At 58.6% G+C, this 57,671-nt stretch carries 46 protein-coding genes and 1 rRNA gene (1 of these 47 running past the window's edge); 34 read left to right on the top strand and 13 right to left on the bottom strand.

Annotation, left to right across the window (positions count from 1 at the left end; translation table 11 throughout):
* From argJ to argH, 6 genes are all read left to right on the top strand, one after another.
* Positions 1–668, top strand: the 3' portion of a protein-coding gene (gene argJ, locus O9H32_RS29615; protein ID WP_269869713.1) for a bifunctional glutamate N-acetyltransferase/amino-acid acetyltransferase ArgJ. The gene continues 562 nt to the left of window position 1, outside the view; the window shows 668 of its 1,230 coding nt (coding positions 563–1,230); its start codon lies off the left edge, out of view; it ends in the stop codon at positions 666–668.
* Positions 669–777: 109 nt separating this feature from the next.
* Positions 778–1,569 carry an acetylglutamate kinase gene (gene argB, locus O9H32_RS29610; protein WP_269869712.1) on the top strand — a complete coding sequence of 264 codons (792 nt, stop codon included), beginning with the start codon at positions 778–780 and terminating at the stop codon, positions 1,567–1,569.
* Positions 1,570–1,606: 37 nt separating this feature from the next.
* Positions 1,607–2,800 (top strand): aspartate aminotransferase family protein, encoded by a 1,194-nt coding sequence (locus O9H32_RS29605; RefSeq protein WP_269869711.1) that lies wholly within the window; start codon positions 1,607–1,609, stop codon positions 2,798–2,800.
* A gap of 92 nt (positions 2,801–2,892) precedes the next feature.
* Complete coding sequence (gene argF / locus O9H32_RS29600; RefSeq protein ID WP_269869710.1) at positions 2,893–3,849, top strand: ornithine carbamoyltransferase; 957 nt, start codon at positions 2,893–2,895, stop codon at positions 3,847–3,849.
* Positions 3,850–3,966: 117 nt separating this feature from the next.
* Positions 3,967–5,208: an argininosuccinate synthase gene (locus O9H32_RS29595; RefSeq protein WP_269869709.1), complete on the top strand. Its 1,242-nt coding sequence runs from the start codon at positions 3,967–3,969 to the stop codon at positions 5,206–5,208.
* A 160-nt stretch (positions 5,209–5,368) separates the two neighbouring features.
* Complete coding sequence (gene argH, locus O9H32_RS29590; protein ID WP_269869708.1) at positions 5,369–6,784, top strand: argininosuccinate lyase; 1,416 nt, start codon at positions 5,369–5,371, stop codon at positions 6,782–6,784.
* A gap of 246 nt (positions 6,785–7,030) precedes the next feature.
* Here the strand turns inward: argH and O9H32_RS29585 are convergent, their stop codons facing one another.
* Positions 7,031–8,578, bottom strand: a complete 1,548-nt coding sequence (locus O9H32_RS29585) for a VanW family protein (RefSeq protein ID WP_269869707.1) — start codon at positions 8,576–8,578, stop codon at positions 7,031–7,033.
* 472 nt (positions 8,579–9,050) lie between these two features.
* On the opposite strand from O9H32_RS29585, the gene ftsE reads away from it, so the two are divergent.
* From ftsE to O9H32_RS29560, 5 genes are all read left to right on the top strand, one after another.
* On the top strand, positions 9,051–9,737 hold the full coding sequence (gene ftsE / locus O9H32_RS29580) for a cell division ATP-binding protein FtsE (RefSeq protein WP_269869706.1): 687 nt from the start codon (positions 9,051–9,053) through the stop codon (positions 9,735–9,737).
* The gene (gene ftsX / locus O9H32_RS29575) at positions 9,727–10,650 is read left to right on the top strand and encodes a permease-like cell division protein FtsX (protein ID WP_269869705.1); all 924 of its coding nucleotides are present in this window, start codon (positions 9,727–9,729) and stop codon (positions 10,648–10,650) included. The genes ftsE and ftsX overlap by 11 nt, the downstream gene beginning before the upstream one ends.
* A gap of 58 nt (positions 10,651–10,708) precedes the next feature.
* A complete protein-coding gene (locus O9H32_RS29570; RefSeq protein WP_269869704.1) occupies positions 10,709–11,974 on the top strand; it encodes a murein hydrolase activator EnvC family protein in 1,266 nt (421 codons plus the stop codon).
* Positions 11,975–12,071: 97 nt separating this feature from the next.
* Positions 12,072–13,523, top strand: coding sequence for a S41 family peptidase (locus O9H32_RS29565; protein WP_269869729.1), 1,452 nt, complete (start codon positions 12,072–12,074; stop codon positions 13,521–13,523).
* Positions 13,524–13,736: 213 nt separating this feature from the next.
* Positions 13,737–15,020, top strand: coding sequence for a PDZ domain-containing protein (locus O9H32_RS29560; protein WP_269869703.1), 1,284 nt, complete (start codon positions 13,737–13,739; stop codon positions 15,018–15,020).
* A 108-nt stretch (positions 15,021–15,128) separates the two neighbouring features.
* Here the strand turns inward: O9H32_RS29560 and O9H32_RS29555 are convergent, their stop codons facing one another.
* Positions 15,129–15,881 (bottom strand): flagellar motor protein MotB, encoded by a 753-nt coding sequence (locus tag O9H32_RS29555; protein WP_269869702.1) that lies wholly within the window; start codon positions 15,879–15,881, stop codon positions 15,129–15,131.
* Entirely contained in the window at positions 15,865–16,659 is a 795-nt protein-coding gene (locus tag O9H32_RS29550) for a flagellar motor protein (protein ID WP_269869701.1), read from the bottom strand. Before O9H32_RS29550 ends, O9H32_RS29555 begins: the two co-directional genes overlap by 17 nt.
* Before the next feature lie 371 nt (positions 16,660–17,030).
* Between O9H32_RS29550 and uvrB the strand changes: the two genes are divergently transcribed.
* Together uvrB and uvrA are read left to right on the top strand one after the other, a co-directional pair.
* The gene (gene uvrB, locus O9H32_RS29545; protein WP_269869728.1) at positions 17,031–19,028 is read left to right on the top strand and encodes an excinuclease ABC subunit UvrB; all 1,998 of its coding nucleotides are present in this window, start codon (positions 17,031–17,033) and stop codon (positions 19,026–19,028) included.
* Between the two features lie 22 nt (positions 19,029–19,050).
* The gene (uvrA, locus tag O9H32_RS29540) at positions 19,051–21,933 is read left to right on the top strand and encodes an excinuclease ABC subunit UvrA (protein ID WP_269869700.1); all 2,883 of its coding nucleotides are present in this window, start codon (positions 19,051–19,053) and stop codon (positions 21,931–21,933) included.
* Between the two features lie 225 nt (positions 21,934–22,158).
* On the opposite strand, the gene O9H32_RS29535 is transcribed toward uvrA, so the two are convergent.
* Entirely contained in the window at positions 22,159–22,737 is a 579-nt protein-coding gene (locus tag O9H32_RS29535) for a TetR/AcrR family transcriptional regulator (RefSeq protein WP_269869699.1), read from the bottom strand.
* A 472-nt stretch (positions 22,738–23,209) separates the two neighbouring features.
* Here O9H32_RS29535 and O9H32_RS29530 point away from each other — a divergent pair, with 472 nt between their 5' ends.
* The 3 genes from O9H32_RS29530 to O9H32_RS29520 all read left to right on the top strand — a co-directional run bounded on the left by O9H32_RS29530 (position 23,210) and on the right by O9H32_RS29520 (position 26,080).
* Positions 23,210–24,100 carry an SDR family oxidoreductase gene (locus O9H32_RS29530; protein ID WP_269869698.1) on the top strand — a complete coding sequence of 297 codons (891 nt, stop codon included), beginning with the start codon at positions 23,210–23,212 and terminating at the stop codon, positions 24,098–24,100.
* Positions 24,101–24,488: 388 nt separating this feature from the next.
* Positions 24,489–24,707, top strand: coding sequence for a DUF2759 family protein (locus O9H32_RS29525; protein WP_269869697.1), 219 nt, complete (start codon positions 24,489–24,491; stop codon positions 24,705–24,707).
* 191 nt (positions 24,708–24,898) lie between these two features.
* A complete protein-coding gene (locus O9H32_RS29520; protein WP_269869696.1) occupies positions 24,899–26,080 on the top strand; it encodes a hypothetical protein in 1,182 nt (393 codons plus the stop codon).
* Positions 26,081–26,228: 148 nt separating this feature from the next.
* Here O9H32_RS29520 and O9H32_RS29515 read toward each other — a convergent pair whose 3' ends face one another.
* A complete protein-coding gene (locus O9H32_RS29515; protein WP_269869695.1) occupies positions 26,229–27,197 on the bottom strand; it encodes a sugar phosphate isomerase/epimerase family protein in 969 nt (322 codons plus the stop codon).
* Between the two features lie 269 nt (positions 27,198–27,466).
* Between O9H32_RS29515 and O9H32_RS29510 the strand changes: the two genes are divergently transcribed.
* Positions 27,467–27,757, top strand: a complete 291-nt coding sequence (locus O9H32_RS29510) for a hypothetical protein (protein ID WP_269869694.1) — start codon at positions 27,467–27,469, stop codon at positions 27,755–27,757.
* A gap of 257 nt (positions 27,758–28,014) precedes the next feature.
* On the opposite strand, the gene O9H32_RS29505 is transcribed toward O9H32_RS29510, so the two are convergent.
* From O9H32_RS29505 to O9H32_RS29485, 5 genes are all read right to left on the bottom strand, one after another.
* Complete coding sequence (locus tag O9H32_RS29505; protein WP_269869693.1) at positions 28,015–29,166, bottom strand: MBOAT family O-acyltransferase; 1,152 nt, start codon at positions 29,164–29,166, stop codon at positions 28,015–28,017.
* Positions 29,167–29,336: 170 nt separating this feature from the next.
* Positions 29,337–30,257 (bottom strand): hypothetical protein, encoded by a 921-nt coding sequence (locus O9H32_RS29500; protein ID WP_269869692.1) that lies wholly within the window; start codon positions 30,255–30,257, stop codon positions 29,337–29,339.
* Between the two features lie 129 nt (positions 30,258–30,386).
* Positions 30,387–31,583 (bottom strand): class-II aminoacyl-tRNA synthetase family protein, encoded by a 1,197-nt coding sequence (locus tag O9H32_RS29495; protein ID WP_269869691.1) that lies wholly within the window; start codon positions 31,581–31,583, stop codon positions 30,387–30,389.
* A gap of 7 nt (positions 31,584–31,590) precedes the next feature.
* On the bottom strand, positions 31,591–31,842 hold the full coding sequence (locus O9H32_RS29490) for an acyl carrier protein (RefSeq protein ID WP_269869690.1): 252 nt from the start codon (positions 31,840–31,842) through the stop codon (positions 31,591–31,593).
* A 119-nt stretch (positions 31,843–31,961) separates the two neighbouring features.
* Complete coding sequence (locus O9H32_RS29485) at positions 31,962–35,252, bottom strand: FG-GAP repeat domain-containing protein (protein ID WP_406627415.1); 3,291 nt, start codon at positions 35,250–35,252, stop codon at positions 31,962–31,964.
* A 446-nt stretch (positions 35,253–35,698) separates the two neighbouring features.
* On the opposite strand from O9H32_RS29485, the gene O9H32_RS29480 reads away from it, so the two are divergent.
* The 9 genes from O9H32_RS29480 to O9H32_RS29440 all read left to right on the top strand — a co-directional run bounded on the left by O9H32_RS29480 (position 35,699) and on the right by O9H32_RS29440 (position 46,931).
* Positions 35,699–37,084 carry a discoidin domain-containing protein gene (locus O9H32_RS29480; protein WP_269869688.1) on the top strand — a complete coding sequence of 462 codons (1,386 nt, stop codon included), beginning with the start codon at positions 35,699–35,701 and terminating at the stop codon, positions 37,082–37,084.
* A 334-nt stretch (positions 37,085–37,418) separates the two neighbouring features.
* The gene (locus O9H32_RS29475; protein WP_269869687.1) at positions 37,419–39,920 is read left to right on the top strand and encodes a U32 family peptidase; all 2,502 of its coding nucleotides are present in this window, start codon (positions 37,419–37,421) and stop codon (positions 39,918–39,920) included.
* A 296-nt stretch (positions 39,921–40,216) separates the two neighbouring features.
* Positions 40,217–40,579 (top strand): hypothetical protein, encoded by a 363-nt coding sequence (locus O9H32_RS29470; RefSeq protein WP_269869686.1) that lies wholly within the window; start codon positions 40,217–40,219, stop codon positions 40,577–40,579.
* A gap of 482 nt (positions 40,580–41,061) precedes the next feature.
* Positions 41,062–42,141 carry an ABC transporter ATP-binding protein gene (locus O9H32_RS29465; protein WP_269869685.1) on the top strand — a complete coding sequence of 360 codons (1,080 nt, stop codon included), beginning with the start codon at positions 41,062–41,064 and terminating at the stop codon, positions 42,139–42,141.
* The gene (locus O9H32_RS29460; protein WP_269869684.1) at positions 42,134–42,847 is read left to right on the top strand and encodes an ABC transporter permease subunit; all 714 of its coding nucleotides are present in this window, start codon (positions 42,134–42,136) and stop codon (positions 42,845–42,847) included. Before O9H32_RS29465 ends, O9H32_RS29460 begins: the two co-directional genes overlap by 8 nt.
* A 15-nt stretch (positions 42,848–42,862) precedes the next feature.
* Entirely contained in the window at positions 42,863–44,257 is a 1,395-nt protein-coding gene (locus O9H32_RS29455) for a GldG family protein (RefSeq protein ID WP_269869683.1), read from the top strand.
* Entirely contained in the window at positions 44,254–45,261 is a 1,008-nt protein-coding gene (locus tag O9H32_RS29450) for a DUF4340 domain-containing protein (protein WP_269869682.1), read from the top strand. Before O9H32_RS29455 ends, O9H32_RS29450 begins: the two co-directional genes overlap by 4 nt.
* Before the next feature lie 333 nt (positions 45,262–45,594).
* Positions 45,595–46,314 (top strand): PIG-L deacetylase family protein, encoded by a 720-nt coding sequence (locus tag O9H32_RS29445; protein WP_269869681.1) that lies wholly within the window; start codon positions 45,595–45,597, stop codon positions 46,312–46,314.
* Positions 46,311–46,931 carry an HAD-IA family hydrolase gene (locus O9H32_RS29440; RefSeq protein WP_269869680.1) on the top strand — a complete coding sequence of 207 codons (621 nt, stop codon included), beginning with the start codon at positions 46,311–46,313 and terminating at the stop codon, positions 46,929–46,931. Before O9H32_RS29445 ends, O9H32_RS29440 begins: the two co-directional genes overlap by 4 nt.
* A gap of 42 nt (positions 46,932–46,973) precedes the next feature.
* Here O9H32_RS29440 and O9H32_RS29435 read toward each other — a convergent pair whose 3' ends face one another.
* On the bottom strand, positions 46,974–47,309 hold the full coding sequence (locus O9H32_RS29435) for a carboxymuconolactone decarboxylase family protein (protein WP_269869679.1): 336 nt from the start codon (positions 47,307–47,309) through the stop codon (positions 46,974–46,976).
* A gap of 141 nt (positions 47,310–47,450) precedes the next feature.
* Positions 47,451–47,882, bottom strand: a complete 432-nt coding sequence (locus tag O9H32_RS29430) for a MarR family winged helix-turn-helix transcriptional regulator (protein WP_269869678.1) — start codon at positions 47,880–47,882, stop codon at positions 47,451–47,453.
* Between the two features lie 195 nt (positions 47,883–48,077).
* Between O9H32_RS29430 and O9H32_RS29425 the strand changes: the two genes are divergently transcribed.
* Together O9H32_RS29425 and O9H32_RS29420 are read left to right on the top strand one after the other, a co-directional pair.
* Positions 48,078–48,320: a hypothetical protein gene (locus O9H32_RS29425; protein WP_269869677.1), complete on the top strand. Its 243-nt coding sequence runs from the start codon at positions 48,078–48,080 to the stop codon at positions 48,318–48,320.
* 25 nt (positions 48,321–48,345) lie between these two features.
* Positions 48,346–49,392: a spore coat protein gene (locus O9H32_RS29420; RefSeq protein ID WP_269869676.1), complete on the top strand. Its 1,047-nt coding sequence runs from the start codon at positions 48,346–48,348 to the stop codon at positions 49,390–49,392.
* A 90-nt stretch (positions 49,393–49,482) separates the two neighbouring features.
* Here the strand turns inward: O9H32_RS29420 and O9H32_RS29415 are convergent, their stop codons facing one another.
* A complete protein-coding gene (locus O9H32_RS29415; protein WP_269869675.1) occupies positions 49,483–49,800 on the bottom strand; it encodes an HNH endonuclease in 318 nt (105 codons plus the stop codon).
* 236 nt (positions 49,801–50,036) lie between these two features.
* Between O9H32_RS29415 and O9H32_RS29410 the strand changes: the two genes are divergently transcribed.
* From O9H32_RS29410 to O9H32_RS29385, 6 genes are all read left to right on the top strand, one after another.
* A complete protein-coding gene (locus O9H32_RS29410; RefSeq protein WP_269869674.1) occupies positions 50,037–50,621 on the top strand; it encodes a hypothetical protein in 585 nt (194 codons plus the stop codon).
* 404 nt (positions 50,622–51,025) lie between these two features.
* The gene (locus O9H32_RS29405; RefSeq protein ID WP_269869673.1) at positions 51,026–51,745 is read left to right on the top strand and encodes a heptaprenylglyceryl phosphate synthase; all 720 of its coding nucleotides are present in this window, start codon (positions 51,026–51,028) and stop codon (positions 51,743–51,745) included.
* On the top strand, positions 51,742–54,060 hold the full coding sequence (gene pcrA, locus O9H32_RS29400) for a DNA helicase PcrA (protein WP_269869672.1): 2,319 nt from the start codon (positions 51,742–51,744) through the stop codon (positions 54,058–54,060). Before O9H32_RS29405 ends, pcrA begins: the two co-directional genes overlap by 4 nt.
* Positions 54,061–54,117: 57 nt before the next feature.
* Positions 54,118–56,136 carry an NAD-dependent DNA ligase LigA gene (ligA, locus tag O9H32_RS29395; RefSeq protein ID WP_269869671.1) on the top strand — a complete coding sequence of 673 codons (2,019 nt, stop codon included), beginning with the start codon at positions 54,118–54,120 and terminating at the stop codon, positions 56,134–56,136.
* 119 nt (positions 56,137–56,255) lie between these two features.
* A complete protein-coding gene (locus tag O9H32_RS29390) occupies positions 56,256–57,251 on the top strand; it encodes a DUF1835 domain-containing protein (RefSeq protein ID WP_269869670.1) in 996 nt (331 codons plus the stop codon).
* 296 nt (positions 57,252–57,547) lie between these two features.
* Positions 57,548–57,671: ribosomal RNA gene (locus O9H32_RS29385) — 16S ribosomal RNA — on the top strand; the annotation flags it as partial.

Here is a 57,671-nt window from a genome sequence, read left to right as displayed (position 1 = left end):
GCATGATTCATCCGAACATGGCTACCATGCTCGGGTTCATGACGACCGATGCGAATATAGCCGCTGCGGACCTGCAGAAGCTGCTCAACGAGGTGACCGATTCCACGTTCAATATGATTACCGTGGACGGCGATACGAGCACGAACGATATGGTCGTTGTCCTGGCCAGCGGGCTCGCGGGCGGCGACGCGCTGACGCCGGAGCATCCGGACTGGGATGCGTTCGCGGCCGGGTTCGCCTTCGTGGGCGAGCATCTCGCCAAAGCGATAGCGCGTGACGGCGAAGGAGCGACGAAGCTCGTCGAGGTGACGATTGCCGGCGCGGCATCGAAAGAAGCGGCACGGGCCATCGCCAAGACCGTCATCGGCTCTTCTCTCGTGAAGACCGCGGTGTACGGCGCGGATGCCAACTGGGGGCGGATTATCGCCGCCGTAGGGCGCGCGGGCCACAAGGTCGAGACCGAGACCGTCGATGTACGCCTCGGCGACATTACGGTGCTGGAGCAGTCCAGGCCGGTGAAGTTCGATGAGGAGCGGGCGGCCGAGTATCTCAAGGGAGACTTCGTTCTGATCCATGTCGATCTGCATATGGGAGAGGTATCGGCTACCGCATGGGGCTGCGACCTGACTTACGATTATGTACGGATCAATGCGGCCTACCGGACATAGCTGCGAAGGTCCATCAGGCCAATAAGGCATTGCCGGCCAGTCCGGTTCCTTCCAGGGTCAATCAGGCTGCGGACGGCAAGGGATATAGAGCAAAAGGGGACACGTGCGGATGAAAGACTGTTTTGTGATGAAATGCGGCGGCAGTACGCTGGCTGCCCTGCCTGATGCTTTCTTTGAAGATCTCCGTATTCTGCAGGAGCAGGGTCTTATTCCGGTGATCGTTCACGGCGGCGGTCCGGCCATCTCGGAGACGCTCGGCAAGCTTGGGATCGAGACCGAGTTCGTGAACGGTCTCCGGCGGACGGACGAGAGGGTGCTCGACGTCGTGGAGATGGTGCTTGCTGGACAGATCAACAAAGAGATCGTCCGCAAGATCCAGCGCTCCGGGGCGAAGGCGCTCGGCCTCTCCGGTGTGGATGGCAGCCTCATTCAGGCACAGCCGGTCCCGAATGCGGACGAAGTGGGCCTCGTCGGTGACGTGACGAATGTGAACGGCGAGCTGGTACGAGGCATCGTGGCCATGGGCTACATGCCGGTCATCGCTCCGGTCGGGATCGGTGCCGACGGCGGCCAGCGGTACAATATCAATGCGGATACGGCGGCCGGAGCGGTCGCTTCGCATATCGGCGTCGAGCGGATGATCGTGGTGACGGACGTGCCCGGCATCCTGAAGACGGTGGACGGGGAGAAGCGAGTGCTTCCGGCGGTCACGGTTCAAGAGATCGACGACATGATCGCGAGTGGCGAGATTTATGGCGGCATGATTCCGAAGGTGCGGGCTGCCGTGCAGTGCATCCAGGGTCAGGTGCGCGAGGTGGTCATCGTGAACGGCTCCGAACCGGCCGTGCTCAGCCGGGTGCTCAAGGAAGGCGGCATCGGAACGCGCATCGTAAGGAACTGATGGGTATTAACCATAACCATATAAAGGAGTGAACGACATGGGAGAGGCTCAAAGCGCATTGTTTCCGAACTACGCACGGTATCCTTTTACGTTTGTGAAGGGGGACGGCAGCAGGCTGTGGGATGAGAACGGCAAGGAATATCTGGATCTGATGTGCGGGATCGCGGTTACGAACCTGGGGCATGCCCCAAAACGTGTGGGCGAACGCCTGAAAGAGCAGATCGATACGCTGTGGCACACAAGCAATCTGTATCGCATTCCGAACCAGGAGAAGCTTGCCGGCCTGCTGGTAGAACACTCCTGCGCAGATGCGGTATTCTTCTCCAACAGCGGGGCCGAAGCGAATGAGGCGGCGATCAAGCTTGCCCGCCGCTACTTCCAGAAGGTGCTGGGGCAGCCGGAGCGCTTCGAGATCATTACTTTCCACATGTCGTTCCATGGCCGCACGCTGGCTACGCTGACCGCAACGGGGCAGGATAAGGTCAAAGAAGGCTTCTCTCCGCTGCCTCAAGGCTTCGTCTACGCACCGTTCAATGATGCGGAAGCCGTGGAGAAACTCATCTCCACCCGGACTTGTGCGATCATGCTGGAGCTGGTACAGGGCGAAGGCGGCGTGAATGCGGCCGAGCCTGCTTTCATCGCCCGGCTCCAGGAGCTCTGCAAGGAGCACGGCCTGCTGCTCATCATCGATGAGATTCAGACGGGGATGGGCCGTACGGGCAAGCTTTTCGCTTATGAACACTACGGCATCGAACCGGATATCTTCACACTGGCCAAAGGGCTCGGCAGCGGGATGCCGATCGGCGCCATGCTCGGCAAGGAAAAGCTCCGCGAAGCGTTCTCCGCCGGGAGCCACGGGTCGACCTTCGGCGGTAATTACCTGTCCACGGCGGCAGGCCTGGCGACCCTGGAGGTTATGCTGGAGGAGAAGCTGCCGGCACGCGCGGCGGAGCTTGGCGCATACGCGCTCGGCGAGCTGAAGAAACAGCTCGAAGGCAATCCGCTGGTGACGGAAGTGCGCGGGCTCGGCCTCCTGCTGGGCATCGGTCTGACCGTGCCGGCCGGAGAGATTATAGGTCCTCTGCTCGAACAAGGGGTTCTCGTCATCTCCGCCGGACCGAATGTGATCCGGCTGGCACCGAGCCTGCTCATCAGCAAAGAAGATCTGGACCGGGGCCTTGCGGCCGTAACGGCCGAAATCGCAAAAAAAGCAGCCGCAGCAGCGGTATAGCATATAAGGCGGTGAGTCCAGAGGGCGCCGGCGGCATGAGACCGCGGCGCCAGCAACGGGCAGCCGTCCAGACAGAGAAGGGAGATGCATCCATGGCGGGAACGATGGAGCAGGATATCGAGATTAGCCTTAAGGGGCGCGATTTCATCGGGTTGGTGGATTATGCGCCGGAGGAGATTCAATATTTGATCGATCTGGCAATCAATCTCAAGAAAAAGAAGCAGGCCGGCGAGGTATTCCAGCCGCTGAAGGGCAAGACGCTCGGCATGATCTTCGAGAAGTCGTCCACACGCACACGCGTCTCGTTCGAGGTGGGCATGTTCCAGCTCGGCGGGCATGCGCTGTTCCTTAGCAAGAACGACCTGCAGCTCGGCCGCGGGGAGACGATCCACGACACGGCACAGACGATGTCCCGGTACCTTGACGGCATTATGATCCGCACCTATGCCCACCGGACGGTCATCGAACTGGCCCGCGGCGCAACGGTGCCGGTCATTAACGGACTGACGGACTTGTCTCATCCGTGTCAGGCTTTGGCGGACTACCAGACGATCCAGGAGAAGAAGGGCCGCCTGCAGGGACTGAAGATGGCTTACATCGGTGACGGCAACAACATGGTGCATTCGCTGATGATGGGCGCCGCAAAGCTCGGTATGAACTTTGCGGTAGCGACACCGCAAGGCTACGAGCCGGACAGCGAAGTGCTGGAGCTCTCCAAAGAAGCCGCCTCGAAGGCCGGCAGCACCATCTGGGTCGGTACGGATCCGGCGGAAGCGATCGCGGATGCGGATGTCGTCTATACGGATGTGTGGGCGAGCATGGGCTTCGAAGCGGAACAGAAAGAGCGGGAGCTTGCGTTCAAGAACTTCCAGGTGAACGAAGCGCTTGTCAAATATGCGAAGAAGGATTACCTGTTCATGCACTGTCTGCCCGCCCACCGCGGAGAAGAAGTGTCGGAAGGGGTCATCGACGGCGGCAACTCGGTCATCTTCGACCAGGCCGAGAACCGTCTTCACGCCCAGAAGGCCGTGATGGCCGCGATCATGTAGAATCATCCGGGACGGCCGCGAGGCTTGGGGAACCGGGACCTTGCCGCATGTGCCGGCAGGGACCCGGAGAGCTGGCGCGGCCCTATACAGCGAACACAAAAGGAGAGCGGGAGAAGCATGGCAAAGCAGAAGATCGTACTCGCCTATTCGGGCGGTTTGGATACATCCATTATTTTGAAGTGGCTCAAAGAAACGTATGATGCGGAGATTATCGCGTTCACGGCGGATATCGGCCAAAAGGAAGAGCTCGACGGACTCGAGGAGAAGGCGCTGAGCACGGGCGCATCCAAAGTCTACATCGACGACCTGCGCGAAGAGTTCGCGAAGGACTTCATCTACCCGATGTTCCAGGCGGGCGCCTTGTACGAAGGGCAGTACCTGCTCGGCACGAGCATTGCCCGCCCCCTGATCGCCAAGCGCATGGTGGAGATCGCCCTCGCCGAAGGCGCCACGGCTATCGCCCACGGCGCTACCGGTAAAGGCAACGACCAAGTGCGCTTCGAGCTCACGGCTGCGGCGCTGACGCCAGACATCGAAGTCATCGCTCCTTGGCGTCTCGAATCGTTCCGCGAGCAGTTCCCGGGACGCGCCGAGATGATCGCTTATGCCGAGAAGCACGGTATTCCGGTCACGGCATCGGCGTCCAAGCCTTACTCCATGGATCGCAACCTGCTCCACATCTCGTATGAGAGCGGCGTCTTGGAAGATCCTTGGTTCGACGCCAGCGCTCCGGAGAATAAAGAGATGTTCCTGCTGAGCGCTGACCCTGAGGATGCGCCGGACCAGGCGGAATATATCGAGCTGGAGTTCGAGCAAGGTGACTGCGTAGCCGTGAACGGCGAGCGCATGATCCCGCTGCATATCATGGAGAAGCTCAATGAGCTCGGCGGCAAGCACGGTGTCGGCCGTGTGGACATGGTCGAGAACCGCTTCGTCGGCATGAAGAGCCGCGGTGTATACGAGACGCCGGGCGGCGCCATTCTGTTCACCGCCCACCGCAAGATCGAATCGCTGACGATGGACCGCGAAGTGATGCATCTGCGCGACTCCCTCATCTCGAAGTACGCGTCGCTGGTCTACAACGGCTTCTGGTTCGCTCCGGAACGTCTGGCAGTCCAGGCTCTGGTTACCGAGAGCCAGAAGAACGTCAGCGGTACGGTGCGCCTCAAGCTGTACAAAGGCAATGTGATCGCGGCCGGCGTGAAGAGCCCGGTATCGCTCTACAACCCGCACATCGCCACGATGGAAGCCGATCCGACCCAAGCTTACGACCAAGGCGATGCCACCGGCTTTATCCGCCTGAATGCGCTGCGTCTTCGCGTAGCGGCGGGCGTGAAGAAGAACGCGGAGCAAGAATAAGTCCGCATGATGCTGTTTCGCTTAGGGTTTCTCCCTCCAAGGCCTCCGGGCTGCTTCGCGGCGGGGAGGGCCCTATGCCTGCGTTTGCGTGAAGTCGCTTGGGTGCGAAGTAAGAGCAATACCATTGAGATGATGGAGCTGGAGAGGGGAGCAACCGAACGTGTCTAAGCTATGGGGTGGACGGTTTACGAAGAAGACGGATCAGCTGGTGGAGGAATACACCGCTTCGATCCTGTTCGATAAGGAACTCGCGGAGGAAGATATTCAGGGCAGTCTTGCCCACGTGACGATGCTCGGCAAATGCGGCATTCTCCCGTTGGATGACGTGGAGAAGATCAAGGACGGGCTGCATAAAGTCCAGAATATGATCCGCCGCGGCGAAATCGAATTCACGGTGAGCGATGAAGATATTCACATGAATATCGAGAAGGCGCTCATCGATGAGGTCGGTCCGGTAGGCGGCAAGCTGCATACGGGCCGCAGCCGCAACGATCAGGTGGCGACCGACATGCACCTTTGGCTCCGCAAGCGGGTGATCGAGTTCGTCGGCCTCCTGAACAAGATCCAGGAAGCGCTGATCGGGCAAGCCAAAGCGAACCTGGATACGATCGTACCTGGGTACACGCATCTTCAGCGGGCGCAGCCAATCCTGTTCGCCCATCACCTGATGGCGTACGTCTCGATGTTCCAGCGCGACATCGAGCGTCTGCAGGACAGCTACAAGCGGATCAACGTGCTGCCGCTGGGCGCAGGCGCGCTGGCAGGCACGACGTTCCCCATCGACCGCCACTTCGTAGCGAAGCAGCTCGGCTTCGACGCTGTCTACGAGAACTCGCTCGACGCGGTGTCGGACCGGGACTTCATTGTGGAGTTCCTGGCCAATGCTTCGCTGATCATGACCCACTTGTCGCGTCTTAGCGAAGAGTTCGTCTTGTGGTCGAGCACCGAATTCCGCTTCATCGAGCTCGACGACGCCTTCTGTACGGGCAGCTCGATTATGCCGCAGAAGAAGAATCCGGATGTGCCGGAGCTCGTACGGGGCAAGACGGGCCGGGTGTACGGCAACTTGTTCGGTCTCTTGACCGTCCTGAAGTCGCTCCCGCTGGCCTACAACAAGGACATGCAGGAAGATAAGGAAGGCATGTTCGATACGGTCCGCACCCTGCAGGGAGCCCTGCAGCTGTACGCGCCGATGATCGCCACCATGAAAGTGAACAAGGACCGGATGCGCCAGGCCGTCAATCAGGACTTCTCCAACGCCACGGATATTGCCGATTATCTGGTGAACAAAGGGATGCCGTTCCGTCAGGCGCATGAAGTCATTGGCAAGACGGTGCTGTACTGCATTCAGAACGGCAAATACCTGCTGGACCTGAAGCTCGAGGAATACCACCAGTTCTCGAAGCTGTTCGACCAGGATATATTCCAGGTGCTCCAGCCGGAGAGCGTCGTGAACGCGCGCAATGTATACGGCGGCACGGCATCCGCACAGGTCAGCGGCGCGATCGAACGGGCTGAGGCGGTACTTGGTTCGTCCACGGCTTGGTTCGATGAGTATTTTGCCAAAAGCCGCTGAGGCAGATTGCCTTGTGCTTGGTAAGGGCTTGTTTGTCTAGGCTTGATCGCATAAGAGCTTGGTGTGCCTGGAGAGGATAAGGCATAGTGTGTCTCCTCCCCTGGCAAAACATAACCCCCGAAGTGCTGGAATCCCTTCCTCCCAAGCGAGGAAGACGGACAGCGCCGAGGGGGTTACTTGGCGTTCGTCGTTCTTATTCACACAGCTGGAAGAGCCGTTACCGCTGTGTTGTGCCATAACAGCCGCTTACCGTGCGGAGTGGTAATTCGGGCCCTTCACGCCATCTTCGATCAGCGGCTCCCGCGGCGAGCTGCCGGGTCTGGGCGTACTGCGGTCCTGGGAAGTCGAAGAGCCGTTACCCGATGCGATCACGGTGGGCTGCGCACTGTACGTATCGCGCGAGATTTTTTCCTGAGACATCACGACGCCGTTCTGCAGCTTCCTGCGGAACGTCTCGACGACATAACCCGGCTTGCCCTTGATCAGCGTTTCCTGCTTGCCTTTGCGCAGCAGCGGATTATGTACATATTTGACGGGGGGCGGGAGCGTCTCGACGGTTTTGGAAACAATATCATACGTCAACTCGGGCGGAGATTGGCCGTACAGCTTCACGGTCATGCTGCGGTCAGTCGCCGACGTGCGGATGAGCAGGTAATGCTCCGTGCTGTTGCGGAACTTGAACCCGATATGACCTGTGGCGAATGTAGCGTCCTGCCCGAGGGGCACGTAGCTCACGGGCAGAGAATGGTTGCGCCGTTCCACGATGGTCAGGCCAGCGCGCAGCACGGCGTTATAGAGCGTGGAGGACACTTGGCAGATCCCCCCGCCTACTCCGGGGACGAGCTTGCCGTTGACGATAACGGGGGCTTCGCGGAATCCGAATCGCTTCTCCGTCTCGGCGATGTAGGGGGCATAGTCGAACACCTCGCCGGGCTTCAGGAGAACGTCGTGGATCGTCGTTGCGGTCGAGCGCACGTTATGGATCCGCCCTTCGCTGCTTCGCGAAGACCCTGTACCCGGCGGGTAGCCCGTCGTGAATTCGCTGAGCTTCCGCGCGATGCCCTGCGCCTGGAGCGACTGCACCGTCACGCCCGGAGCCGCGTTCAGCATCGGTACGTCGAGCTCCAGCGGCTGCGGCGCTGCGGACGCTGCGCCTGCTTCGGGCGAATCCGGCGGCGGGGCGGACAGCGGCGCCCCTGCTACGGAGCCCCAGGGAGGGAGCTTCGCGAGCAGGAGCTCCCGCAGCTTGGCTTCATCGATGAGCGGAGCCCCCCTCTCCGGCACATAGCGGATCGTATCGTCCGCCTCGATGACGCGCTGGGCATCGGCAGCTTTGCGGGCGTAGACTTCCGCGAATGCAGCCGCCAGGGCGGCGTGCAGCTGATCTTCCGGCAGCTGCACGCCGATTGGCCAAGACGCGCCGCGCAGCCTCCAGCGGGCCAGGGCTCGCTCCCAAGGCGACCCCTGCCGCAGCGGCTGAAGACGCGCCTGGAGCTCCGCGTGGTCGAGCTGGAGGCCCAGCTGTCCCAGCGTCACGCTCTTGGTGAGGCGGGCTTCGCCTTCCTTCACCGCCAGCCGCACCGGCAGGGACAGCACCGCCGCTTCCTTGGCGGCCAGCTGCTCCTCCAGCTCTGCCGGCGTCAGCCCGCCGATCGCCCAGTCGCCGACCCGCGCTTCTTCAGGCAGACGGGGGTGCAGACCGTAGGCTGCGGTACCGAGCGAGGAGGCGAGAAGCAGGAGGAGCCCGGCGGCTATCCCGTATTTCAGTCCCTTGCTCGTAGTGATGGATGTCATAGGGCCTTCTCCTTCATTTGCGGTAAAATCGGATGGGGTCCGTACAAGCGCGGCACACTCATACTTATGCGGACACGCTCTAAAACTTGCTTGAGAAAACTTGCTTCTTATTTCGTCTACAATAAACGGCGTCGGCTCCTCGAGTCGGCCTTGTAGCGAAAGCTGACGGCGAATGCCGGCAGGAGAAGGGGGAACCGCGCGGTTCCTCCTGAGACCATGTGTAGAAATTCCTTGCACCTAAAGGAATTTAGAACTTTATGTCGAAATTATAAAAGCTGGCACCGTTCTGGCTTATTTTGGTTTTCGGACGGTTAGGCGTTTTTGTCGTGAACCAGCGGCAGGACAGGCCCAGAATTGAAGACCCGGCATAATGGGATTCTTCCCAGCGTACGCTCCGCGGTTGTGTCTCCGCAGACCGGCGCGCTGCACCTATAGAGCACCACCAAACTCGCATAGCTCAGGATGTGATACTGTGATCGAAATGCACGACGTGTGGAAAACGTACCCAAACGGCGGTCATGCCCTCAACGGCATCAGCGTGAAAGTGGACCAGAGCGAATTCGTCTACGTCGTGGGTCCGTCCGGGGCCGGGAAATCGACTTTCATGAAATTGATCTATAGAGAAGAACGTCCGACCAAGGGCACCATCTTCGTCAACGGGTTCAATCTGGAGAAATTGAAACAACGCAAAATTCCCTTCGTCCGCCGCAATATCGGGGTCATCTTCCAGGACTTCCGCCTGCTGCCGAAACTGACGGTATTCGAGAACGTGGCTTTCGCGATGGAAGTTATCGAGGCGCCGAAGAAAATCATCAAGAAGCGGACGCTCGAAGTGCTGGACCTGGTCAATCTCAAAGATAAGATCGGCTCGCTGCCGACCCAGCTCTCCGGCGGGGAGCAGCAGCGCGTGGCGATCGCGCGGGCGATCGTCAACAATCCCTCGGTCATTATTGCCGATGAGCCTACGGGCAACCTTGATCCCGAGACTTCTTGGGGGATCATGAAGCTTATGGAGGAGATCAACTTCCGGGGGACGACGATCGTCATGGCTACGCACAACCGGGAGATCGTGAACTCGATGCGCAAGCGCGTGCTGGCTATCGAGGGAGGCCGGATCGTGCGCGACCAGGTGAGAGGAGATTACGGCTATGAGGATTAGCACGGCAGCCAGACATCTTCGGGAAGGCACCAAGAACGTTGCGCGCAACGGCTGGATGTCGTTTGCCTCCATATCCTCCATTGCCATCTCGCTGCTCATTCTCGGCGTGTTCCTGCTGCTGACGCTCAATGTGAATTACTTGGCCCAGCAGATCGAACGGCAGGTAGAGATCCGGGTGTACCTCGAGGTGAATACGAAGCAGGAGACCATCGACCAGCTCTCGGAGAAGATCAAGGCGATTCCGCAGGTGAAGCAGGTGACGTTCGTCTCCAAAGAAGAGGGTCTGAAGTTCTTGCGGGAACGGCTCGGTGAGAGCGGCAGCCAGCTGCTCGAAGGGCTGGAAGGCGAAGATGAGAATCCGCTCAACGACTCGTTCACGGTGGAAGTGACGGAGCCGCGGGAAGTCGCCGCGGTGGCCGGGGCCATCGAGAAGCTCAATAACCCGGAGGAACCAGTGAAGACCATCGACCGGGTGAGCTATGGCAAGGGAACGGTCGAGACGATGTTCAAGGTCACCTCGGTCGTGCGCAACATCGGTCTCGTGATCGTAGCGGGGTTGGCGTTGACGGCGATGTTCCTGATCGCCAATACGATTAAGCTCACGATCATTGCGCGGAGGCGCGAGATCTCGATCATGAAGCTGGTCGGCGCGACGAATGCGTTCATCCGCTGGCCCTTCTTCATCGAAGGTGCACTCCTTGGCCTGATCGGATCGGTGATTCCGGTCGCTGTGCTGCTGTATGGGTATTGGCAGTTGATGCGCTGGGTGCAGCTGGACCTGAACCTGATACTGATCCAGCTCTTGCCTTTTGAACAAGTCGGGCTGAAGACCGGCGCGCTGCTGCTTGGCATCGGCGTGATTATCGGCGTGTGGGGAAGCACGATTTCGGTCCGCAAGTTTATGCGTGTCTGACCTGCCCCAGGCTGGTCGTCCTGCAAGATAAAGAATGGAAACAGGGGAGGAACTTGTGTTGTCGAACAAGTCTTATGTGCCATTGGCCATCGCAGCCGGACTCGTCGGAACGCTGATTGTGCCGCAGTCCGGATTCGCAGCATCGGAAACCCAGCGTATCCAAAACGAGCTCAACCAGATTAGACAGCAGAAGAACGTATACCAGAAGAAGCAGGCGGAGACGGACAAGCAGATTGTTCAGGTGCAGTCGGAGAAAGCCAAGACCGAGAATGACCTGGATTCGCTGATGGGCCAAATTGATTCGACTAACACGAAGCTGAACCAATTGAATAACCAGATTTATACCGTGAAGACCTCTCTGGAACAAAATGCGATCGAGCTCGATGAAGCGCAAGTGCGTATTGATACGCGCGACCAGCTGCTGAAGTCGAGACTGCGGCTGATGTATATGAACGGCGCGGTTTCGTACGCGGATGTGCTGCTGAGCTCGACGAGCTTCAGCGATTTCCTGGACAGGCTGCAGGCGCTGCAGTCCATCGTTTCGCAGGATAAGGATATTCTCGAAGCGAACAAGCGGGATCACAAGGTGATCGTGGACAAGCGGGTCGTGATTGAAGGGAAGCTGGCCGAGGTAAAAACGTTATACGGGCAAGTGTCGGAGATGAAAGCCGATCTCGTCGAGAAAGAGAAAGAGAAAGAAGTGCGTATCGCCAGCCTGAATGAGCAGGCCGAAGCGCTTGAGCATATCAGCGAAGAGGCGGAGCAGCAGGTCATAGCCGCGGCAGCTGCGGAATCGAAGAAGCAGCAGGCTCTCTACCAAGAGCAGCAGAGAGTGGCGAAGGAAGCGGAGGCCGCGAGGAAGAAGAACGGCAATACCAAGGGCGGCGTTATCTCCGCTCCGCAGGCGTACACTTATGCGGGGGGCAAGTTCGGATACCCGCTGCGAGGCTATGTCAATAAGTCGTCCGACTTCGGGTCCAGGCAAGACCCGATTACGGGACGTACGGCTTCCCACAGCGGCGTAGACCTTCCGTCACCGAACGGGACGGATATACTGGCCGCGGAAGATGGCGTGGTCATCATGGCGCAGTCTTACAGCGGTTACGGCAACACTGTGATTATCGATCACGGTAACGGAGTGTGGACCTTGTATGGACATATCCGTAACGGAGGCATTGCGGTAGATCTGGGCGAGACGGTGAAGAAGGGCCAGAAGATCGCTGAAGTGGGCTCGACGGGCCGGTCGACAGGCAACCATCTCCATTTTGAAGTCCGTATTAATGAACGTACGGTAGATCCGAAACCGTATATCGGCCAAAAATAAGCGCAGCCTTCATAAATAGGAAGGGCTTGTCATACACTACAAAAGACAAGGGCGCAAGGCAAGTTCGTGGGAAAGCAAAGGCGGTGTGGAGAGGGAAATGACGTTCAAGGGACGTACGGTTATCGCATTCGTGCTGCTTGGGATGTTCGCCAGCAGCATCATGACGCTGACGATTGTGAATCCGTCCATCTTTGCGGCGGTCGGCAAGGAAGGGGCCGCCGGGGCGGATGTCAAATCGGGGCTGACGACGAAGGATTATAACAAGATTGCTACGACGTATGGGCTCATCGAGAACAAGTTCCTCTCGGACGTGGAGCGCGAGAAGGTCGTCAACGGGGCTATCAACGGCATGCTGGCCACCCTGGACGATCCCTTCACGGTCTATATGGACCAGAAGGAAGCCCAGCAGTTCGAAGAGAACATCTCCTCCTCGTTCCAAGGAATCGGGGCCGAGGTGACGTCGGAAGACGGCAAGATTACGATCGTGGCGCCGATCAAAGGCTCGCCGGCCGAGAAGGCGGGTCTGCATGCCCATGACGTGATTCTGTCCGTGAACGGAGAATCATTGGAAGGCCAGACCTTGAACCAGGCGATCATGAAGATCCGCGGGCCGAAGGGAACGCAGGCCAAGATCGAAATCTCCCGTTCCGGTTCGCCGGAGCCGATCCAGATCATCGTCGTCCGCGACGATATCGATGTGGAGACGGTCTATGGCGAGATGCTAGAAGGGAAGATCGGCAAGATCGAGATCCGGCAGTTCGCGAGCAATACGGCGAAGCGCTTCAAGGAAGAGCTCAAGCTTCTGGAGGATCAAGGGATGAAGGGCCTCATCATCGATGTGCGCAACGATCCCGGCGGTCTGCTGACGGCGGTCGTCGATATCGTCGAGCCGTTCGTGCCGAAGGATAAGGCGATTGTCCAGATCGAGAATCGCAAGGGCGAGAAGGAAGTCACGCCGTCCAAGGGCAGCGGCAAGCCTTACCCGGTCTCCGTGCTCATCAACAAAGGCAGCGCGAGCGCTTCCGAGATTCTGGCCGGCGCGCTGCATGACTCCGTAGGGAGCAAGCTTATCGGGGAAACGACCTTCGGCAAAGGCACCGTACAGGTCACCTTCGAAGATGAGATGGGTGACGGCAGCAACATCAAGATGACGGTGTACAAGTGGCTCACGCCGAACGGCACCTGGATTCATAAGAAAGGGATCGCACCGGATCTCGCCGTCGACCAGCCGGCCTACTTCAAGGTAGCGCCGCTCTCCAAGAAGGAGACGCTGAAGCCGGATACGAACAGCGAGGACGTCAAGAACCTGCAGATCATGCTGGGGGGCTTGGCCTTGAATCCGGACCGCACGGACGGCTACTACAGCCAGCAGACCGCTACCGCGGTCAAGGCTTTCCAACGGCTGAACAACCTGCCGGTGACCGGGGAAGTCGACACGGAGACGGCGAACAAGCTGGAGAAGGCGATTCTGGCTGCGATTCGCGAACCGAAGAACGACCTGCAGCTCAAGGCGGCATTGCAGCAGCTGCAGCAATCGGCTCAGCAGTAACCTGCGATTCAAACCATACGCCAGACGCGCGCTCCGTTTCCTGCGATTTTGTCCCAAAGCAGGAAATGGGTGCCCCGCGTCGAACTCATGTAAGAAGGCAGTTCCCGGGTTGCGGGGGAACTGACCTTCTTCTTCTTTATGTACGGATACGCTGTCATCTTGTGAAGCCTGTACATTTTCATGCTTTATCTACTTCACGTAAGGGAGAAAGCCATGGGGGTTGTAATCGAATGGGGATACCGGGGGCTGAAGGCCCTGACGGAGCTGTTTCTTCATCCTTTTTACTATGTAGGTATTTTGTTTATTATCCTTCAATACCGCCGGCAGATCCTGCTCGAACGCAAGCTGTTCTCGACCAAGCTGCATTCGCTGATCTCCGAGACCTGGCGTACCGTGCTCTGGGGATGGATCGGGGGGCTCGCGGCGTCGGCCGTGATGGCCGGGATTGGTGCGGTGATCCGGCCGGAGGCAGCCGTGCTGCTCTGGATCGTATCGCTGCTGCTCATCTGGGTGCGTGTGCGCTTCTTATGCTGGGCCTATGCTGTAGGCGTGCTGGGCATGCTGCAGGCCGTGCTGACCAGCTTCCCGGCCCTGCAGCAGGCGGTGCCTTGGAAGTGGGCTGTCGATTCGCTGCTGGCGCTGCATCTGCCTTCGTTGTTCGCTCTGGTGGCGGTGCTTCATCTGGTGGAAGCACTGCTGGTCCGCCGGCAGGGCACCCGCTTTGGCACGCCGGTCTTCGTGGAGAGCAAGCGGGGCAAGATCGTTGGCGGCTACCAGCTGCAGGGCTTCTGGCCGGTAGCGCTGTTCTTGATCGTCCCCGTGCAGGGCGGATCGCCGCTGCCCTGGACGCCGCTGCTCGGCGGCGACCTGTGGGCGGGCGGCTGGACGATCCTTGCCTTCCCGGTCATGATCGGGTTCGCCGACATGACGATGTCCCGGCTGCCGCGCGAGAAGGTACAGCTGAGCTCAAGCCTGCTCGTGCTGTATGCGGCGGTGCTTCTGCTGCTTACGGCACTGTCGGCCTGGTGGACGCCATCGCTGTTCGCCGTGTCTCTGCTCTGCATCGGACTGCATGAAGCCCTCGTCTTCTACAGCCGCTGGGACGAGTCGAACCGGAGTCCAGTGTTCGTACACGGCAGCAAGGGCCTCAAGATTCTGGGCATCCTGCCGGGCAGCCCGGCCGCCGCACTGGGACTTCAAGTAGGCGAATCCTTGTACAAGGTGAACGGGGTCGCCGTCCGCTCCGTAGAGGAGCTGCACGGCGCGCTGGCGCAGAACGCCGCTTTCTGCCGCCTGGAGATTCTCAATCTGGCGGGCGAGAGCAAATTCGTGAAGCGGGCGATGTTCTCGGGCGACCACCATCTGCTCGGCCTGATTCTTGCGCCGGATGCGAACGTGCGGCACTATGTGAAGGAACGGCAGCTGCCGTTCTGGGCTTACTTGAGCCGCAAAGTCAGCGGACTGTTCGATAACCGCCCGCGTCCGAAGTCCATGTAGCCCCGCGGACAGCCGTATTTGTCCCTCCATCGCGTCCAGACAACAAAAGCCGCCTGTGCTGCATGCACAAGCGGCTTTTTGGAGATAATGGCATCCAAGAATAGGAAGCTACCGGACGGGTTCTTCCCGAAGCACAACGATCTCCACACGGCGGTTCTTGGCCCGATTCTCCGCTGTGGTATTTTCGGCCACCGGCCGGGTATGGGCATAGGAAGCCGATACGAACTTCTCGGGATCGAGCTGCGTATCGTAGAGGAAGTACCGCAGTACCGAAAGCGAGCGGGCTCCCGACAGCCCCCAGTTATCGACATAGACCGAACCGGTGGCGAGCGGCAGGTTATCGGTATGCCCTTCGATGCTGATGGTCGCGTCGAGCTGGCTGAAGAGGCTGGACAGTTTTTCGAGCACGGGTTTGGCCTCCGGCTTCAGATCCGCTTTGCCGAGATCGAAGAGGAAGAGGTCGTTCAGCGTGAACGTGACGCCCCGGGACGTATTGGCCGTGGTCATTTGTGCCTGCAGGTTGTTCGCCTCGATATAGGACTGCATCTGGTCGACCATCTGCTTGAACTGCAGATCCCGGCGCAGCTGCCCCTCCCGCTCGAGCTGTGTCCTGGCATCATCCCGGCCACCAATGGAAGGATTGCTGCCGACAATGCCGCTGCCTCCTTCGAGGACCGAGTCCGAGCGTTTGAATTCGGACCTCAGGGCATCCGAGAGGTCATCGTACTTGTCGAGATCGACCTTGCTCATCGAGTACATCACGACAAAGAAGATCAGTAGAAGCGTGATCAGATCGGCGTACGTAATGAGCCAGCGGTCGTGGCTGCCCGGAGGCGTCTCCTGCTTACGCCGGCGTGCCATCGGCATCCTCCTCCTCTGCTGCGGGCCCTGGTTGATCCTTCAGCAGGAACGTGAGCATTTTTTTCTTGATGAGATACGGATTCTCCCCGGCCTGCAGGGCGAGGATGCCTTCGAGCTGAAGCTCTTTCTCGGCGATGACCTCCTGCCCTCTTACTTTAATCTTGGTCGCCAGCGGCAAATAAATAAGATTCGCCGTCGAGACCCCGTACAAGGTCGCCGTAAAAGCTACCGCAATCGCAGGCCCGAGCATGCCGGGGTCGGTCAGGTTGCCGAGAACGTGAATGAGGCCCATTACCGTACCGATGATGCCCATGGTGGGCGCAAAGCCGCCGGCCGATTCGAAGAGGCGCGCCCGGTTGTCGTACTGCTGCTCGATCGCGTCCATCTCCAGCTCAAGGATCTGTTTGGTCAGGGCCGGGTCGGTTCCGTCCACCACCATGGTCAAGCCTTCGCGCAGGAATGGATCGGGATGCTGCTGTGCCCGCGCTTCCAGGGAGAGCACGCCTTCGCGGCGTGCCAGGGCCGCCATTTCCATCATTTCGTCGATGTGACGGCGGGGGTCCTGCAGGGAGCTCCGGAAGGCTGTCCGCAGGGCGCCGCCAATGCCCTTCAGATGGGACCAGGGGAACGATACGGCGACGGCTCCCAGCGTGCCGCCGATGACGATGAGAAGCGCACTCGGCACAAAAAGGGACGAAAGCTGCCCTCCATCCCACACATAACCTCCGACCAAGGCGGCCAGTCCGGCCACGATGCCAATTATTGTCGTCAAGTCCACGCTTAATCACCTCTGCCTATGCATTTACTATGATCCAGCGCCGGGGCGGCGCTTTGATTATCCTGATATTCGGGTACCGCTCTCTGCCTGACTAAGAAGCATATGCAAGGTAGTTTGTGCCTGAGTGCCCGCTCCCATCCTTCCAGCCCTGCGAAATCTGGGTAAGTAACTGGACGGGGGAGGTTTGCATGGGGGGCGGAAAACAAGTATAATGGATGGGAACAAATATTCCTATCACAGGAATCGACCGGACCGCTTCCAAGCCGCATTCCGTTAAGGTATACTTCAACTAAAGTATGTTATCGGAAACGCCGCGAGGAAACTTTAGTAAAACCTTCCACTCCTTATAATGAACGGGTGATGAGATGAGCATGCATAATGAAGTCGTTGTCAGCGACAAAAAATTTCAGCTTGTATCCGATTTTACTCCCCAAGGGGACCAGCCGGCGGCGATCGAGAAGCTAGTGCAGAGCATCGAGTCCGGCCAGCGGTTCCAGACGCTGCTCGGCGCGACAGGTACGGGGAAGACGTTCACCGCAGCCCATGTGATTGCGAGGCTGAACCGGCCTACGCTGCTTATGGCGCACAACAAGACGCTGGCCGCGCAGCTGTGCAGCGAGCTCAAGGAATTCTTCCCGAACAACGCAGTCGAGTACTTCGTCAGCTACTACGATTACTACCAGCCGGAGGCGTATATTCCGTCGTCCGATACCTTCATAGAGAAAGACTCTTCCATCAACGACGAGATCGACAAGCTGCGTCACTCGGCGACCAGCTCGCTCTTCGAGCGGCGCGACGTCATCATCGTCGCGAGCGTATCGTGCATCTACGGCCTCGGTTCGCCGATGGAGTACCGGAACATGGTGATGTCGCTGCGGGTGGGCATGGAGCGATCGCGCAACGATATCCTGCACCGGCTCATCGACATCCAATACCAGCGCAACGACATGAACTTCGTTCGCGGCACGTTCCGCGTGCGGGGGGATGTCGTGGAGATCTTCCCGGCTTCGCACGGAGAGCATGCCGTCCGGGTCGAGCTCTTCGGAGACGAGATCGAACGGATTACGGAGATCGACGTCCTGACCGGCGAAATTCTGAGCGAGCGCGACCATATCGCGATCTTCCCGGCGTCTCACTTCGTCACCGGGGAAGAGACGATGAAGCGGGCCCTTGTGAACATTGAGCGGGAGCTGGAAGAGCGCCTCGAGGAACTGCGCGGACAGGGCAAGCTGCTCGAAGCGCAGCGGCTCGAGCAGCGGACGCGCTACGATATTGAGATGATGCAGGAGATGGGCTTCTGCTCCGGCATTGAGAACTACTCGGGGCCGCTGACATTCCGGGAGCGGGGGGCGACGCCTTACACGCTGCTCGATTACTTCCCGGATGACTTCCTCGTGATGATCGACGAGTCCCATGTGAGCCTTCCGCAGGTCCGTGCCATGTACAACGGGGACCGGGCGCGCAAGGAAGTGCTCGTGGATCACGGCTTCCGCCTGCCTTCGGCCATGGATAACCGGCCGCTGCGGTTCGAGGAATTCGAGAAGAAGGTCGGCCAGCAGCTCTATATCTCCGCTACGCCGGGCCCTTATGAGCTCGAGAAGTGCCCGGAGATGGTGCAGCAGATCATCCGGCCGACCGGGCTGCTCGACCCTATTATCGAGGTTCGTCCGACGAAGGGGCAGATCGACGACCTCATCGGCGAGATCAACGACCGTATCCAGAAAGACGAGCGCGTGCTCGTAACGACCCTGACGAAGAAGATGGCCGAGGATCTGACCGATTATCTGAAGGAGATCGGCATCCGGGTGCGCTACCTGCACTCGGATATCAAGACGCTGGAGCGGATGCAGATTCTGCGGGACCTGCGCCTCGGGGTGTTCCACGTGCTCGTCGGCATCAACCTCCTGCGGGAGGGCCTTGACTTGCCGGAGGTTTCACTTGTCGCGATCCTTGATGCCGACAAAGAAGGCTTCCTCCGTGCGGAACGGTCGCTGATCCAGACGATCGGCCGGGCGGCGCGGAACTCGGAAGGACGCGTGATCATGTACGGTGATAAGATCACCGATTCCATGGATAAGGCGATCAAGGAGACGGAGCGCCGGCGTTCCATCCAGATCGCATACAACGAACAACACGGCATTACGCCGCAGACCATACAGAAGAAAGTGCGCGATGTGATCGAAGCGACGAAGGTAGCGGAGCAGAAGACCGAATACCTGGCGGACGTGAAGACCAAGATGTCGAAGAAAGACCGGATGAGCCTCATCGAGCGGATGGAGCAGGAAATGAAGGAAGCAGCGAAGAACCTGCAGTTCGAGCGTGCCGCGGAGCTTCGCGATGCGGTCCTGGAGCTGAAGGCGGAGCTGTAACGAAGGGAAGGTTGGATGGCTCGTGGCCAGAGACAACATTATCATTAAAGGCGCTAGGGCGCACAATCTGAAGAACATCGACGTCACGATCCCGCGCGACAAATTCGTCGTGCTGACGGGGCTCAGCGGTTCCGGCAAATCTTCGCTGGCGTTCGATACGATCTATGCCGAAGGGCAGCGCAGGTATGTCGAGTCCCTGTCCGCGTACGCGCGGCAGTTCCTCGGCCAGATGGACAAGCCGGACGTGGATTCGATAGAAGGGTTGTCTCCGGCCATCTCCATCGACCAGAAGACGACCAGCCGCAATCCCCGCTCCACGGTGGGTACGGTGACGGAGATCTATGACTATCTCCGGCTGCTGTTCGCGCGGATCGGCCGTCCCCACTGCCCGATCCACAAGATCGAGATTACCTCGCAGACGGTCGAACAGATGGTTGACCGCATCATGGAATACCCGGAGCGCACGAGGCTGCAGATCCTGGCGCCGCTGATCTCCGGACGCAAGGGCGAGCATTCCAAGCTGCTCGCCGATGTGCAGAAGCAGGGCTTCGTCCGGGTTCGCGTCAACGGCGAGCTCCGGGAGCTCTCGGAGAACATCGAGCTCGAGAAGAACAAGAAGCACAGCATCGAAGTAGTGGTCGACCGGATCGTCGTCAAGGATGACGTGCAGACCCGTCTGGCGGATTCCCTCGAGACGGCGCTGAAGCTGGCCGAAGGCCGCGTCATCGTCGATGTCATGGAGAAGGAAGAACTGCTCTTCAGCCAGAACCTGGCTTGTCCGGAATGCGGGTTCAGCATCGAGGAGCTTGCTCCACGGATGTTCTCGTTCAACTCCCCATTCGGGGCCTGTCCGGATTGCGACGGTCTCGGTCAGAAGATGATTGTCGATCCGGATCTGCTCGTCCCGAATCCGAAGCTCTCCATCGAGGATGGCGCTTTCGAGGCTTGGGCAGGCAGCACCTCCAACTACTACCCGCAGTTTCTAGCTGCGGTATGCGAGCACTTCAGCATTCCTAGAGATAAGCCGGTCGGGGAGCTGTCCAAGGAACAAATGCAGAAGCTGCTCTACGGTACCGGCGGCGAGAAGGTACGATTCCGTTACGAGAATGACTTCGGCCATAAGAAAGAAGCCATGGTCGCCTTCGAGGGCATCGTGCACAATCTCGAACGCCGCTATCGCGATACGTTCTCCGAAGGGATCCGCGAGCATATCGAGACGTACATGAGCGCCAAGCCTTGCGGCAAGTGCAAAGGGGAGCGGCTGAAGCCCGAGTCGCTGGCCGTCACGATTAACGAACGCAACGTGGCTCACGTGACGTCGCTTTCCATCGGAGAGGCCCAAGGGTGGTTCGATTCCTTGAACCTGACGGACCGCGAACAGCAGATCGCGCATCTGATTCTCAAGGAGATCCGCTCCCGTCTCGGGTTCCTCGTCAACGTCGGACTTGATTACCTGACCCTGCACCGCGCAGCGGGCACCTTATCCGGCGGCGAGGCGCAGCGGATTCGTCTGGCGACCCAGATCGGATCGTCGCTGATGGGCGTGCTGTACATCCTCGATGAGCCCAGCATCGGTCTGCATCAGCGGGACAATGACCGGCTGATCCAGACGCTGGAGCATATGCGGAATCTCGGCAACACGCTGATCGTCGTCGAGCATGACGAAGATACGATGATGGCGGCCGATTATATTATCGATATCGGACCCGGTGCCGGTATTCACGGCGGCATGGTTGTCGCTCAGGGCACGCCGAAGGAGATCATGGAAGACGCCAACTCCTTGACTGGACAGTATCTCAGCGGACGCAAGTTCATTCCGGTTGCTGCCGAACGTCGCAAACCAAGCGGCAAGTGGATCGAGATCCGCGGAGCGAAAGAGAACAACCTGCGGGGCGTCAATGTGAAGTTCCCGCTCGGCGTCTTCGCTTGTGTGACCGGGGTGTCCGGCTCCGGTAAGAGTACGCTGATCAACGAGATTCTCTATAAGAATCTGGCTAGGGAACTGAACGGGGCGAAGGTACGTCCGGGCGAGCATAAGGAGTTCCGCGGTCTGGAGCATCTTGATAAGGTCATCGATATCGACCAGTCGCCGATCGGCCGGACCCCGCGTTCCAACCCCGCTACGTATACGGGCGTATTCGACGACATTCGTGACGTCTATGCGACCACGAACGAAGCGAAGGTTCGCGGCTACAAGAAAGGCCGCTTCTCCTTCAACGTGAAGGGCGGCCGCTGCGAGGCTTGCCGGGGAGACGGGATCATCAAGATCGAGATGCACTTCCTGCCGGATGTCTATGTACCGTGCGAAGTGTGCAAGGGCAAACGGTACAACCGGGAGACGCTTGAGATTAAATATAAGGGCAAGAGTATTGCGGATGTGCTGGAGATGACGCTGGAGGATTCGTGCGAGTTCTTCAAGAACATACCGCGGATTCACCGTAAGCTCCAGACGCTGCTCGATGTGGGCTTAGGCTATATGAACCTGGGCCAGCCGGCTACTACGCTCTCGGGCGGTGAAGCGCAGCGGGTCAAGCTCGCGGCCGAGCTGTACCGCCGCAGCACGGGCAAGACGATCTATATTCTCGATGAGCCGACTACAGGGCTCCATATCGATGACATCGACCGCCTGCTCAAGGTGCTGCACCGGTTGGTCGAGAACGGAGAGACGGTGCTCGTCATTGAGCATAACCTCGATGTGATCAAGACAGCCGATTATGTGATCGACCTGGGACCCGAAGGCGGCAACCGGGGGGGAACCATCGTGGCCACCGGTACACCGGAGGACGTCGTGAAGGTAGAAGGTTCGTATACGGGCAAGTACCTCAAGCCTATCCTGGAGCGCGACCGGGCCCGCTCGGAAGACTACCGCCAGCGGCTGAAGGAAATGGAAGATGCGGTAGTGTAAGCTTATAACAGATGTATTTAAGCGCTGATAGAAAAGAAAGAAAGCTCTGTGAGTCGATTACCGACTCCAGAGCTTTTTTTGGGTATCAAGCAGGGCGGATAGGAGGGAGAGGCGGAGCGGGATGGCGGGGCGTGAGGGAAGGAGGGAGAGGATCTCTCTGTGTGCAGCGGAACGCCGAATAAAGGGGAGCGGGGCTTCCGGTTACGGCGGAGCGGGAGTCAGCGATTAGCGCTTGATCCCGTTCCAGAAGATGCGCCAGGCGAGGGTTAGCCGGTGTTCGGCTTCCTGCGGAGGATAGTAGAAGCGCTGAACGAAGCATCCGTCGATCAGGCAGTAATACGAGGCGAGGAGCTCGTCCGAAGGGGTGGGACGAATCTCTCCTAGGGCAGCTGCTTCTTGGAAGATGCCGCCGAGGGGGTTGGAGAGCAGGCGCTCCGAGGCGAGGAACCTAGCTTTGATTTCCTGTTCCAAGGTAGGGGGAGGGAACAAGGTCAGCCGTTTCAGGAAGAGGAGTTTCTCTTCACTTAGGTCTTCACCATGGCAGAAGAGAACGAGAATGCGGAAGAGCCTCTCCGAAGGCGGGGCAGATTCGAGCCGGTTCATCAACCGGCGTACGGCGTCCACCCGGTCCTGCAGCACCTCGTCGTAGAGATGAAGCAGCAAGCTTTCCTTACTTCGAAAGTGTGCATAGAAAGAAGGGGTCTTGATCCCTACTTCCTTGGCGATCTCGGACAAGGGGGTGCCCTCATAACCTTTATAAGCAAACTCGTGCAGGGCGGCAGCCTGGATTCGGTTGCGCGTCAAAGGGGCTACGGGTTTTCGTGCGGGATGTAGAGTCATAAGGCCAATCCTCGGGTTAGCGTCCGCTGTCTGCGAATATGCCGCCTCAGCTGCGTCATCAGGCGGGAGAGTCGCGGAAGTCGGTAGGAGCGCGGCCGGGAGGAAGGAAGGGCACATGGATGGTCGCTGGACGGAGAGAACCGGTGAGCAGACGGTACCGGGTACATGAAGCTACACACCTCCTAGTGATTACTTATTCTAAGTATATGTTATGTATAATCACATGTAAACCGCTATCCCTAGTAGAAAGCGTTAACTATTAGAATTTTTCTTCAATTATGTAATGATACATGACATAAATAATGTTGAAATAGAGGATTACCCGGCAAAAGGCATATTCTTCGATCTATGACACGTTGTGTCGAGGATAGAAGGTACAATAAATAGCAGCTGCAGTAAGGAAGCTAAAGCGCAAAGGAAAGGGATGGGATACATCATGTTACCTTTACAAGGAAAGATTGCTGTCGTGGCGGGGGCTACCCGCGGGGCGGGAAGAGCTATCGCCGTATCGCTCGGTGAAGCCGGTGCCGTAGTTTACTGTACCGGGCGGAGCGTAAGAGGGAAGCTGTCCCCCATCGGACGGCCGGAGACGATCGACGAGACGGCCGAGATGGTCACTGCCCGGGGAGGGCGAGGGATTGCCGTACGGGTAGACCATACCGTTGAGGAAGAAGTCCGGAGTTTGTTCGAGAGGATCCGGACGGAGCAGGAGGGGCGGCTTGATATTCTCGTGAACGATATCTGGGGCGGAGAGAGCCTGACGGTCTGGGGGAAGCCGTTCTGGGAAACCTCTTTGCAGGATGGCCTGCAGATACAGAAGCAGGCGGTACATGCGCACCTCATCACATCCTACTACGGCGCGCCCCTCATGGCGGCACGAGGGCAGGGACTCATCGTGGAGGTAACCGACGGGTTCGATTACCGGTATCGCGGCAATTTGTACTACTCGCTGGCCAAGATCTCGGCGATCCACCTGGCGGAAGCGATGGCGGCGGAACTCAAGGCCAGCGGTGTGACCGCCTTGTCCGTAACGCCGGGCTTCCTGCGCTCCGAACAGATGCTCGACCACTTTGGGGTGACGGAGGACAACTGGCGGGATGCGATCGCCCAGGAGCCTCATTACAGCGAGTCCGAAACGCCTTACCTGCTCGGGCAGGGGATTGCGGCATTGGCTGCAGATCCGAAGGTGGCCGCAAAGTCGGGGCATATTCTCACAAGCTGGGATTTGTCCGAGGAGTACGGGTATACGGATATCGACGGCCGCAGGCCGCACTGGGGCCGTTATGCGGCCAAGCATGGGTTCTATGATGATCCTGCAGGCGTGTAAGGCTTCTCGCTGCTAATAATTATGAAGAAAGCCGGCTGGCGGGTTATCCTGTGCAGCGGGCTTTTGGTTGTGAGCGAGGCTAAGCGTCATAAAGGGACGGGCAAATGGAGAAGGTAAAGGTGCACCCGAAACGAGAAGTTCTGCATGTTCCCGAATCCCTGTAACGTTTTGTTATATTTAACAGCGGATTGTGTTATACTTCGAAGGGTAGAAATTCAAGGGATAGGTCTGGTGCAGAGGCCTACATGGACAGGCGGTACCGAATAACAAGACGGAACAGGTCCAAAAGTTGACAAACTTGTTACACTTGGGGCGACCTGCTTGCACTATACTTCGTCTCAGGCTAAGATAAGAGTTAAGTATTTTGTACACTGAAGGAGGTCTCTCCATGTTTATGGCTGCTGAAGCAGGAGCGGCAACGGCCAGCTCGTTTACCGGGTTCGACCCGTTCGTGATCCTGTTCACGATTGTAATCGCCATCGGCGTGATTCGTTTGCTCGGCGCGAAGAAGAAGAATCCGTTTGCCATCGGCTTTGGGCTTGTGAGTTTGGCCGTATTCGGATTGATGACAGTAGTAATGGTGATGGGCTGGATGGGCCAGCTGTAGCCTCTACTGGTGAATAGGCATGTATTGATTTCTGACAAAAACCTCGGACCCCGGCCAAGCCCGGTTCGGGGTTTTTTTAGTTTATATGACACGTGCCGATCCGGGTTGGGCGCTTGTCAGCACAGGGCTGCAACAAGCAGATTCCCGCCTCCGTTATATAGAAGGAACGGAGCAAGGAGGGGAGTGGGAGGATGACAATAAGAAGACTTGGACTGCTTACGGGACTGACGGCTGCTGTCCTGCTGTTTCCTTCATTCGCAGGTGCCGGAGTGGTGCCGGCCACGGTGTTCACGATCATCGGGGATACAGAAGTGTATTCAACTGAAGGGGGCGGCGGCAGGCCGGTAGGCCGGATCGCCCCTTACCAGAGTGTGACGCTGGCACCGGATGGCCCGTTCAGTTGGGTTGACGAGCGCCCGGAGAACCCGTGGCTGAAGGTAACTACCTGGCTCGGCGACAAGTGGATCCGGGACGACGACCGGGTGCTCTACGGAGAGTTCAGAGAGCAGCGGCAGACGCTGACGCTCATGGGGAAGACGCGGCTGTTCGCACGTCCGGACTACGGCACAGAGACGGGCGAATCACTCGCACCCCAGAGGGTGGTGTCGACGGCGTCCATCGGCTACGCCCCTAAGCAGATCACTAATGCGATGAGTGCAGCGGCGCAGAGCGGAACCTGGTATCGGATTGACACCTCCTGGAGGGGGCCTGTATGGATTGCCAATCCGGCACTAATGGAAAACGTGCGGGCAGAGGCAGTGGATTACAACGTGTTGCTGACGGGGCAAGAGATGGCCTATCCTGCCCCCTACCCGGATGGGGAAGGGGAGAAGGTGGAGGCAGGTGCGGTCCAGGTTGTCGCGCGGTGGGAAGACCGGCGGGTTCCGTTCACCGCCTCTATCTGGTATCAAGTGAAGCTGCCGCAGGGAATGCGATGGATCCACCCTGAGCATGAAGCCCTGGAGAACTACAGGAAGGAGGAAGAAAGCGTACGGTTGAACACGAAAACCCGGTATTTTGATCAGCGCGTGTGGAATAAGGAGAGCCGTCTATGGCTGGAGCCGGGCACGTATACGGCAGTGGAAACGATAGGGGACTGGGCGCTGCTCGATACGTCGTTCGGGCGCAAATGGGTGAACCTGAAGCGGGCGCCGGCCGAAAGGCCGGAGGGCATCGTGGAAGTGAGGGAGAAGGTGAAGCTGACTTCTGCAACGCAGACGTACTTTTTTCCTGAGATAGAGGACGTCTGTCATCCGGCGGGCTCCTTTGCCCCTCAGGAAGCACAGGCCTTCGAACGGTGGATCTCTCCCGAAGGCAGGGTATGGTACCATATCGCCACCTATAGCGGGACAGAGTGGGTGCCGAGGGAGTAACAGGCTGCGGATCAAGGATCAATGTACAAAAAGAAGTGCCCCAAGAGGGGACACTTCTTCTTAAAATAGAGGGAGGTGTAAGCGAAAGTGACACCGAAGGAGGGCAACGTTCTCTCCTGCCTCTTCAACAATCAAACGCCTACCGGTATTACACCCACCACATCTCGCCGAGCGGCTCCTTGATCAGAACCTGCTGCAGGTTCTGCACCGCCTTGGTGAAGCCTTCCTCGACGGACATCAGGCCATCCTCGTGCTCGATGGACACGACATAGTCGTACCCGACCAGACGAAGGGCGGAGATGATATCGGCCCACACCTTCATGTCGTGGCCGTAGCCTACCGTGCGGAACTGCCAAGCGCGGTCGAGCATGTTGCTGTATGACTGCATGTCCGTCAGGCCATAGCGGTTGACGTTGATCGGATCGATCGACGTATCCTTGGCGTGGAAGTGATGGATCGCGCCAGCACGGCCGAGAATCTGGATGGCCTGCACCGGATCGATTCCCTGCCACCACATATGGCTCGGGTCTAGGTTGGCGCCGATGACTTCGCCGGCAGCTTCGCGCAGACGAAGGAGCGTGGCAGGCGTATGCACGGAGAAGCCGCCGTGGAGCTCGAGACCGAACTTCACGCTGCGGTCGGAGGCATATTTACCCGTTTCTGTCCAGTACGGAATGATTTTGTTAGCCCACTGCCAGTCCAGAATTTCTTGGAAATCCGGCGGCCATGGAGCGACCGGCCAGTTCGGATACTTGGCGTCATCGGAATCACCGGGGCAGCCGGAGAACGTGTTGACGACGGAGATTTCGAGCTTTTGGGCCAAGTCCACCGTTTTGATGATGGTATCGTGCGCTTCCTTCGCAATCGCCTTCTGCGGATGCAGCGGATTCGCGTGACAGCTCAGGGCGGAGATCGTCAGACCGCGGGATTCCACCGCGTGTTTGAATGCTTTCAGCTTGCCTTCGTCGGCGAGCAGGATATCCGGATCGCAGTGCGCATTGCCCGGATAGGCGCCTGTGCCGATCTCTACGGCCTGCAATCCTTGTGCCGCGATATAATCGAGTGCTTCTTCGAGGGGCTTTTGTTGGAATAATACGGTAAATACGCCTAACTTCATAAGGACACCTCCGAGGAATATGTATAAACTGGAATGAACGCGTGTACACTGCACAGCTCAATCAAAATTATACCATTCTCTGCCCCACTTCTCAAAGTGTGATTTTCCGACAAAACACGGCACCTTCCGGGGCGCGCCGTTGCCCAAGAAAAGGGGCCTAATCTCCTTTATCCTCGACAGTTTTCACGATACTTTGCAATGGGATTCCCTTATGATGGTTTTGTCTTTCCTAGGCTTTCCAAATTTTTTAGAGAGGGCGGATCGAATACATGAGAGAAGACACTCAAATCGTTGAAACAGCTATTGGCACCTGGCTGCGGTTTCCCGGCAGCTTCAAGAAGCATCAATGTCTCGTTGAGCTGTCCGATCAGCTTTCGCTCGACATCAATTTGAAGTCAGGTCTCGTGCATGTGCATCAAAAAGACGGGAACAACGTGTTTCAGCATGTGGGAGATTTGGCTCTATCCCCGGCAGGGGGGCAGCTGCAGCTTTCCTTCGTCTCCACTCAGCCTCAGGAGAGGCAGCCGGAGATGGCCGTAGCACAGCCGGATGCAAGCTGATTCACAAGTCTCTCGCACAAGCATGACAGGAAAGACCGGCCGCAGCGTCAACCGTCGCGGGCGGGCACGGAATTCGCCAACATTTGGAAAGTGGGGTTATTTTTGCGGTGAGGACGGCGAAGATGGATGCCGTTCAGCTGTCCCGCGGTTCGGTCCGGCAGGGACCGTTCCCGGAAGGGAGACCGCGTAAGCCGCAAAAAAAAGCAGCGTCCGGCTGACGGATCGCTGCTTCTTTTTATGTTCTCCCTCTTCGGGGCTTACCACGGCCAATCGAACAAGCCCCGGTAAATCTTCAGCACGACGGCTTCGTTCGGGCTGTAGACGACGATGGCCAGTGTCACGATCACTTGGGTCAAGGCACAGCGGGCATAGAAGTAAGTCCGCGATACCTTGCGCTTGTTGACCGTCGTACGCCCGAGCAGGTTCTCCAAGGCAATGACTATGCCATGGTACACCCCCCAGCACAGGTACAGCCAGGAGAAGCCGTGCCAGAGGCCGATGAGCACCATGATCAGCACGGACAAGCCGGCGGCCATCGCTTTGGTCGGCGTCTGCCGGGAGAAGAAGATGAAGATATGGTCGCGGAACCAGTCACCGAGCGTGGCGTGCCAATTGCGCCAGTATTGGGTCAGGGTCGGTGAAGAGAAGGGCTTCTTGAAATTCTCCGGAACGTTATAGCCCATCAGGCGCCCGAAGCCGACGGCAATATCCGAATAGCCGGAGAAATCGAAGAAGACCCAGGCATAGAAGACCACCATCAGGAAGAGCGACTCGTGGGTCTGCAGCTCGCCGGCAGACACCTCATTGAAGAGGGAACTGACCCAGGTGACGAGCACGACCCGCTTGAACATGCCGAGAATGATGCGTTTGATATTCTCCTCTGCTTGGGCGGCATCGACACGGTAAGGCTGCTTCGCATCCGCCATGAAATCGCGGAACTTCAGGATCGGGCCTGACGTGAAGGTCGGCAGGAAGAGAATATAATTGAAATAGTCGAGCACATGCGCCTTGGCGTCCTGCTTGAAGAAGTAGGCGAAATACAAGGCGTCGATCACTTTAAGCACATTATAGATGAGGCCGATCACGAGAGCCGCGTCGTACCAGGCGCCTGTGAAGATCTTCATGTCGAAGAGACGGAGCGAGGAGACGATACCCACATTAAGCGCAATCAGCGCGATGAACCAGACGAGACGGGCGCGGGTCACCGCACTCAGGAAACGGAACGCCAGGTAGTTCAGCGCCGTGTAGCCGAGATAGAAGAAGAACAGCTTGGAGCTGAACACGACCAGGAAGCAAAGGTTGAACGCGAGCAGCAGGAGGCGTTTGTTCCCCTGCCATCGGCGGGTCAGCGCCAGGACGATCACCATGCCGCAGATCGCCAGCACGGCGTTCATGTTGAGATAAAACATCGGGATTCCTCCAGAACATCCAGCGGACATGGCGTAGTGAAAGGCCGCGGCTCTGCCGGGCCTTCATAGGGCCTCCGTCCCTGCGGACGAAGGTTAGAAATCTTCGTAGATGAAGACCCCTTTGCCGGTGAAATAAACAATCACCAGGATGAGCATGGCGAGGTACACGATCACTTCGAAGACTTTGCGAGCGATGCGAGCCATGCATCCACCTCCTTCGTGAATACGGGTGCCCCTTCTTGGCGGCTCAGGTGCACGAGGTCATGGAACAGCTTCGGGTCATACCCCTGCAGCTTGTCAAGGACCGGTACGCCAGCGGCCTGCAGCCGGGCATTGACTTCCTTCTGGAGACCCGGCATGTAGCCGGGGAGCGCATACCCGCGGTTCCACGGCATCCAGACGACGCGCACCGGCAGGGACCGCTCCTTCGCATAGGCGAGGATCCAGTCGAGTGCAGCGAGGTTCTCGCGGTAGTCGGGCTCCGCCATCCAGCCGAACCGGGTGTTGTAGCTGTCCCAATTTTTGCGGAGCTCATCTTCCGATTCGCGGCCGAAATACAGCTCTTTGTCGATCCAGCGGGGCTGGTACGCGAGCAGTTTCGAGCGGTCGAGCTCGAGGGCTCCGGTATACAGCTGGCGGACGAACTCGGTGCCGGAGTCACGGAAGTAATCGCGGTAGGCGTATAAGTAAGGCTGATAAGGCTTCTTGAACCACTGGTAGGTCGGATCGGTCTCCAGGCTGTCGATCATCGTATGCACGTCGATGCCGATGACGAGCTGATCTTCCACCCGGAAGCGTTCCTGCTCCAGAATCCCCTTCAGATCCGTGAGCTTGCCATACGCAAGCCCCATCTCAATGAGAGGAGACTTCTTCGCCTCCGGCTCGATGTAGGCCCCGGTTACAGCCGAGTTGCCGTAGAAGACGGGGCCATGGGTCAGCCCTCCGTGATGGTAGAGCGTCTTGGTAAAATCGTTCTTATAAAACCGCCGCGACGAGACCATCGGGTCCCACTGGCTTACAGCGAGATCCGTCAGCACGAAAGCGGCCAGGAGCAGCAGCACGAAGCTGTTCTTGCGCAGATAAGCCATCATCGCTTAGGACAACCACACTTTATCGAAAAGTTGTCGGCCCGGAAAGAGGGCCGGTAATGCTTGTTACTCCCCACTGCCTTGGCGGCAGCGCAGCGGCCTTGACGGGATGCAGGGCTCCGGGCTCGCAGCTTAGAGGGATTTGGCCAGCCAGGCGTGATATTGTTCGCGGAAGGCGGCAGGCCACTGGGCCTCATCGAGTCCATACTGGGCAAGGAAGGCGAACGCCCAGCGCTCGATGCCGAAGCCGACACAGCCCGTCACGGCCGGACGCTTGCCGACCTTAATGTTGAACGCGTTGCCGAACGTATTGCTGTGGAAGTTGACGGACGAGCAGGCGATGGACTTGCCCACGCTCGGGATACTCAGCCGCAGCTCGTACTTCATCTCCTGGTTGCGCTGGAAGGAGGCCTTCACCTGGAAGTCGTTCGTGAAGAACGGGTCGTTGGCGATCTCGAGCATGCTGTCGACATTCCACTCCACCGCGAGCTCTTTGAGATACTCGATCGCCTGCAGGCGATGCTCCTTGACGAACTCCGGCTTGCCGACGAAGATGATCTCCCGCATCGAGAAGTCGAGCAGGCGGCCGAAGTCGGTGTGGTTGCGCGATTCGAAGCGGTGGCACTTCGAGATCGCCGTGACGATCAATCCATCGCTCTCCAGCGTCTCGTTCTGCAGCCCTTCGTAGCAGTGGTAGCACGTCGACGGATTCATCGTGAATTTCGGCAGCGGCATGTTGGCGTTCAGATCGAGCTCCATCTCTTCCTTCCAGCCGCCGGCTTCCCGGATCGATTGGGAGAATGCTTCGATAATATCGAGATCCTCGCGCAGATGCGTCAGGAAGTGGATGTGCTCCGGGAAGGAGGTGAAGTGGTTCGTCTTGTTGAGCGTCGTGCTGTGGATAACGGCGGGATACTGCTCCTCCGTCACCCCTGCGAAGCGGCCGGCAATCTTCGAGACGAAGCTGTAATCGAAGAAGCGCATGAGGCTCGAGAACGGCTCGCGGAAAATGAACAGGCCCGGCTCGAGCACTTTGATGATTTTGCGCTCGGCGAGCTCGGCCATGATGTCCCCTTCGTAAGGCGTGGAGACCTTGTGCTCGAAGAGGATGTTCTCCTTGAAGCCGAAGTCGCCTTGGGAGAAGCGTTCGATAAGCTTGCGCACCCGCTCCTCGATTCCTTCGTTGCCCTTGGCGGATTCGTGGATGATGTGTATGTTCCCGCCCTCCAGGCGGATGTCGGAGATCGTCTCGTCGATGAAGGCGGAGGCGTATTTGAGCTGTCCGTGCTGGCTGGAGGCGAGACCTTCCAGGGATACGACGCATTCCATGATGATGTTAAGCCCCCTTCTTGGTGTGGATGAACGTCGCGATTTCGCGTACCGTGTTCATCGGGTAGAGCATGAGGTCCTGGTTCGTTACGGCGATGCCGTAGGTTTTCTCGATATGCGCGATCAGGGCGGTGGCTCCGATGGAGTCGATGTAACCGTAATCGAAGAGATTTACGTCGGCCGTGAAATCGTCATCGTCTTCCTCGATTTCATAGCGGGCACGGATATGGGATTCGAGCTCTTGAAGCAGATCCTGCATGGGAAAGCCTCCTTGATATGAATATGTAGGAATTCGGGTTTCAAAACGGGAGCGGGACGGGGCCGGCGGAGGCGCCAGGCCGTCCGCAGGCATACCCGTCCGCTCGGGGGTGCTTATGCTCAAGATGAGGGAGAAGGAGCCGCGCTCCCTTGGGGGCGGATCGTTACGGCAGCCGCCTCCCCGAAGTGCGTGATCGTATATACGCTGCTCTCGTCATCGCGTTCGACACGCAGCTCCGGCCCTTCGAAGACGAGCTTCTCCGGGCTGTAGAGCTGAACCTGCTGCAGACCGGGGGCGCCGAAGCGCAGCACCCGGGTGCCGTTCCCGGCTTCGAGCACGTAAGGCACGTTGATTCGGAGCAGGTGGAACGCGTCTGCTCCGGTCTCCCCGGCCGCAGCCGTGCTCGCGGGAGAGAAGCGGACTTCCGCGCGGTCCGGCACGCCGAAGTACAGCTTGCCGCCGCGCGTATCGCGCACCTCCGCCGACGTCACGGCTTCGCGGCCGGCATAGGCCTGCCCGCGCTCCACGGCGAGCCCGAGCGTGCCGCGGTATTCGGCGGCCTGCGGCGGAACGGCGGCAGGATCCGCCTCCACATGGAAGCGGGGCTCGGTCTCCTGGCCGAGGAGCTTCTTGACGCGGTCCAGGAGCACCTCGCGCCAAGGCCGGTAGAGCCGCACCTCGGTGGTCATGGCATTCAGGAAGGAGCGCGCCATCTGCGTCTCTGTCATGAAGTTGTAGCTGTGCCGGTTGCGGAGTCCGTCCAAGTAGGTGACGAACTCGGTCAACTCGCCCGTACGCAGGGGGAAGTGGTACTCGATATGTTCGAAATAATCGATCGGCAGGTCGAGCGCCGCGTAAGCATCGAACAGGTCGGTCGTCGCATAGGCGCCTTTGCGCAGGACCGGAGCCGGGGTATAGAGCATCATCGGCTTGGTCAGCAGCGGTTCGCCCGACGCATCGCTCATCAGGAACGGCAGTCCCCAGCTGTATTCCGGCCCGAGCCGCGGATCGTGTTCGGCGTTCGAAGGCTTGAAACCGAAGTTGAACCAGATGCCGGCATCCCTCTCATTGTCCAGCGTCTGGGCCCGGTCCGGATTGTTGATCCGCCACGTATGCTGGTTCGTGCCCGTCATCTCCCAAGGGATGCCGAGAGCAGCGAATGCTTTGCGGTGCAACTCGATCTCCAGCCGTTCCTGATCGTCGCTCGTATAGTTGTGAACGTAAATATGCGGGTACAGCTCCAGCGCATGCTGCCGGCTGTACTCGACGAAGGCCTTGAGCTGCTCGGCATACGGGAATTCGGGGTTGTCGATTGTCTTCGGCATCCCGAATTCGAGCTGCCCTACGATAAGATCGTCAAGCCCGTCGCCGTTCAGATCGCCCCACAGCGGGACGGTATTATGCCCGCCTACGAGCTCCCGGCCGCCGACCTGGTTGGTGGTCGCCGCCTCGATGGCGCCGTCCTCCGTCCAAGCCGGCTGGCCTGTGCCGGGGTCGGGCTGCAGGTAGACCCGCAGGTCTCCTTCGAGGCCGCCGATCACGAGATCGAGCCGTCCATCCCCGTTCATGTCGTGCAGCGAGGGGGCGGCGAACGGCTGGCCGGTCTTGACCGCAGCTTCGCCGGGCCCGAAGCTGAGCGCGCCCGCCGCAGGCTGGCTGCCGCGGTACAGCGTCACGGCGCCTGCGCCATCCCCCACCACGAGGTCGGGGACGGCGTCGCCGGTGACGTCGCCCACGGCCGCCGCCAGCGGGGCGGCTCCGCGCACAGCCGCTCCGCCCGCGAGCAGCGCGGCGGGCGCGGTGAACGTGCCGCCGGCTTCGCCGTAGGCGGCCGCGAGCGTGCCGTCCGGCCGGCCGATCAGCAGATCCGGCCGGCCGTCGGCGTTCAGGTCGTACGCTGCGACGCTCGCGTACGAACCGGCCGCGAGCGTCTCTCCGCCGGCGAGCCGCAAGGGCGTGCGCGCCCCGAACCGGGGCGGCGCCGCGAGGCCTGCCGGCAGCTGCTGCCCGGCATAGGCCGCGTCATCCGCGCCGAGGTTCGGGTACGCGCTCAGCGTGCCGTCGGCCGAGCCGACGAGGAGGTCGGCCCGGCCGTCGCCGGTCACATCCGCCAGCGCGGGCGACGCGCGGTACGGCAGCTGGACCGGATCCCCGAGCGACGGGGATCCCGGGTACACCGCGCCGCGGATGGCGCCGTCCTCGCCTATCAGCCGCGTGCCGCTGGAGTAGAACGAGTTCGGCGTCTCGCCGGCGAAGGCGGGCTTGTCCTTCGTGCCCGTGTTGAGATGCACGACTACGCTCTCCTGCCAACGCTGCCAGGTGAATGCGGAGCGGACAAGCGAGAAGGACGGAATCTGGTTATATTTCTTCAGCAGCTCCGCCCACTGGATGCCTTCGCCGTCGCGGATCGCCTCCAGCGCTTCGAAGTGATTCTGGTGGGCCATGGCCGGGCGTCCGTACGGCCCGTACGTTTTCTCTACGCTGTAGCCGAGCTTCTCCTTGGAGACGAACGCGGCGTACTCGCTGCGCAGCAGGGCGCTGCCTGCTGCGAAGCTGAAGTTGAAGGAAGGCTCCGTCTTCAGCGCGAGTCGGTTGAAGTACTTGGCCCCCGGCGTCGGCTGCAGCGAAGCATTGCGCTCCGCCGCCAGCCGGTCGAAGCCCAGCTTGCCGTCCATGCCCGCCGCCAGGTCATAGCCTGTCGGATAATACCGGTTCGGCAGCAGGGTGCCGCAGAAGAAGACGGTGCCTTGGCCGTACCGGTTCAAGGTGAACAGGGAGGTGCCGTCCATCGACACTAGCGTTTGGGCCGTGCCGGGGATGATCCCCTGCCCCCAGGAGAAGCCGCTGAGCGTGCCGGCCGTATCGTGCCGCAGGTACGTCTCCGCGAAGAGATGGAGCAGCTGCTGAATGCCCTGCTCGTTCAAGCCTGCGGCAGGATACGCCAGAATGCCCGTATCCCCGCCGGGCGCCGAGAGGGCGGCGGCCTGCAGCTTCTCCTTTGGAGGTGCCTTGACGGGCGCAAGCGCCTTGGCGCCAAGCACCTCCAGCGGAAAGTCATCCGCGAATGCATTTTCAAGGAACAAATGTCCGCCTCCGGACGCATACGAAGTGAGCAGCCGAAGCTGCTCACCGGTCAATTTGCCGTCAAGGCCCGGGTCGAGAACAATGGCGTCGTAGCCCTGCAGCTGCCGGGTGCCCAGTCCGCCTAGACTGCGGCGCTCCAGCTTCAGGCCGGCTGCCGGCGATTGGCGCAGCTGGCTGTAAGCGGCCGTGTCGTAGCCGTCGCTGGAGGTGGCATACAGCATCCGGACCGAGAGTTCCTTCTCGGCGGTCCACAGCAGAGCGGTCAGACCCGCTGCCAGCAGGAACAGGGCAGCCGCCAGGGCTTTGCGGTATCGCAGTAGGCTCAATTTCATAATCTCCCATACCAGGCTGGGTTGAATTCCCTTGCCATTATAGCACGGATGGTCCTTTTTGGTGAAATGATGAACGCCTCGGCGGCGACCCGTTTGGCCCCAGAACCAGGATGATTCTTCAAACCGCAAGCCCGTCAGGGGCATGGCAGAATTCTGGTGATCGTCACGCTGGCGGCGATACGACTACTGGCTCGGGTGATGAACCGTCTTTGGTTCAAGCGGGTACAGTTGATTTTCGCATTTGTTAGGGCAAATAATCCCATTTTAGATGACTATAGTGTAAATTGGTAGGAGGGATCATAGATTACCATTATCATCTATCTCTGGAATCGTTGATAGAGCGTTTATCTTTGACAAGGAAGCAAAGGAAGGGAGGAGATGCAGGGACTGGTAGCTTAGAAATAGGGGTTTCATCCATTCTACGATTGGGAGGAATAGTGGTGTACAACAGAAAAAAAGTAATCGCAGCTTCCGTTTCGATGGTGCTGGCAGCTTCGCTATCCATCGGCGGCACGCTTGCCGCACCGGCATCCGCTTTGGCCGCAGCCGGGTCTTACAGCTCATCTTCGCTGGCAGCCGCCAACAGTTTGTCCGTGGCCGACATGCCTGCCGAGCTGAAGTCATCTATTGAATGGGTTTGGAATAATAGAATGGCGCCGGCTGGCGTGAAGTCTTTTAAGAACCTGATTTATGATCAAATTTTCGCAGGAAAAGGCACCCTTAATTATGTGGTTCAATGGCAATCTTCCAAGAAAATAACCCTTCAGCAGCGTAAAGATATGGCATCGATGCTTCAGCGTCAATTAAACAATTGGACCAAGCATCTTCAAGGGTACGATGGCTGGCCATATGGTGATATTCAAGTGAAAATCGTAGGCTGGGCCGTCTCGGATGCTTCGCAAATCGTAGACAAGCAATCGAACGAAATCGTGTATACGGATTATGTTATCGATGAATTAAGCGCGTCGAATCCGCGGATTCCCGCCAAATTGCCCGTAGCGCCAGATGCCCTGTCGCGATTCAAACACTATGGGGACCCCAATTATTCATATCCTGGCGGACTTAGCAAGAGATTTGATATGTATTTGTGGGGAACAACCAACTTTGAAGGCGGAGCCGGAGGAGATTGGGGACAACGCATGTCGGATGATTACATCTTAAGCGTCTTGAACTCCAATGAGTCTGTCATTGTGGAGCATGAAATGGGACACGGATTCGGCCTGCCGGACTTTTATGAAGACGCAGACCGACCACCGGGCGGGTTCCCTACGTCTACGATTATGTGGGCTGGGAATTCCCAGACCATATCCAATTGGGATATCTGGATGTTCCGCTACACGTGGAGCCAGTTGAAGAAAGATACGTCCCGGTTCCCTGCTGCTGGCTCCGACTCAACCAACGTGAATAACAAGGCGTTAAAGGCAAAGGTCACGTCCTCCTACTGCTCTCCTTGGGAAAACGTTAGTGCGTTAAACGACGGCTTCGATCCCGCCCATTCCAATGACAGAAGTCATGCGGTGTATGGCAACTGGCCTCAAACCGGTACCCAGTGGGTTCAATACGATTTTGATCAGAGCTTTACGATCTCTCAAACCGATGTGTATTGGTTCAAAGATAACCAGGGAATCGATGTTCCCAAGTCCTATAAAATTAAATATTGGGATGGGAAAACGTGGGTCGACGTTAAAAACGCCTCAGGCCTTGGAACCGGTACGAACAAGTATAATCCGACAACCTTTACTCCTGTACATACGAAGTCCATCCGAGTCGAGATGACTCCGAAGAGCTCTATGTCTACAGGAATCCTTGAGCTGAAAGTAAAGTAGTTCCTGCTAGAGGACATTTCATCTATGCGGCGCTTACGAGATTTGTATCCGGCGGCTGAAGTCTACATGGTCCCTTATCCAATTGCTGTCGGTCGCCCGCCGGAGCAGCGGGGACGGGGAGGAACTCATCCGGGGCCTCCATCCCCTCCGGCCGCTTAGTCCTTATGCCATTAATGGCTGTATTTCCATACCTCCGCTCGAAAGATGCCCGGGTGTTTCCCGAATACGACCTGTACCGCCGCCAGCTGGAACTTCGGTCCATGGTTTATGGGCACCGTTTCTGGTACACTATGAATAAATGGGTTCTATACTTTTCGGAGGTAATGAATATATCATGCATGACATTCGCAAAAGCGATATCGAGCTGCTGGCTCCTGCAGGGGATTGGGATTGTTTGCGGGCGGCCGTGGCGAACGGGGCGGACGCGGTCTTTTTTGGCGTAGAGAAGTTCAACGCCCGCGCCCGGGCTCACAATTTTCATACGGACGAGCTGCCGGATATTATGTCGTTCCTGCACCGCTATGGGGTGAAGGGTTTTTTGACGTTTAACATATTGGTTTTCGAAGATGAACTGAAGAGCGCGAAGGAGCTCATCGAAGCCTGTATCGACGCCGGCGTGGATGCGGTCATCGTACAGGACCTCGGTCTTGTAAAGCTGATCCGCGAATTGTCGCCGGACTTCCCGATCCACGGATCGACCCAGATGACGATCACCTCGCCGGAGGCGGTCGAGTTCACGAAGCCGTTCGACATCGAACGGGTCGTGCTCGGACGCGAGAACAACCTGAAGCAGATCAAGACGATCGGCGACCAGGCGAAGCTTCCTATGGAAGTCTTCGTGCACGGGGCGCTCTGCGTTTCTTATTCGGGCCAGTGCCTCACCTCGGAGATGTGGGGCGGCCGTTCGGCGAACCGCGGGGAGTGCGCGCAGGCATGCCGGCTGCCGTACGACCTGATGGTCGACGGAGAGCACAAGCCGATGGGCGACATCGCGTACCTCCTCTCGCCGAAGGACCTTGCGGCGCTGGAGCTCGTGCCGGAGCTCATCGAAGCGGGCGTGACCTCCTTCAAGATCGAGGGGCGGCTGAAGAGCCCGGAGTACGTCGCGAACGTGGTAAGCAAATACCGCAAGGCGATCGACCGGTACTTCGACGGCGAGAACCCGCGGCCGACGAAGGAAGAACTGCGCGAGCTCGAGCAGAGCTTCTCCCGCGGATTCACCCACGGCTTCCTGGAAGGCACGAACAACAAGCAGCTCGTGGAAGGGACTTACCCGAAGAGCCGCGGCGTGTACCTCGGACGCGTGAAGCAGATTCTGCGCGACGGCGTCGTCTGTGAGCTCGAAGCGCCCCTGAAGCGCGGCGACGGTATCGTCTTCGACGCGGGGGACCCGACGAAGAAAGAAGAAGGCGGCCGGGTGTACGACCTGCGCCGCAAAGGCGAGAAGTTCGAGGGCGAAGCCCCGGGCGGAGAGATCGAGATCATCCCGGGCCGCAATGACGTCAGCCTTCCGCGCCTGCATGTCGGCGACCGGATCTGGAAGACGAATGATCCGCATCTGGACAAGCGCCTGCGCCAGACCTTCGAGACGGACAAGCCGTACCGCACGTTCCCTGTGGATGTACGGGTAACGGGAGCCGCGGGCCAGCCGCTGAAGAGCGTATGGACGGACCGGCTGCTCGGGAACACGGTCACCGTAGAGTCCGAGCTGCCGCTGGCGGTAGCCGAGAAGCGTCCGATGACGGCGGAGCTGTTCGAGGAGCAGTTCGGCCGTCTCGGCGGCACGGTGCTGGAGCTCGGCAGCGTCGATGTCCAGCTGGCCGGCGATCTGATCGTGCCGATGCGCGAGCTCAATGCCATGCGCCGGGAAGCGGCGGAGCAGCTGGTGGTGCTTCGCGAGAAGCCGCCGGCTTATGTGAAGCGAGAGCTCGACGTGTACGATGACGCGCCGGCTGCTCCCGCGCGCAGCGCTGCGAAGGCTCGGATGACGGTCCTCTGCCGCTCGCTGGAGCAGGTGGTCGAAGCCTGCAAGTCGGATATTGATATGGTGTATGCCGACTTCGAATTCATCAAGCAGTTCCCTGCCGCGGTGGAAGCCGCCCATGCCGCCGGCAAGCGCATTGCGCTGGCCACGCCGCGGATCCACATGCCGGGAGAGACCGGGTATTTCAAGAACATTCTGAATCTCGGTCCGGATGCCGTGCTTGTGCGCAACACGGGGGCCGTGTACTGGTTCCTGCGTTATTTCGCGGAGCATCCGAACGAGAAGCGCCCGATGCTCATCGGCGATTTCTCGCTGAACGTCGCGAACCACAAGGCCGTCTCGCTGTTCAAGGAAGCGGGACTTGACCGGATCACGCCGTCCTACGATCTCAACATCCAGCAGATGGTGGATCTTCTGGGGCGCTCCGACACTTCGACAATAGAAGTGGTCATTCATCAGCATCTGCCAATGTTCCACACGGAACATTGCGTATACTGCACGTTCATGAGTCCGGGAACGAACTATACGAACTGCGGACGCCCCTGCGAGGAGCAGCGGGCTTCGCTGAGAGACCGCGTAGGCTTCTCCCATCCGGTGAGGGTGGACGAGGGCTGCCGCAACACGGTCTACAACGCCATCGACCAGTCGGGGGCGGAGTATCTCGGCAACTTCATGGAGCTCGGCGTGTCGACGTTCCGTGTCGAATTCCTGGAGGAATCCGCGGAGAAGGTACACGAGGTGCTCGGGCTCTACGGACGGGCGCTGCGCGGAGAGATCAGCGGCACCCAGGTATGGAAGACGCTCAAATCCACGAACCAGCTCGGCGTAACCCGCGGGCAGCTCGTCAAATAATACGGAACGCCGTTTCCGCAGGACGAAGGAGTCCCGGGGAAGCGGCGTTTTTATATTTCGTTATCCGGGCAGCGAATCTCTAAAGAAAATCTTAGGTGCTGGAGTCGTATTCCGAAGCCCTGATGCCATATTCAAATGTCCATGTTCCTTGTAAGATAAAGGAAGGCGGTATGTTCTACCGGATGCCTTACGGCCGGGTTCCCCGCCGCATCGCTTGGGAGTAAGAATATCGGGTCCCGAACGGAAGGAACGACGCAGGCTTGATCTTGCATCTGAGTGGAGGGACGGGACGAGGGATGAGAAAAGCATCGCAAAGCATGATGGTGTTCGGAGTCTACCTGCTGGTGCTTGGCACGGCACTTTTTTTGCTGCCCGGATGCTTGAGGGAACTGCTGGGCATCGAAGAGCTGCCGAAGGTATGGCTGCGGTTTATCGGTGAGCTGCTTGCCTTCCTCGGCGTGTATTACGTGCTCGCCGCACGGCGGGGATGGAGCGAATTTTTCAGGCTCTCGGTGTGGCTTCGGGGCTTGGTTTTCATATCGGTTACCGGGTTTGTATTGGGCCATGCCATGCCGGCCTTGTTTTTTTTCATAGCGCTGGTGGATCTTGCGGGAGCCGCTTGGACCCGGTGGGCGATCGCACGGGAGACGCAGGAGTAAGAAGAAGGAATAAGAGCAGAATGGACGGATCTGCACCGCATTGGCCTAACCGGCGAAGGCGGTGTTTTTTGATAGGTAGGAGCCGAGCAGTGAGTAGTAGAGAGGAAATGGGTATGGGGTGGGTAGCGACCGCCTTTAAAGTCATGGGACTACCGCTAGAAAATAAATCATGTCCACAGGAATTTAACAGCGGCTGGAACCCATACCCATTCCCTCACCGTGCACCAACGTATGGAGTGGCACGCAGAGATCTTAAAGGACGCCGACAGGCGTTTTTCTTATTTTGGCTTGGCAAAGTAAGCGTGCAGTGATTCATTGGATAGTTCGTCGTCACAATTTGGACACAAATTTTTAATCTGCTTTTCAGGTGCAGTTAAGGTTGGCTTAGGATTGCACTTGTATAGTGACTTTGGTTAAGGCGGGCCTAAGTTGGACATGGCTTGATAGTGAAGGAATTTGTGGGACGAATGGAGGTTTTGACCGTGCTTGAGGTCAAAGGAGTCAGCAAATTGTACGAGAACCAGAGAGGGGTCCGGAACATCGATTTTTCGATGAACCGAGGTGAGATTGTCGGGTTCCTCGGACCGAACGGGGCTGGCAAAACAACGACGATGCGGATGATCACCGGTTATTTGAATCCGACGCACGGCAGCATCACGATCGACGGGCTGTCGATGGCCGACCATCCGAAGAAGGCGCGGCAGAAGATCGGCTATCTGCCGGAGACGCCGCCGCTCTATCCGGAGATGACCGTATCCGCCTATCTTGGATTCATTGCGGATCTGAGAGACATTCCCGCGAGAGACCAGAAACGGCGGATCGGGGAAGTCGTCGAACGGCTCGGTCTGCAGGGACGGGAGCGGCAGATCATCCGAAGCCTCTCCAAGGGCTACAAGCAGCGGATCGGTCTGGCGCAGGCGATTCTGCACAATCCCGACCTGCTCGTGCTCGATGAGCCTACGTCGGGGCTTGATCCGAAGCAGATCATCGAGATCCGCCAGCTCATCCGCGAGCTTGGGGAGAACCATACGGTGCTGCTCTCCACGCACATCCTGCCGGAGATCAATACGCTGTGCAACCGGGTGCTCATCATTAACGGCGGGCAGATTGTGCTGGACGGCCAGCCGGATCAGCTTGCGAATTCCATGGGCGAGACCTTCGAAGTGTCGCTTGAAGTCCGCGGTCCCCGCGAAGCGGTGCTGGCGGAGCTGGCGTCGGTGCCGGGCGTGGGCAGCGTGCGGGAACTTGGCGCAGACCTGGCGCAGCCGGCTCTATCCGCACCGGCCGCCGAAGGGGCGGAGCTCTCCGCTGCGGAGCCTGGGGCTCAGCCCGCCGATGCAGCTGCTGCTGAAGCCGGCGTGCGGGTGCTGGTCACGGCGGCCGACCGCGAGGACATCCGCGAAGCGCTGTTCTACCGCATGGCGGAGAAGCGGTATCCGATTCTTGCCATGCGACGGGAGAGCCTCAGCCTGGAGGATATCTTCTTGAAGCTGACGACGAGCGAATCGCTGGAGACGGCTGCGGCAGCCGAAGCCGAAGGGGAGGTGGCACCGCATGCGTAGAATGCTGGCCATGACGAAGAAGGAGCTGCAGCATTATTTTTACTCGCCGATCGCCTATGCGGCGTTCGCGTTCTTTTTCCTGATTGCGGGGTACTTCTTCAGCGCGAATTTCCTGTACCAGCCGTATTATGTGGATGTGCGGCCGATCTTCGGCTCGACGACCTTCGTGTTCTTGTTCATCATCCCGCTGCTCACCATGCGGCTGGTTGCCGACGAGCTGCGCCAAGGCACCGATGAGCTCCTGCTGACTTCCCCGGTCTCCCTGACGGAGATTGTGCTCGGCAAATATTTGGCGGCTGTCGTCGTCCAGCTTCTGCTGGTGGTGGGCTGCCTCATCTATCCGCTGATTCTGAGCGCTTTCGGCGAACTGGACCAGCCGGTTCTGTGGATGTCTTATCTCGCCATGTTCCTGTTGGGCGCGGCGATGATGTCCGTGGGACTCTTCGCATCCTCACTGTCGTCGCACCAGATGGTATCGGGTATCATCGGCTTTGCGATCCTGCTCGTATTCTGGACGATCGAGTGGCTGGGCGATACCGTGGGAGGCAAGATCAAGGATTATCTGGGACTGTTCTCGATTGTGGGCCGCACGAGCGACCTGCAGAAGGGCGTGCTCGATTTCTCGGACGTCCTGTTCTATGTGACGCTGATCGCGGTGTTCCTGCTGCTGAGCATCCAAGTGCTCGAACGCAAACGCTGGAGATAAAGGGGGAAGAGGCAAGTGAACAAGTGGATCCGCGGAACGAACGCGACCGTGCTGTCGCTGGCGGTGATCGGCATCTTCATCGTGCTGACGATATTTCTGAACTCGGCGAAGAACCTCAAGGTCGACTTTACGAAAGACAACAAGTTTACATTGGCCGATCAGACGCTGCAGACCTTGAAGGCGCTCGACACCGATGTACACATCATTGCCTTCACAAGCGACCAGACGGAGCAGATCATCTCTCGGCAGGTGACTGACCTTGTGCAGGAGTACAAACGGCAGAACGGCAAAATTACGTTTGACGAATACGATCTCGTGAAGAATCCGGCGGTAGCCAAAAATTACGAGGTGGACCCGGCCGGTACCTTGGTCGTGGAGAGCGGCACCCAGAAGAAAACCATCTACTACTATGATATGTTTATTCCCGGGAAGCAGCAGGGCGAAGTATACAAGTTCAGCGGGGAAGAGAAGCTGACGCAGGCGCTGGCTAACCTTAATGTGAAGGAGAAGCGCAAAGTATACTTCCTCTCGGGCCACAACGAGATGCCGATGAGCCAGATGAACCTGTGGCGCAGCGGCCTCGAGGGCGAGAACTATGAAGTGAAGGAACTCAACTTGCTGCGGGAGGGCAAGATCCCGGATGATGCCGAGGTGCTGTTCGTCATCGGTCCGGCGAACGATCTCTCCGATAAGGAAGCGGAGCTCGTCAAGACGTACCTGAGCGGCAAGGGCAAGCTGTATCTGGCGCTCGGCTTCAACAAAGAGATGGCGGCGGGTTGGAAAAACCTTGATGCGATCATGTCCCAGTACGGCATCCAGGATCAGCACGCGGTGGCCATCGAGCCGAAGCAGAGCATGCTGTACGATCCGCTGACGATTATTCCGGAATACGGCAGCCATGAGATTACAAGCAAGCTGCAGCAGTACAACCTGCTCACGATGATGACCCTCGCGGTCTCCCTTGGCGCAGGCGAGCCGGTGGCGGACTTCCCCGTTACACCGATCCTGAAGACGACGGACAAAGCGTACGGCGAGACCGACCTGCAGACGCTGGCGAACTCCAGCCGCAGCGCCAATGATGCGAAGGACGTCAAAGGGCCGCTGAATCTCGGGTACGTCGTCGAAGATAAGGACAAGAAGCCGAAGGCTGTCGTGCTCGGCGGTTCGACCTTCTTCCAGGACAGCATCATCCAGCAGCAGGGCAACCGCGACTTCGCTCTGAACAGCGTCAGCTGGCTCCAGGAGCAGAAGGGCGGGGTGACCATCCGTCCTCGGGAAGGCGACGCCCCGCAGACCGCGATGCTGACTCAGGGACAAGGCAATACGATTTTCTACGGCACGGTTCTCTTGTACCCGTTGTTCTTCCTGATACTCGGCGGCTTGATCTGGTGGAGGAGGAGACTGGGATGAAGAGGCTGATACCGACCCTCGTTCTCGTCATCCTCTGCATAGGCGGATTCTGGTACGCCTCCAGCAAGGACTTCTTCAAAGAAAAACCGCCGGAGACCCCGTCGCTCGTCACGGTGAATAAGCAGGACGTGTCCGCCTATACGATCAAGAACGGCGAGACGGTCACTCAGATGGAGCAGAAGGACGGCCAGTGGGCCATGACGAAGCCGTCCGCCCTGCCCTTGAATGAATTCCAGCCCGGGGCGTGGGTGGACAGTTTCACGAACGCGAAGAAAGAGAAGACGGTAGACGCGAATCCGTCGGACCTTGCTCAGTTCGGGCTGGCTCAGCCGAAGCAGGAGTTCACCGTGACGCTGAAGGACGGAACGAAGCATACGCTGTCCGTGGGCGATCCCGTGGCCGTGCAGGGGTTCTATTACGCGAAGTTCAGTTCTTCGCCAGAGGTGTTCCAGCTGGCGGAGACACACGTCACGGCGCTTGCCAAGCAGCCGCTTGATTTTATGGAGAAGAGTCCGGTGAAGCTGAACTATGAGGCCGTCCGCTCCATTGCGGTAGACTATAAGGGCGAGAAGTGGACGCTGACCAAGGCCGAGCCGGACAAAAAGTCGTACGAGGCGAATTGGAAGCTCGGCGATAAGGAAGTGAAGGGGGCCGACGCTTCGGCCTACCTCGACAAGACGTCCTTCCTGATGACCGACCAGCCGGCGAAGGCCGCGACGGACGTCAAGGGCCTAGATCAGCCGGACCTGCGGCTGGAGGTCCAAGAGGCGGACGCGGAAGGCAAAGCGGCGGCGTCCGTCTACACCGGTAAGCTGGACGGGACCAGCGTCTGGCTGGCGAAGCAGGGCGGCACATGGGCTTTTGCCGTACCGGCGGCCAGCGTGCAGGAGCTGGCCGGTCTGCCGAAGGCCAAGGCGGCCGAAGGGGCAGCGGGAGGGGCGGCCCCTTCGGCGCCAGAGTCTTCGCAGGAGGCTCCGGCTCCGGCTCCGCAGGCACAGCAATAACGGACTATATGGCAAGGAAGCGGCCGGCTGGCGGGAAGAGATTCCCTCCGGCCGGCCGCTTTGTTTTGAAATCTAAGAATTTATATCTCACCAGGGCTCGATCCCGTAATCTTATATTTCGCATTATCTGCGGTTTATCTTGGTCCCATGCTTCTCCCGGGCCCTCCCCCGAACGCCGGAACGCCCTCTCCTGTCGTTATTTGAGTAGGAGGAATCTTCCCTGAGAGCTTGCACGGGTTATCGCGCTCCGCTTTTTGGCGGACGCTCTGCGTTATCACGTTACCTTGGGAACGCCTTGGGGTATAATGTCACTATAGTAAAGGAGTGGAGACGATGGGGAGCAAAGCGGTAATAGGACTTGTGCTGGCGCATCCGGATGATGAGACGTTCGGCAGCGCGGTGCTGGTCCGTGAACTGGCCGACGCCGGCCATACGGTCGTGCTGCTGTCGGCGACGCGGGGCGATGCGGGACAGACGGGACACCTCGGGCCGATGAGCCGGGAGGAGTTGGCGGCACTGCGGGTACAGGAGCTGGGGGAAGCCGCGGGCATCTTGGGCATCCGGGAAGTGGAGCATTTGGGATACGCGGACGGCAAGCTCGGGGAAGTGCCCGTGGCGGAGCTGTCTTCCCGGATCGCCGATTTTCTGGAACGGCATCGGGTCGAGGTCGTGGTCACCTTCCCGGAAGACGGCGGCAACGGCCATCCCGATCATATCGCGATCTCGCGTGGATCGCGTGAGGCTGTGTTCGGAGGGGAGTGCACTACCGTGCGGAAGCTGTATTATTTCCTATTCGGGCCAGCAGCCCATGGAAGGCCGCTTACGTTCCGGCTCGATTCCAGGGAACGCTGGGACGTCAAACGGAGAGCGCTGCTCGCCCACCGTTCCCAGCGGGTCGTTATCGAGAAGTATTTTGGCGATCTGGAGACCACGTTTCCGGAGAGCTTGAAGTACGAGTCGTTCGCCCTGGCGTGGACGAAGGGGGAAGGGAACCCGCAGAGGATCGAGACTTCCCTTGCCGATTTTGTGGGAAGGGGCGGGGAGGGCGAATGAAGCCGACTGTCATTTTCGATTTTGACGGAACGATGGTGGCTTCGCGTGACCTTGCCATCCGCCTGTTCAATGAGCTTTCGGTCTCCTATGGCTGCCGTGCCATCCGGGAGGAGGAGATCCCAGCGCTGGCGGCCTTGTCCATCCCGGACCGGCTCCGTGCGCTGGGCTGCCCGCTCCGCAAGCTGCCGGCCATGCTCATCGAGATGAAGCGCCGTTACAAGCAGGAGGTAACGGAATTGGAGCCGGTGGAGGGGCTGCCCGAAGTACTGCGGGAGCTCGGCCGCCGAGGCATCACCACCGGGATCTTATCCTCCAACCGGGAGGAGAACATCCGTGCCTTTCTGGATCGGGGCGGATGGGACAGCCCCCATTTCATCTACACGGCAACGAACCTGTTCGGCAAAGACAGGGCGATACAGCGTCTGCTGACGGCCCGGCGGCTTCTTCCCGGCGAGGCGCTCTATATCGGCGACGAGCTGAGGGACATTGAAGCCTGCCGCCGGGTCGGTCTGCCCGTTGCGGCTGTCACTTGGGGCTACGATGCCGAAGAGCTCCTCCGCCGGGCCGAACCTGATTACGTGCTGCATCAGGCGGAGGAACTGCTCCGGCTGTTGTAACAGGAGCAAGACGAGCCGGACGGCCAGGCATGGGCCGCGGCTTTAAGGCAGCTCCTCGAAAGCGCGCAGGGCGTGGGTGCTGTGCGCAAGCGCGGCACCGGCTTTTACGACGCCGGCCACCATGGCGGCTTCTATCACTTCCTCCGCCGTACCTCCGAGGTTTTTGAATTTCCCGACATGGACATCGATGCAGTACGGGCAGCCGGTGACATGAGCGGCGGCAATGGCAATCAATTCCTTGGTCCTCGCCGGGATCGCCCCACTCGCGAAGGCTTCCTTCTCGAACCGGAAGTAGGCGCCCGCGGAGGCGGGCACGAGCTTTTGCACATCGGCAATGCGTTTCAGATTGGAGCGGCGGTAGATAATGTCATCGGTCATGGCGTATTCTCCTTGGAAACATAGTTAGATATCTAATAATTAGATATCTAACTATAAAGATAACGAATGACGACCCCATTGTCAATATGTACCAGGGGTTTTTGTGCCGTTCTGTAGGGAAGTGCCCGAGCCCGCTGGGGCTCAGGCCTTTTTCATATTGTCGCTCATCTGCTCCAGCTGAGCCAGCAGAATCTCTTTTTCGGCAGTGGATAGATGGGCCGTCAGCTTCTGCTCCCCTTCGGCCGTGATGCGCAGGCAGTCAGCTTTGATCTCCTGGGCAGCGGCAGTCGGAAAGACGCGGTTGATCCGGGTGTCCCGCTCGTCCGGGTGCCGCTGGATGAGGCCTTTGGCTTCAAGCCCTTTCATCAGATGGGACAGGGAAGCGGCCCGGATGCCAAGGCCCTCCTGCAGATCCTTTTGAGTGAGGCCCTCCCGTTCCCACAGCATGAGCAGCACCCCGAGCTGGGCGTTGGTTATGCCATAGGGAACAAGCTGCTCATCGAGGTAATTACAGATATGACGGTAGGTGATTTTCAGCCAATAACCGGCCAAGGTTGACATATGCGGCTCCATGGTACGACAGCTCCTTCCACTATTCCACTATACCACAAGGCCGGGAGCAGGAGGCGGATGCCGTTCCCCTTCCGAGTTTCCCTGCGGCCGGCTTTTCCCCATACGGTAGGATCCCCCAAAAAATTTGCTAACCAATACATAATTTGCCACAGACCGGGCAAGCTACCCTTGTCGAATAGGAAAGGAGGATCTTCCATGTATAACCAACAACAACAGCAGCAAGCGCTTAGCGGCAATACGGTCACGGCCAAGGAACTGGCCTATATCTCCGACTCTCTTTCGAATGAAGAGATGCTCGCCAAGATTGCCATCCAGGGTGTAGTGGAGAGCAAGACGCCGCAGCTCAAGCAGAAGCTGGCCCAGATCGCCCAGGAACGGCTGCAAAATACGGATCAACTGCTCCGGACGCTGCAGCAGCATACGCAAATCACCCATTAAGCATACATAGGAGGTGCCTAAGGCCATGTACCAAACCAACAGCAGCCAACCGCAGGGCCAACCGGCTTCCGAGCAGCGCCACCTGCATCTGGACGAGCAGGACGTAGCGAAACTTGTGCTGTCCGAGCTGAAGCGGACGGCCCGCGAGTATACGACGGCCGCTCTGGAAGCCAGCCATCCGGCGATCCGTCAGACGTTCATGTCGCTGACCCAGAAGACGCTTCAGGATCAGGCGGAGCTCTTCACGGTGCTCGCGCAGATTAACGGCTACAACTCCATCCGCATGGCGTCCCAGCAGGATGTCCAGCAGGAGCTCCAGACCCAGGTCCGCAAAGCGGAGCAGCTGCAAAACACCGTACAGCAGGCCGTGCAGAACGCCTATGCCAGCACGGGTCAATACCAGCAGCAGAGCGGTCAGAACCAACAGCAGCCCTCCCTGCAGCAGGCGTACCAACAGAGCCAGGCTTACCACCAACCGGCGCCCCAGCAGCAGGTGTATCAATCGAGCTATAATGTCGGCGGGGCAAGCTACCCCGGCGCGCTGTCGTCGCAGGCAGGCCAATCGCAGTACGGTGCCGGTATGCAGGGGACATCGTATACCCAAGGAGCAGCCTCCTCGCCGAGTTCGGGACAAGGCTATGCCTCTTCCTATACGCCGTCCCAGCTCCAAGGGCTTCAAGGACAGAACTTCAATACGAGCTTCCAGACATATAGCTCGGCTTCGCAGCAAGGGCAGGATGGCGAGTACAGCTTGAAGTCCTCGGTTGCAGGTACCGACAACGGGGAATATTATACGGCCAAACAAGCCGTGCAGGAGTACGGCAGCGGGCGGTTCGGAGGCAATGCGGCTGAGTCTTACAGCTCTAAATCCCAGGCGCAGGAGACCGGATCGGGCCAAGGGTATGCGGCATCCGGGTTGACTTCTTCCTCGGCCCGCCAGAGCGGCGGCTACAGCATGAGCGCTTCCTCCGCCTCTGATGCTTCTCAGGGGCTCCAGGCTTCCTCGGCTTCCTCGGTCAAGAACCAGCAGAACAACCAGGGATCCCATCAAGGAACCAAATACATGATGTAACTCCATGCCCCGGACGGCAGAATTGCCATGCGCCGGGGCTTTTTCCGCTGCCCGGCCTTTGGAATGGGGCCCTCTCGCTCCGGAGGCCGGTTACCGCCGTCCCCTGACATGCTGGGACTTGTTTATGCGGGGGAGGACGGAAGGGGGCTGTTTGCGGATCCAGCGCAGGAACCCCGCTATCGCTTCATTGGCCCGGAGGGCTTCCAGCGTATGCAGACCGGCAGCCAGTTCGGCATTGGTGAAGAGGGCGTGGATCTGCTTATGGCAGGGGATACACAGGTTGGCGGTCCCAAGGAAGGTTCCTCCTTTTTCTTTGGGCGTCAAGTGGTGCTCCGTCGTTTGGACCTCGTCCCGGAGGCAGAGCTCGCACCGGCCGCTCTCCTTTCGGAATTCATTTTTCTTGCTCAAAGGACTCCCTCCCTCTCGTTTCCGGCATGATTCGCTGGCGGCTTCCGCGGCACGGGGGTGCCGTCTGCGGTCTTCTTTTCATTACCTTCCCTCATTCGCGGTTCTTTTAATAGCCGGGGGCCGGGCACCATATCTTTTGTGCTTCTCGGCAGGGAGCCGTAGGGAAACGCAGGTATAGATATTCGACTTTTACCCATAATACGATAAAACCGCCAAACCGCAGGAGGGGTACTCCGATGAAACGATTGCTGATACTGGGCCTGCTCGCATCTATGCTGGCCGGCTGCCAGACCCGGGATGAGAGCAATGACGCCAATCTGAAGACCATGCAAAAAACCGTGGGCAAAGAACGGCTGCTCCAGACCTTCTCCCAGATAGAGCCTCCCCCGATGGATAAGGATGCCTTGTCCGGTTCCGACGAGAAGGTGGTAGCATGGGTACGCCAGGTGGATGATTGGACGCATAAGGTTCTGTCCTCTCCGGTCACCGGCGAGATGGACGAATATGCGATGCGGGAGATGCGCAAGCATCTTACCCAAGTGTATACGCCGCAGATGGCACAGAACATGATCGATTATTTCTACAGGCACGATCCCACGACGGGAACTTACCAGGCGAACAGCACCAAAGCGATGCTCGGACTGCGCAGCGAATGGGACCGGTACGAGCTGCAGAGGGAGCAGCCGGAGCTGAACCGCACGAAGCTTACGCTCAGCGGCAAGCGACGCGGAGACGGGGCGGAATCCGTCATGCGCCATGTGTCCTCCTACCAGATCGAGAACGGGCGCCTCGTGATTACGGAATTCCGGACGGAATCGTAATCCCATCAGGGAGGGCCCGGAAGGAAGGGGATGGCATGGCATCCCAGGCATCCCATTAACCAAGCAGAAGCAGCCGCGTTTCCCTGAAGGGAACGGCTGCTTTTTGGCATGGACAGATGTCCGAACGTACATTCCTCTTTTGTGGTATAATAACGGTGAGGCTTCAAGGTACTCCGGGGAAAGTTGTCTTTCATTGACACACCCTTCCGGGTAGACTAGACTAGTCCCTAGAACGGTACATTTTCATAACGCTCACAGTCTCTACTACGACTCTTATACGAACTCCCTGGTCCCAGCCCCATATGGCACAGCCGCATATTGGAAGGTTAGCGGAAGCAAGGGCTTTTTTGTTTGAAGCGCCGTACGTGCCTGGCCCTGCGGCGGAAAGACAGGAGGATTTTCTTTTGCATCTGGATCTCAAATCATGGAAGCATGTATTCAAATTGGACCCGGACCGGGAGCTCGAAGACGAGGCGCTCGAGAGGGTATGCCTGTCCGGCACCGACGCCATCATGGTCGGCGGCTCGACGGGTGTTACCTTCGACAATACGGTTGATCTGCTGGCGCGCATCCGGCGTTACGAAGTGCCCTGCGTTCTGGAGGTGTCCGAGCAGGAAGCGATTGTGCCCGGCTTTGACCTTTATTTCATTCCGGTGGTGCTGAACAGCCGCGATCCCCAGTGGATTACGGGGAGGCAGCACGCGGCGCTGAAGGAATACGGCGCCATCATGGATTGGAGCCAGATTGTGACCGAAGGCTATATTATGCTCAACGGCGAGTCCGCCGCGGCGCAGGTCACGTCTTCCGATACAGAGCTCACAGGCCGAGATGTAGAAGCCTATGCACGCCTCGGCGACCGCCTGTTCCGGTGCCCGGTCATTTATATGGAATACAGCGGAACCTTCGGTGATATGGCTCTTGTGCAGCGGGTCGCCGGATTGCTCGGGGAATCGCGTCTCTTCTACGGAGGGGGCATCGATGGACCGGACAAAGCGCGCCAGGCGGCCAGGGCGGCCCATACGGTGGTTGTCGGCAACAGCGTTTATTACGATCTGGAGGGCGCTCTCGGGACGGTACAGGCCGTTCGCGAGGCTTCCTCTTATGAGAAAGGAACCCATTCATGATCAATCAACCTATCGATATATTCCAAGCGGTGAACAAACTCAATCCCCAGCAGAAGAAAGCGGTCGAGACTGTCGACGGACCTCTATTGATCATGGCCGGCGCAGGGAGCGGCAAGACCCGCGTGCTTACGCACCGGATCGCTTACCTGATCGCCACGCGCAAGGCTGCACCCTGGAGCATCCTGGCGATTACCTTTACGAACAAGGCGGCGCGGGAGATGCAGGAGCGGGTGAGTACGCTCGTCGGTCCTCAGGGCGGCGATATTTGGGTCTCTACGTTCCACTCTATGTGCGTCCGGATTCTGCGCCGGGATATTTCCCGTATCGGGTTCACTTCGAACTTCTCGATTCTGGATTCCGGCGATCAGCTCTCCGTGATCCGCAATATTATGAAAGAGCAGAACATCGACTCGAAGAAATTCGAACCGAAGGCCGTGCAGGCCGCTATTTCCAATGCGAAGAACGAACTGCAGACCCCGGAGATGTTCGAGCGGAAGATCGGCGATTATTTCGACGGCATCGTGGCGAAGGTGTACTCTTCCTACCAGCGCAAACTGCGGGCGAACAACTCGCTCGACTTCGACGATCTCATCATGACGACCATCGAGCTGTTCAAGCACGTGCCGGATGTGCTCGATTTCTACCAGAACAAATTCCAGTATCTTCACGTCGACGAGTATCAGGATACGAACCGCGCGCAGTATATGCTCTGCCGGATGCTGGCTGACAAGTACAAGCGTATCTGTGTGGTGGGGGACAGCGACCAGTCCATCTACCGGTGGCGCGGAGCGGATATCTCCAATATTCTTGACTTCGAGAAGGACTATCCGAACGCGACGACGATCCTGCTCGAGCAGAACTACCGTTCGACCTCCAACATTCTGAACGCGGCGAACAAGGTGATCGCGAACAACACCGGCCGCAAGGTCAAGAACCTGTGGACCGACAAGAATGAAGGGGACAAAATCAAAGTGTACCAAGCCGACTCCGAGCATGAGGAAGGCTACTTTATTACGGGTGAGATCCGCCGCAACCTGGACAGCGGCCGGCGCTATAAGGATCATGCGATTCTGTACCGTACGAACGCCCAGTCCCGGGTCATGGAGGAAATTCTGATCAAGTCGGACATCCCGTACCAGATCGTCGGCGGCGTGAAGTTCTACGACCGCAAAGAGATCAAGGACATTCTGGCCTACCTCCGTCTGATCTCGAACCCGGATGACGATATTTCCTTTACCCGCGTGGTCAATGTGCCGAAGAGAGGCATTGGCGACACGTCGCTCGACCGGGTGGCCGGAGCGGCGGGGCAGTTCGGAGTCTCTCTTTTCTCCATGCTCGAGAACGTGGATTCCATCGAGATGGCTTCGAAGGCGAAGAATGCGCTGGCGGACTTCCGCGATATGATCGAGAACCTGCACCGGATGGTGGAGTATCTGTCGGTTACCGAGCTTACGGAAAAAGTGCTCGAGCTCTCCGGCTACCGCGAAGAATTGAAGCGTGAGAACACGATCGAGTCCCAGGCCCGCCTCGAGAATATCGACGAGTTCCTGTCCGTGACGATGGACTTCGAGAAGCGCAATGAGGACAAGTCGCTCGTGTCCTTCCTGACGGACCTCGCGCTGATCGCGGACATCGATTCCATGAACGCCGATCCGGAAGAAGGCAAGCAGGGCGTCGTGCTTATGACGATGCACAGCGCCAAGGGCCTCGAGTTCCCCGTCGTCTTCATTATGGGCCTTGAAGAAGGCGTATTCCCGCATTCCCGCGCGGTCGCCGACAACGAGGAACTCGAAGAAGAACGCCGTCTCGCGTACGTGGGCATCACCCGCGCCGAGGAACAACTCTTCCTCACCTGCGCGCGCATGCGCACGCTGTTCGGCCGGACGGCGCAGAACGCGCCGTCGCGGTTCCTGCGCGAGCTCCCGCCGGAGCTCATCGAACCTGCCCGTCCGGGAGGGTTCGGCCGCGGCGGCAGCGCGGGCTCCGGCTCCGCCGGCGGCGAGCGCCGCTTCGGCAGTGCCGGCGGTTTCGGCGGCGGTGCGCCGGCCGCAGCAGCGGGCCGCACGCCGGTGAGCTTCCGCAGCGGCGGGGCTGCCCCGGCCGCCAGCGCTTCATCCGGCGGCGCGTCCGCGGCCTCCGCGCCGAAGAGCCTCGACTTTGCCATGGGGGACAAAGTCTCGCACGGCAAATGGGGCACAGGGACCGTCGTCGCGCTCAAAGGCTCGGGGGATGACACCGAGCTGCAGATCGCTTTCCCCGCCCCCGTGGGCGTGAAGCGGCTGCTCGCGAAGTTCGCACCGATTACCAAGGCGTAATGCGCCTACACTAGCTTTTATATCCCGATACGCTGCCATGAGAGGATGAAGTGATCCATGCCCTCGGCTTTGGAGACCATGCAAGCCCTGATCGATGAGATCAACAAACATAATTATATGTACTATACGCTCGACCAGCCGAGCATCACGGATGCGGAGTGGGATGCCCTGTACAAGCGGCTTCAGGAGCTCGAAGCGCAGACCGGCACCGTGCTGCCGGACTCCCCTTCCCTGAGGGTCGGTGCGGAGCTGCTCAAGGGCTTCGAATCCCACCGCCATCTGGCCCGGCTCTGGAGCCTCGACAAGGCGCAGAACCATGATGACCTGATGGCTTGGCATACGCGTGCCCAGAAGCTGTGGAACGACTATAACGCCAAGCATGAGGACGATCCGCTGCCTCCGCTTTCCTTTGTCGTGGAATTGAAGTTCGACGGGCTGACGCTGAACCTGACCTATGACCAAGGGGAGCTTGTCCAGGCGGCTACCCGGGGCAGCGGCGTGGTCGGAGAGGGCATCCTCGCCAATGTGAAGACGATCCGCTCTATTCCTTTGCGTATTCCGTATACAGAGGGCAAGATTGAAGTACAGGGCGAGGGCATCATGAACCTGTCGGTGCTCGAGGCCTACAACCAGACGGCCGCGGATCCGCTCAAGAACGCGCGCAATGCGGCGGCTGGGGCTTTGCGCAACCTGAATCCCAAAGTAACGGCTGAACGCAAGCTGAACGCTTATTTCTACAATGTCGGCTACTCGGAGTCCCTGCAGTTCGGGGACCATCACGAAATGGTCGAATTCCTGCGCGAGAACCGCTTCAAGGTCAGTCCGCACGTGAAATTCTTCGAATCCATCGATGCCGTGGAGGAGGAACTGAAGCATCTCGTATCGATTCGCCATACCTTCGATTTCCTGATTGACGGACTCGTGGTCAAAATCAATGATATGCGGACCCGCGAAGTACTCGGCTATACCGACAAATTCCCGAGATGGGCCGTCGCTTACAAGTTCGAGGCCGAAGAAGCGGTCACGACACTGCTCGGCGTGACATGGAATGTGGGCCGGACCGGCAAGGTCACGCCTTTGGCCCGGGTAGAGCCCGTCGATATCGCCGGGGTGACCGTGCAGAACTGCACGCTGAACAACATGGACGATATCGAGCGGAAGAACCTGAAGCATGCGCTAGGCTCGCTGATCTATATCCGCCGGTCGAACGACGTCATTCCCGAGATCCTCGGGAAAGTGACGGAAGAAGCCGACGGAGAGGAGATCGTGCCTCCCAGCGAGTGTCCCTACTGCAGCTTCCCGCTGGAGAAGAAGGGTCCGCATCTCTTTTGCTTGAACCGCTATGACTGCCGGCCTCAGCTCGTGGGGCGCATCGCTCATTTCGCTTCGCGGGATGCGATGGAGATCGACACGTTCAGCGAGAAAACCGCCGAACAGCTTTATGACGCCCTTCAGGTGCGTGACCCGTCCGACCTCTATTACTTGACCTTCGACCAGCTGGTCGGGCTCGAGCGCTTCGGCACGAAGAAAGCGGAGAACCTGCTTGCCGCCTTGGAGCGGAGCAAGCCGTGCGATCTCGCTTCGTTCTTGTACGCCCTTGGGATTCCCAACACTGGCAAGACGACAACCAAAGAGCTCGCCGACCATTACCGCAGTCTCGACAAGGTCATGAAGGCCGAGCCGGAAGAGCTGGTTACCCTCCCGGATATCGGGGGCATTGTCGCGGAGAGCATCGCAGGATTTTTCCGTGATCCGGCCATGCTGCGCAGTATCGAGCGTCTGCTCGCTGCCGGTGTAGCGCCTACAGCGGAAGAGGCGACCGTCGTTGTTGATGAGAACAGCGAATTCTTCGGCAAAACGGTCGTCATTACCGGAACTCTCGCATCGATGGGCCGGGACGAGTGTGCCAAGAAGCTGGAGAAGCTTGGGGCGAAGGTGACCGGCAGCGTTTCAAAGAAAACCGACTTCGTCATCGCAGGTGAGAGCGCAGGTAGCAAGCTGACGAAGGCGCAGGAACTTGGAATCCGGATCATCGATGATGAGGCGGAGCTGCTCCGTTTATTGGGGGAAGGCTAGTCTAAGGCAGCCAATAAACGACAAATAACTAACAAGAAACGCCGGAAGAACGTACTCTGCTGAGTTGGGAGCGAATCGTCCGGCGTTTTTTTGTTGCGAGACCAAAGGAGGGGGAACCCATGCTGCATATCGTGAACGGAGACTCGTTTGCTGCCAAGCTAGCCTCCGCTGTGCCGGGAGCGAACATTATGGTGTGGCGCGAAAGCCTGTATGAAGGGCCCTTATCGGTCGAATTTACCGATACGAAGACACGTACGGCCCGGGCGCGTTATTTCGCCGAGCGGGGCGTGCCCGAGGGAGAGTTCGAGCGTTCTACCGCTCAGCAGGAGAAAGAGCTGGAGGAGTTCCGTTCATACGACGAGGTCATTCTTTGGTTTGAACATGATTTATTTGATCAGGCCATGCTGATCTATTTGCTGCAGTGGTTCGCAAGGCAGGAACTCGGGAAGGAAAGACTCTCCCTAATCTGTATAGATTCTTACCCTGGGATACATCCTTTTAAAGGACTGGGCTCATTGACCGTGCAGCAGACTGCTTCACTTATGAATACATGGAAGGCTGTATCGGAAGATCAGATTGAACTTGCTGTCCGGGCATGGGATGCTTATGCGGGGAACAACCCTATGAAGCTTGTCGAGTTAATTGAAGGGCACTCGGGCAAGCTTCCTTTCCTACAACGGGCATTTGAATGCCATCTTAGGCGTCTGCCTTCCTTGCACAACGGTCTATCGGCGGTACAAGAGTGCGCCCTTCGCTTGATCCAGGAGGGGGTGGTCCAGCCGGAGTCGCTTTTTGGCAAGGTATCGGAGATCTGGTTGGATTACGGTTTGGGAGATGTGCAGTTTTGGGGATTGCTTAGGGAGTTAGCTGCGTGCGAGCAGCCACTGATAGGAATCAAAGGCGGAGAATTACCGGGATACGGCCAACAGCCACGCGGGCTCTCCTTAGAGGGGATCCATATAGGCCTCACTCCTTTTGGAAGAAACGTACTCTCTATGGAGGCTGACCATGTAACAACGAACGGGATATCCTGTTGGTTTGGAGGGATATATCTGAACGGATATGGGCCTACTTGGCGCTGGGATGAAGGCGGAGACAAGCTCATTTACAAATAATAAAAAAGATAGTTGCATTTCATATATGGTTTGTGATACATTATTGCTTGTCGCCGCGAGCGGGGCTTGGACAACAAGCATCCAATCAAACGGACGAAGAAAAAGGAAGTTGCAATGCTCGCTGGAAAGTGATAAGATACGATCTTGTCACCGCAAAATGTGACAGCAACGAAAGCTCTTTGAAAACTGAACAAATGAGAACGAAATGCCAAGCGTAACATCAAGTATTGAGCTTAATCAGCTTTAACGATAATTAAGCGCTTCGGTCGGCCTAGGCTGACCGGAGAGGCGAAACTTTATTGGAGAGTTTGATCCTGGCTCAGGACGAACGCTGGCGGCGTGCCTAATACATGCAAGTCGAGCGGATCATTTCCTTCGGGGAATGGTTAGCGGCGGACGGGTGAGTAACACGTAGGCAAC

This window comes from Paenibacillus caseinilyticus (assembly GCF_027533645.1).
In the GTDB taxonomy this organism is placed as follows: domain Bacteria; phylum Bacillota; class Bacilli; order Paenibacillales; family NBRC-103111; genus Paenibacillus_G; species Paenibacillus_G caseinilyticus.
This window is presented reverse-complemented; position numbering and strand designations above follow the sequence as displayed.

Coding starts and splice junctions, on each gene's coding strand:
- O9H32_RS29490 (WP_269869690.1), bottom strand. CDS start 31,842: ATGCAGGATCTGCTTCAAGAGCTCGAATCCCATATCCGTGCCCGCTAT.
- O9H32_RS29430 (WP_269869678.1), bottom strand. CDS start 47,882: ATGGAGCCGCATATGTCAACCTTGGCCGGTTATTGGCTGAAAATCACC.
- O9H32_RS29560 (WP_269869703.1), top strand. CDS start 13,737: ATGGGGGTTGTAATCGAATGGGGATACCGGGGGCTGAAGGCCCTGACG.
- O9H32_RS29510 (WP_269869694.1), top strand. CDS start 27,467: ATGAGAGAAGACACTCAAATCGTTGAAACAGCTATTGGCACCTGGCTG.
- O9H32_RS29470 (WP_269869686.1), top strand. CDS start 40,217: ATGAGAAAAGCATCGCAAAGCATGATGGTGTTCGGAGTCTACCTGCTG.
- O9H32_RS29475 (WP_269869687.1), top strand. CDS start 37,419: ATGCATGACATTCGCAAAAGCGATATCGAGCTGCTGGCTCCTGCAGGG.
- O9H32_RS29500 (WP_269869692.1), bottom strand. CDS start 30,257: ATGATGGCTTATCTGCGCAAGAACAGCTTCGTGCTGCTGCTCCTGGCC.
- ligA (WP_269869671.1), top strand. CDS start 54,118: ATGCCCTCGGCTTTGGAGACCATGCAAGCCCTGATCGATGAGATCAAC.
- O9H32_RS29435 (WP_269869679.1), bottom strand. CDS start 47,309: ATGACCGATGACATTATCTACCGCCGCTCCAATCTGAAACGCATTGCC.
- O9H32_RS29495 (WP_269869691.1), bottom strand. CDS start 31,583: ATGGAATGCGTCGTATCCCTGGAAGGTCTCGCCTCCAGCCAGCACGGA.
- O9H32_RS29390 (WP_269869670.1), top strand. CDS start 56,256: ATGCTGCATATCGTGAACGGAGACTCGTTTGCTGCCAAGCTAGCCTCC.
- O9H32_RS29565 (WP_269869729.1), top strand. CDS start 12,072: ATGACGTTCAAGGGACGTACGGTTATCGCATTCGTGCTGCTTGGGATG.
- O9H32_RS29595 (WP_269869709.1), top strand. CDS start 3,967: ATGGCAAAGCAGAAGATCGTACTCGCCTATTCGGGCGGTTTGGATACA.
- O9H32_RS29515 (WP_269869695.1), bottom strand. CDS start 27,197: ATGAAGTTAGGCGTATTTACCGTATTATTCCAACAAAAGCCCCTCGAA.
- O9H32_RS29605 (WP_269869711.1), top strand. CDS start 1,607: ATGGGAGAGGCTCAAAGCGCATTGTTTCCGAACTACGCACGGTATCCT.
- ftsX (WP_269869705.1), top strand. CDS start 9,727: ATGAGGATTAGCACGGCAGCCAGACATCTTCGGGAAGGCACCAAGAAC.
- O9H32_RS29520 (WP_269869696.1), top strand. CDS start 24,899: ATGACAATAAGAAGACTTGGACTGCTTACGGGACTGACGGCTGCTGTC.
- O9H32_RS29460 (WP_269869684.1), top strand. CDS start 42,134: ATGCGTAGAATGCTGGCCATGACGAAGAAGGAGCTGCAGCATTATTTT.
- O9H32_RS29425 (WP_269869677.1), top strand. CDS start 48,078: ATGTATAACCAACAACAACAGCAGCAAGCGCTTAGCGGCAATACGGTC.
- O9H32_RS29445 (WP_269869681.1), top strand. CDS start 45,595: ATGGGGAGCAAAGCGGTAATAGGACTTGTGCTGGCGCATCCGGATGAT.
- uvrB (WP_269869728.1), top strand. CDS start 17,031: ATGCATAATGAAGTCGTTGTCAGCGACAAAAAATTTCAGCTTGTATCC.
- O9H32_RS29450 (WP_269869682.1), top strand. CDS start 44,254: ATGAAGAGGCTGATACCGACCCTCGTTCTCGTCATCCTCTGCATAGGC.
- O9H32_RS29420 (WP_269869676.1), top strand. CDS start 48,346: ATGTACCAAACCAACAGCAGCCAACCGCAGGGCCAACCGGCTTCCGAG.
- pcrA (WP_269869672.1), top strand. CDS start 51,742: ATGATCAATCAACCTATCGATATATTCCAAGCGGTGAACAAACTCAAT.
- argB (WP_269869712.1), top strand. CDS start 778: ATGAAAGACTGTTTTGTGATGAAATGCGGCGGCAGTACGCTGGCTGCC.
- O9H32_RS29555 (WP_269869702.1), bottom strand. CDS start 15,881: ATGGCACGCCGGCGTAAGCAGGAGACGCCTCCGGGCAGCCACGACCGC.
- O9H32_RS29440 (WP_269869680.1), top strand. CDS start 46,311: ATGAAGCCGACTGTCATTTTCGATTTTGACGGAACGATGGTGGCTTCG.
- O9H32_RS29525 (WP_269869697.1), top strand. CDS start 24,489: ATGTTTATGGCTGCTGAAGCAGGAGCGGCAACGGCCAGCTCGTTTACC.
- O9H32_RS29530 (WP_269869698.1), top strand. CDS start 23,210: ATGTTACCTTTACAAGGAAAGATTGCTGTCGTGGCGGGGGCTACCCGC.
- O9H32_RS29410 (WP_269869674.1), top strand. CDS start 50,037: ATGAAACGATTGCTGATACTGGGCCTGCTCGCATCTATGCTGGCCGGC.
- O9H32_RS29585 (WP_269869707.1), bottom strand. CDS start 8,578: ATGACATCCATCACTACGAGCAAGGGACTGAAATACGGGATAGCCGCC.
- O9H32_RS29505 (WP_269869693.1), bottom strand. CDS start 29,166: ATGTTTTATCTCAACATGAACGCCGTGCTGGCGATCTGCGGCATGGTG.
- argF (WP_269869710.1), top strand. CDS start 2,893: ATGGCGGGAACGATGGAGCAGGATATCGAGATTAGCCTTAAGGGGCGC.